This is a genomic window from Pseudoalteromonas prydzensis, from assembly GCF_001661495.1.
GTDB lineage: Bacteria > Pseudomonadota > Gammaproteobacteria > Enterobacterales > Alteromonadaceae > Pseudoalteromonas > Pseudoalteromonas prydzensis.
In genome coordinates, this window is sequence record NZ_BDDT01000001.1 from 1 (window position 1) to 57,671 (window position 57,671).

A 57,671-nucleotide genomic window follows, 5' to 3' on the forward strand; every position below is an offset into this window, starting at 1 on the left:
CGTTTGGATTTTAGCTGTCGAATAAACTTAGGGTAAGACTTTAAATCAATATTTGGCTTAGATGCAGCACCGTCAGTAACCATGACCTCGGGCTTATTGTGCACTATCGCATTTCTGACCTCGACAAGGATTTTAAATGATTCGAATACAGATTGTGACTTAAAGTCTTCATTATCAAAAAATAGCTTCAACGCATAAAAGTATTTATCCTGTAATCGTTCTCTTTCAGCGACCATCCTATGCATTTCAAAGGCATACTCTCTGACTGTATAACAACTCCTAGCTCCAGAACCTAAATAGCGCCTGTATTCAAATGATTCATTTATAAATGATTCGAGAACCTATGCGCAAAACACAATACACGGTAGAGATTGAGCAGAATCCAGAGCTACCACTCGCTGTGTATTTATAGCTATATCCCTCAACACTGGTGTGTTTGGGGAAAAATGATATGTTTTAATCATTGATACTCCTGATTTAGCTAACTCCCAGCTCAACTGCGTAGCAAGCTGGCGGGCTTTTTTGGAACAAAAAGCGTGACAGTTTGCGGAGTCAGATTGCAGCTGCTTGTTAAATGCATTACTCCGCTGGTTTCTGAAGTTCATCTACCAGTTGCTTTGAAGATTTATCTTCAAGAAAGCCCCTCTTCGTTTGAAGTTTCTCAAGCAGATAATGATTTGCTAAATCAAACTCGGCAAATATGGTTCCCCAGGTTTTTACATACCCTTTTATCCGGTCATTTTTGGTGCTGAACACTAGTCCAGGTTCGTTATTAGCATCTGCCGTTTCTAAAGCTGAGTTGATATCGAAATCTTTATCAGAGATTTTTCTACCGACCAGTATTATTTCAAATCTCATTTTCTCCATTGAGAAGCCCGAGTGCTCGGATATTATTCGCGCATAGTCTCGGATTTGCTTAAGATGCTTTTCGTTGAGTGCAACTGCTGGCCTCTTTATTTCGATGATCGTACACTGGTAGTAAGACTCCCCTCTAGAATTGAATCCAATATTCTTTCTAGCTAAGAATAAGTCTACCTGTCGTCTGACCCCCTCAATATCTAACCCACTTTCTAAATCCATTGACTCAAAGTCACCTTCATCAATTGAATCTATTCCTTTTACATGATTCCTAAGATTCAAAGATATTTTTTGGAAGTCATCCTCTTCAGCACCGAGCATTGTGTATTTGTTACCGAAAAGCCAAGTATTACTTTCAATAATTCCTTGCAAATCAGGCGTTTCTAGAACTTCTTTATAATGTTTAACCATTATTTCTCGAAGCTTGTGGACAGCAAATTCCCTCTTTTGAAGGACTTCAATAGTACTAATAATATTTTCTAACGATGAGTTTTTAACCTGCTCCGAGAATTTATTTATTTGATTTTCATCTAGATTAAGAATTTCGCCAATAACCTCAAAAATCGTATCATTCTCATTGGATACCAATATTTTATCAATCAGCGCCAATAATATTTTTACAGGTTTTTCTTTTATATTATTGAAAACGGTGGGGTCAGTTATATAAAGAGATTTCACAAATGACTTAGTATTATCCCTTCTCCAAGCCGCTTCTTCCGCTTTTAGCCTTTTATGCTCTGGAAAATAACCGCGAGCTTCATACTCCTCTATTTTTTCTTCAACAAATTCTCGAAGAAATTTTTCATAAATTTCACTACTGAACTCATGTATTGCTTTCTTTAACTTCTTAAAAGCATCAGATTCTGGGCTAACCTGAGGGGTATCCGTAAAGTTTAGTGGTGAGCTACTTTTATCGAAATTATCGAACCAGTTCGACCTAGAATAAGAACTAAGGTGAAACTTTGGTTTCTTATTAAAACTGCTTAAATCCCGATGCAATACTCGCCCATCATGGTTCACCACATAATTATATGACTTTTCGTCTCCAGGCTTATCTACCCAGCGAATAAAATCAATTTTAAATTCGGTTCCGTCAATACAAACATTTTTCTCTATCAACTGACTTTCTGGAATATCGACTTCTACTCCATTAACCGTTAGCTTTCGATCAGGATTTAGAATTAATCTCCAGCCAAAATAGCTTTCAAGATTACTTTTAATCACATCTAGTTCTGGAAGGTTAGTATGAAAATTGGACAGGACTACACATGTACCTGATTCAAACGTGCTTAATGATGCATGCTGTTCCTCAGAGCCAATCTCTTTTGCTGAAAAATTACGGAGTTTAGTGCTATCTATTAATATCTTAGATTCAGAGTCATGGCATCTGGTGTACCAAGTAGCATTTGAGCAGAGCAAATGAAACGCAAGCCTTCCTTTTCCGTGAGCTCCCTGGAGGTCATCATCACCTTGCTTAGAAGATTCATTAAACCTAGAAAAATGTTGGTCGCATTCTTTTATATCAATGCCTGACCCGTTATCCAACACGGTTATAGCAACTAGACCATGCATTTCATTGTACTCAATCGTAACATCAACGGATGTTGCGCCAGAATCAAATCCGTTAGCGATCAATTCAATAACTGATTGAAAAGGATATTTCTTCCATTTCGTAAAATGCTTTTTAATCCCTTCATGAGTGATATCTGCTGTACCACTTATCGCCATATTGCCCATTTAACAATCCATATTATTTGTATAATTAGTTTAAAATATTGAAACACGGTTTCTCGCCAAGCATTTAACAGCGTTTTACCAAGAATACCGATAAACACTCTTGAGTGATTACCCTAAACTGCGTAAATACATATTAAAATTTATTGTAATATTATTAACTTACTAATTTATGCTGAAGATGACAACAAAAACTCGCCACTCCCATACCGAGGATTTACTTAATCGAGAACTGACATTTTTGTTAACCGAGAATAAAGTACGCATATCACAATAAAATCAATCGCTTACTTTAAATTTAAAAAACCAAGCAAGAATTAATGCTAATTACATACCGAGAATTTTAGTATCGAAACCGCAAGCTTCTATTAAAGGAACAACTTAACCTTGTTTTAGCGATACAAAAATGAACCGCACATACAGTTATGAACGCTTGCAAAAAGATACGCTGCACTGTTGAAATTCAAAGTGCTTAGTTAAGTCTCGTTTAATTAGAAAGGCGGTAAAACACAGCGAAAGGGTATGGTTTGAGATATGAAACAAAACCGTTCATTTCATATCTCAATACTTGCTTACTTGCTATCAATGACGTTGCACTCAGTGCACGTATGATGCCTTACTTGGGTGACTAATTTACTGAAAAGTACATCTCTAAGGCAATGAACTATTAAGTGGATACTGCACAGTGCAGCTACAACTTATAAAGGTTACCTTTTCTCGTCTTCAATTTTTAGTAATAGCTTTTTAATGTCGTTTTTGGCGCCTAAGATATGTTTTTTCAAAAAGTCACAGGCTTTTTTAGTGTCTTTTGCGCGGCAAAGCTCTAGTAAAGTACGGTGCTCTTCGGGCGCGGTGGTTAAGCCACCTGCAAGTAAAATATGCATGCGTACGTAACGCTCTGAGTTTTTACTATACATATCAACTAGCTCACGGGTTTGTGGGCGTTGTGCGCGGCTGTAAAGTTTGCCATGAAAACGGCTATTTAAATCGCCTGTAGCAAGGTGGGTGTCACCCGCATCCATGGCGCTTTCAAGCTCAGTTAAAATCAGCTCAGCGTCGATTAAATCTTGATCTGTTAAACCGTCTATTGAATGGCTCAGTAGCTCGGCTTCGAGTAAGGCCCTTAAATCAAAAATTTCATCAATTTGTGATGCTGAAAGCTCTGTTGCCGTGGCTCCTTTGTGCGCTTCGAAGTTAACAAGTCCTTCTGCTTCTAGTTGAAGAAGTGCCTCACGTACAGGAATACGGCTTACATTAAGCTCAGCAGCGAGTGCGGCTTGACGTAGCGGATCACCGGCTTTGATCTCACCTGTTAATATTTTTTCACGAATTGCTTCTGCGACTAGTTGGGTACGGGTTTTGTGCTCGATAGCCATGGTGATCCTCTTACATTGCATTTAGCATACATTATACGCAAGTTCACCTATATGCCAAGCGAGAATCCGCCTGAACCTCTCTATGAGTAAGGAAAGCGGGAATATGCAATTTACCTATCCCGCTCAAGAATAGTTATGCTTGATAACAAATTGGTCGCATAAAACGTAACATTGCATTTGTGCCCACAGAGGTACTGCGTACATCAGTTGAACTTGGGAATGGTCCACCGTGGTTCATTGCAGCGCACACCTCAACACCTGTTGGCAGCTGATTCTTTATCAAACGGCCTACTTTATATTGCAGCGCTTCGATAAGGCTATCAGCGTTGTTTAAATCAGCTTCAGTGCCATGAATACTGGCGGTTAACTGCCCTTGTAATTGGTTTATCAATGTCATGAGCTGCTGTTCACTGTCGTAGCGCACCACTAACGCAGCAGGGCCAAACACTTCTTCTTGCAAAGCTGAGATTGCTAAATAGTCATCAGCATTACAAGCAAATACATGTGCATTTGCATGAAATTCATGCTCCAGCTTGCCTTTACCCAGCACGCTAAGCTTATCAAGCTGAGTTCGCTCTGCTATTTGGTGTTTAAAGGTTTTAACAATCCCTGGGGTGAGTAAAGTGTCTGATGGGGCATCATTAATACACGCTGTTATATGTGCTTCGAGTTCGTCACACCCGGTTGGTACTAACCAAAGCCCTGGGCTAGTGCAAAACTGCCCGTTCCCCATCAGCATTGACTGGCAAAGTGATTGTGCCATCTCTTTGCTATGTTCAATGGCTTTATTGGGTAAAATAACTTGTGGGTTAATACTGCCAAGCTCACCATAAAATGGTATCGGCTCTTCACGCTTGGCAATTGTTGCTTGCAGCTTGCTGGCCACATTAAATGAGCCTGTAAACCCCACCGCTTTTATTGCCGGCGCAGCCACTAATTGATGCGATATGTCGTAGGCTTTGCTTTGTACCATGGCAAACACGCCTAACGGCATTGCACATTCTTTAATGGCTGCAAGCGCCACACGTGCCATCAACTCACCCGTTCCTGGGTGCGCGGTGTGGTTTTTTACAATTACTGGGCAGCCTGCTGCAAGGGCTGCGGCGGTATCGCCGCCTAGTGTTGAAAAGGCGTAAGGGAAATTAGATGCACCAAATACAGCCACCGGCCCCAGCGGTAAATAGTTAAGTTCAGTGTGCGGCTTTGGTAACGGTGCTCTGGTGGCATCTGCTTCATCCACTACTTTTAAACCCAGTGGCGATTCAGGGTTGTCACGTAATGCATTAGCAAAGGCTTTAAGCTGATTTACGGTGCGCATACGCTCACCTTGCAAACGTGCCAGCGGTAAGTTGGTTTCTTGCTGTGTTTGCTCAAGTAACTCATCACCAAGCGCTAAAATATGATCAGCAATACATTCTAAAAAATCTGCTCGTTGTGCAAAACTGGTTTTACGATATTCATAAAACGCCGATTGTGCGGCTTCTATTGCACTGTCTAACTCAGTGGCGCTGAGGTTAAAAAAGCGCGTTGCGAGTGGTTCATTGCGGGCGGGGGAAAATGCGTTAAATTCACCATTTCCAGAGTGACCGAGCCATTGCCCTGCTACTAAACTTTGTCCTGTTAATGTCATGCTTTGCTCCTCATTAAATTACTTGAAACCCAAATGCGTATGGGTCATCGTCATCTACGGTGATAGCACTTGTGCCCGTCACCCTAGACCAACCTTGAATACTTGGTAAGATAGCTGTTATGCCTGCGATCTCTGTTACGTGTTCAATGCAACCAATAAACTGGCTGCCAATATAACTTTCGTGAATAAAATTTTGCCCTTGAGCCAACTGCCCTTTGGCAAATAGCTGTGCCATTCGGGCGCTAGTGCCTGTTCCACATGGCGAGCGATCAATGGCTTTATCACCATAAAAAACTGCATTTGCGGCGTCTGAATTGGCATTTTTTGGGGTGCCTGTCCATAAAACATGGCTTGCGCCTTGAACGGTTGAGTCAAGCGGATGAACACATTTAATTTTGGCGTTTATTGCATCACGCACTAGCGGGCTATATTGCAAAATTTGCCCAGCCGTTAAATGTTCAATGCCTTTATAATTACCTTGCGGTTCAACAATAATGTAGAAGTTGCCGCCATAGGCGATATCTACTATCAGCTCGCCCAACTCAGGTACTTCAATAACAATCGACTGGTGTGCTAAATAGGCAGGAACATTATAAATTTTTACCCACTGCACTTTACCACCAGTCATTTCATAATTGATTTGAACACGCCCAGCAGGTGTGTCTAACAATAGGGTCCCTGGCACTTTTGCATGTAACAAACCATGCTCTAAAGCAAATGTAACAATGCCCATTGTGCCGTGGCCGCACATAGGCAAACACCCAGATGTTTCAACAAATAAAATAGCGGCATCGCCGTCTTCCGTGGTCGGTGGATATAAAAATCCTCCCGACATCATGTCGTGACCGCGAGGTTCAAACATCAGTGCTTGGCGTATCCAATCGTGATTTTGCAAAAAATCTTGGCGCTTCTCACTCATGCTCAGTCCGCTCAATTGCGGGTGACCACTGGTTATAAGCCTCACGGGGTTACCACAAGTATGGCCGTCAATACAAAAAAAACTTCCTTTACGCATCACCTAGCCCACTTTAATTTTGTTAGGTTAGTAGGGCTTGCTATAGCCAGTGCAATCATGCCGTGAACAGCTTTGTTGATCAGTTCATCGCTCATGTTTGCTGTTGTTGCAAAGTTAATGGAGTCGTCTGCACTAAACTGAGCCATTACTGCTGCACAGACTCCTTGCCAAGTTACTGTCATTTTAATTACCTGATTGATGTTTAGGCTTGATATCATAGGTATATTGTATACAATAATCAATATCCCAATTTAATATTTTCTTACTTCATTCATAGTACGAGGTGTTTTAGGGCTAGATATTTGACTAATACATTGATAACAAATGCAATTAATCACAACTCGGCATGCTTTCGGGATAATCAGCAAATTGCATAATTGAGGGTATACATTTTGAAACATCAAAAAACACAGCATGTAGCTGTAGTTGGGGCGGGGATCATTGGTATTTGCTGTGCGTTAAACTTACAACGCGCTGGCTTTATGGTCACTTTATATGATGAGAATGGCTTAGCCCAAGGCTGTTCAAAAGGCAATGCGGGGCACTTTGCCACTGAACAGGTTTTTCCGCTTGCGCACCCATCACTAATAACAAAACTACCGGCCATGCTATTAAACCCATTAGGGCCACTGCACATTGATTGGCGTTACCTATTCAAAGCCCTGCCGTGGTTTTGGCAATTTGTTAGAAACATGCCTACAAAAACCTATCATGCAAACACACAAGCACTTAAAGCATTAAACCAACAGGCTATTCCTGCTTACGAACGACTGTTAAATGACTATGAGTTAGGGCACCTGCTGACTAAAAAAGGCAGCTTGCTCACCTTTGAGACCACTTCACTCAACAAAATTAACAGCTTATTACAAAGCTATGTTGCACAGGGTATTAATGTTGAATTACTTGATGCTGAGCAAGTTCAGTTACTCGAGCCTAATTTATCGAAAACGATTCGCTACGCATTATTGTTTAAAGACGTTGCCCACAGTGTCGATCCGCACTTATTTTGCCTTCACCTCGCTGAGCAGTTCAGTACTTTAGGTGGACAGTTCTGCCAACAAAAAATAACGGCTGTACAACAGACTAAACAAGGATATGAGCTGATCAGTCAAACGCAAACAAACATGGCCGATAAAGTTGTTATTGCGGCAGGTGCGTGGAGTAAAGCGTTACTAAAACCACTCGGTTATAAAGTACCACTTGATACTGAGCGGGGTTATCACTGCATGTTGGCAAGTGATCATGGACTTGCACGTCCTGTAGCTTCAGCCGAGCGCAGCTTTATTATGACACCAATGAGCCAAGGTTTACGCTTGGCTGGCACTGTGGAATTTGCTGGGATAAAACGAAAAATGAACAATAAACTCGCCTTAGCATTACTGCCAAACGCAAGAGCGCTGCTTCACACATCAACAGCTTCGTTACATGCAAAAAGTACCTGGATGGGTTGTAGGCCATCGCTACCGGATTCATTGCCCGTTATTAGTAGAGCCCCAAACCACGACAACCTGTACTTTGCTTTTGGCCATCAGCACTTAGGATTAACCCAAGGCGCCGTGACCGCAGAGCTAATAACCGCCCTGTGTTTAAATCGCCCGCCGCAAATAGATATACACCCTTATTGTGTGAGTCGCTTTTCAACGCAACCCGCTTGCAGTAAAGCACAGCCACACGCACAATAGCCGCATATAAATAAAGGAGAGCACCATGACAACATTCGGAATTGGTACGCAAACTAAAGAACAAGCACTCGCCAGTTTAAGCAATATGACTGACGACTTAACCCCCATTCAGGCAGATGAACATCTAGCACGCATTGCCAAAGCGCAAGCCTATATGCAAGCTAATGGTATTGATGCCATCTACTTGAATGCTGGCACCAACTTAACCTATTTTACTGGTATGCGTTGGTACGCCAGTGAACGACTCGTTGGTGCAATTTTACCTGCCAAAGGTGACGTGCAATACATAGCGCCATTCTTTGAGATTGGTTCGTTGAATGGCTTTAAAGTCATCGATGGTCCTATTCGTGGTTGGCAAGAACACGAAAGCCCATATGAGCTCTTTGTACAAATAATCACTGAAATGGGCATTGCAGCTAATGGCACTGTAGGCATAGATGAAAGCGCGCAGTTCTTTATTTTTGACGGTATCAATAAAGCACAAACAGGCTTAAAGCTTATCAATGCACAACCTGTCACTGCGCACTGCCGTATGCATAAATCAGCAAATGAATTGGCGCTGATGCAGCGTGCTATGGACATGACCTTAGCCGTGCATCAAGCCACAGCAAGTATGTTATACGAAGGCATTAGCACCACAGAAGTAGAAGCTTTTATCAAACAAGCGCACCAAAAAGTAGGCGCGCCAGGTAATTATTTTTGTATTGTACTATTTGGTGTTGCAACGTCATTCCCGCATGGTGTGAAAGATCCGCAAACCCTTAAAAAAGGCGATATGATACTGATTGATACCGGCTGTAAAATACACGATTATTTATCTGATATTACTCGTACCTATGTATTTGGTGAAGCAACTCAGCGCCAACGCCAGTTTTGGGACTACGAAAAAGCCGCTCAAATCGCCGCATTTAATGAAGCCCAAATTGGCCACTCATGTGAGGCCGTTGATGCGGCGGCACGCAGTTATTTAGCCGCCCAAGGGTTAGGCCCAGAATATCAAACACCGGGTTGCCCGCATCGTACAGGCCACGGTATTGGTTTAGATATTCACGAATGGCCTTATTTAGTCGGAGGTAACAAAACACCACTTGCAACAGGTATGTGTTTTAGTAATGAGCCCATGCTGGTCGTGCCTGATGAGTTTGGCGTGCGCTTAGAAGATCATTTTTACATGACCGACGACGGCCCAAAGTGGTTTACCGAGCCTGCTCACAGTATTGAAAATCCATTTGGTTTAACCGATTGATCTAAACCAGAACATAGTAAATCACTGCACGGTAGTTTTTCCCGTGCAGTTTGTTAGTTAAAAATACTCAGCTCTTGAATTAACGCCCCCTCGCCTGCATATCCCAGTAACATTTGCTAAAAAATAGGCTCACTCATGAAAAAGCTTAAAATCGACATCGTTTCAGACGTTATGTGTCCGTGGTGCATCATTGGTTATAAAAATCTTGAAACCGCATTGGCGCAATTAAGTGACGAATTTACAGCCCAGATCAGCTGGAAGCCATTCGAACTAAACCCTGATATGCCAGTTGCAGGCCAAGATTTAAATGAGCATTTAGCGCAAAAATACGGCCTAACTGAACAACAAGGCGATGAAAACCGCCAACGTATTTTAGAGATGGGCAAACAAGCAGGTTTTGACTTTAATTTTGACGGCAAGCGCATCATGATCAACAGTTTTGATCTACATCGTTTACTGACATGGGCTGCCACTGAAGGCAAACAAACTGAATTAAAACTGGCATTTTTTAAAGCGCACTTTACTGATTTAATTTATTTAAACGAGCAAGAACAGCTGCTTGATGTAGTGCAAAATGTCGGCCTTGATAGAGCCCGTGCAAAAGAAATTTTAGACTCAGGTGAGTATTTCCAAGACGTTCGCAGCGAACAAAATACGCTTCAACAAATGGGCATTACCTCAGTGCCAACCTTTATCATCAACGATCAATACGCCCTCACCGGCGGCCAACCAAGCGATGCATTTGTGCAAGCATTTAAGCAAATCGCCGAGCAAGAAGCGCAACAACAGTAACATTAAAAGCCACGTCACTTAAGCATTACGTGGCTTTAATCATTTAAATAATTAAAATCCCACAATTACTCCAATAAGGCTATTCAACATCGGAATATGATATTTAATTACAATCTCTACTTTGTAAGATTTTAACCTTAGGTTGCTTAAGCTATAACTTCTATTTTGTATCAATTCCCTCGTTAGTTTTAGCTATTAAAAAGCGACAACAGAGTTGTTAACGAACAACCTCGATGTTACCCTATTCGAAACGGACTTGAATATATTGATAAACGGAACTTAACCTATGGCTATTCAATTAGCAAATTACGAAATTAATATACGCTCATTTCATCCCGAAAAAGACTTTGGCTGGTCTGGTTTATGGTTTGAAGGTGATAATCGAGGGTTTTCGCTTAAACCTAGTGGTGTTGCACCTATAACCTCAAGAATTTGGCATAAATTAACGTTATCCACTAAAAAAACGATTATCACTACTCGGACTAAATCAGACCCATCAAAAGCGCCTTGGGGAGATACAAAAAAAACATATGATGATTATTTAGCGCCAAAAGACAGTGCCCACCTTAAATACAAAAAACTTCTCAATGGTAATCAACAATATAAAATTACAGGGCAATATGGTGGCGTGAACCATGCCATGCCAGGGTCTTCTGAGATGCAAGAAAAATTAGGTTTATCTTACGTACCCACTTTAAATGTTAAATATAAAATTATTATAGATATAGATACTATTAACGCCCACATGGATATTGTAACTTATATCACGGGCGATGCTTTTCCAAACTGTGAAGCATTTATTGTCGGTCCTGGCGGGCAAGCTATTTCACTAGGTATACATGTTCGAAAAGGTGCGCCACCTGTTAGCCTCTCTCTGAATGCAGACTTCCCCATGATCGCAAGTGCACTGCGTTTACCGCTTAACAACAATGGCAGCTTTAAAGGTACCGTTGGTGATGAGTTATTTCGCCAAGCAAATAAATACCCTAAATTAAGTTATCATAAAATAGTCGATTGGAATTACCGCTTTACTTCTATTCCTGCAAATAGCGGCCATTGCATGTTGCTCGAAAAAGCAAGTTTAGAAAATTGCTTCAATGGCTTATTTAAATAAAGGCGACTCAATGAAATCTTCCTTTAATGTCCATTTTTTAAAAGTGTTGTTTATTAGTTTAACAATAGCGCTACTTTCTGCTTGTACTGAGATAAGAAAAAGTGAACCTGCAATTTACCTCATACCTGAAGGGTATGTTGGTTCTTTGTACATTATATTCAACGCGCCAAACGGGCAGCCGCCGAAGTACGAAGGCAACTCTCGGGTATATGATATACCGCCATCTGGTGTACTCGTGACGCAAATGGATGTGAACGAGGGCAGAATTGAAAGTAATAAATTGCGTTTTTATTATGTCGATAAGATAGGCGATAGAACACCTATAACTGAACGTATAACATCAACTATTCATGACACTCCTGAAAATAGAAAAGATAAGAAAATCATCATTTTTGGTGGTGGGTTAGGCGAAGTAGAGCCAATAAATAATTGTCAAATCAATGATCAGAGTTTTGTTATAGGTAGAAAATCAGATCTCCTCGATAACAAGAATATGTTTGATATATTTGATGCTATCAAGCTTAAAAATAGCGATGGAAAATTTTTTGATAACATGTGCCCGGATAGAAAAAGAGCCTCTCCTGCGGTTTATCTTATACCTGAAAATTATAAAGGCACTTTTTACATTGTTTATAACGCACCTAAAGGCACGCCAGCTAAATATGAGAACGGCGTTCCCGTTTTTGCAATACCGCCATCAGGTATGCTAGTAACGCAGGCAAAAAGCAGTGCGGTTTGGGAAGAGAACCCGCCCAATTGGCATTTCTATTATGTAAATAACGAAGGTGACAGAACCCCTATTGAAGGCCGTTGGTCATCTGATAATGTAACAGAAGGATTAGTGACATTTCATACCTCAGTAGGTGCATTTGAACCAACTAAGGGGTGTAATGCTCGTTTCCAAGAGTTTGCTATCGGTACCTCTGTAGAGATAACTAAAAACACACTTTATTTTGATATATATGGTGAAAAAGGAATAAAAAATATGGATAAATCTATTTTTAAAGGCGCCTGTTTCTTATATTAAATTGCATTAAACAAACGCTTCAGTTTGAAGTTTATCTAATGCATATTGAAAATAGCCGCTTAAATAAAGGCGACTCAATGAAATCTTCCTTTAATGTCCATTTTTTAAAAGTGTTGTTTATTAGTTTAACAATAGCACTACTTTCTGCTTGTGCTGAGATAAAAAAAAGTGAACCTGAAATATTCTTAATACCAGAAGAATACGTTGGCTCTTTGTACATTATATTCAACGTGCCAAATGGGCAGCCGCCAAAATACGAAGGCAACTCTCGGGTATATGACATACCGCCATCAGGTGTGCTTGTGACACAAATGGATGCCAACGAGGGTAGAATTGAAAGTAATAATATACAGTACTTTTATGTGAGTAATACAGGTAACAGAACACCTATTAGTAAAGACTCTTCATTAACACAGCTGAATATGCCTAACAGTAATGCAGAAACGGCAAGAACTTTGTACGGTGGCGGTTTAGGTCATACTGAGCCAGTTTTGGGCTGCGATGTAATTTATCAACATTTTACCGTTGGCACGGGCGACTCAGAACAAACTGAGGGAAAAAACTTGTTTGATATATTTGATGCTATCAAGCTTAAAAATAGCGATGGAAAATTTTTTGATAACATGTGCCCGGATAGAAAAAGAGCCTCTCCTGCGGTTTATCTTATACCTGAAAACTATAAAGGCACTTTTTACATTGTTTATAACGCACCTAAAGGCACGCCAGCTAAATATGAGAACGGCGTTCCCGTTTTTTACAACACCGCCATCAGGTATGCTAGTAACGCAGGCAAAAAGCAGTGCGGTTTGGGAAGAGAACCCGCCCAATTGGCATTTCTATTATGTAAATAACAAAGGTGACAGAACGCCTATTAAAGGCCGTTGGCATGATGACATAGAAAATACTTCTGAATATAGGAGCAGTACGCAGTTAACTACGTTTCATGCAAACGTGGGTGAAGTTGTGCTTGCAAAAAAATGCAGTGCCCACGCACAGCTATTTGCAGTAGGACAAGTCAGCGATATTTTTGACAGCCAATTCCAGTTTGATTTAAGAAAGCATCTTGCCGCAGTACTCTATGAAAAAGTATGCATAAAATAATAACTGATGAAATTCACTAAATTATAATTCCCCATCAAATACTTTGCTTATTTTCAATAGGTTAGCAGAGAAAAAATGCACTACAACAAATGGGGATTACCTCAATGCCAACCTTTATCATCAACGATCAATACATCCTCACCGGTGGCCAATCAAGCTAAGCTTTTTTAGCTGTACTGCTTGCTTCCACCTCAGTTTTATTTTCGCCACATTTTATTTCTTTCTCTCCAAGATGATAAGTATTATTAACTAAAACATAAGTACCAGAAATAATAGCAGATGTAGGAATGAGGATCGGTGATAAAATCAACCCACCAACTGAATAAAAAGAATTGGTCTCTTCGGCTACATCAACTATTTTGAGGACTTTCATATTTGTTGATAATTCGCATTTATGCGTATGAGATTTATCAACAACAGGCACGGTAATACAGCCATATAATAAAGTTGTCAGTGAAATGATCAAAATACATTTTTTCATGATCTATCCTTGAAAGTGATGATACTCACTAAAACATAACGAGCATATAGAAACACTTGATTTTAATTTATTTTTTATTGATGGTTCACCATAGCTGAGTTCCTATTTGGGTTCAATTGTTTACTTTAATTTTATGTAAAAGCTTTATTGTTCACTACGCACCAGCCATTTCTCAGCAAATTTAACTAACACCTTTCATGCACTTTCTTTAATGAAGCTCATAATTTCAACTTAGTTACATTCCTTTACAGTCCACGTTGCTATTTTTATTGTGATTTTACAACTCGTGTTATCCTTAACAAAAAACAGCGAAGCTTCATTCGCTGTGCCAATTATAAAATGGAGAATGTATGAGTAACTCTTTCAAAGTGCCGCATACTTTGATTTTACTGCTGGGTATGATGGTCACTGCGTTAGTTGCTACCTGGTTAGTACCACAAGGCTTTTTTACTACCACACTATCTGATTCAGGCCGTGAAATGGTCGTTGCGGGTACCTACCAAACGGTTGCAGAGCGTCATTATTTGACCCCTTGGGATTTATTAACAGCAATACCGCGGGCATTTGCAGCGGCGCAAGATGTGATATTTTTTGTATTGATTGTTGGCGGTGTTCTTGCCATTGCCCGCGCTACCGGCACGGTTGATGCGTTAATTGGTCGCTTACTTGAGCGTCATGGCAAAAAACCGCAACGACTTATCTTTATGGTGGTATTTTGTTTTGCTTTAGCATCAAGCAGTATTGGTACTGCGGGTGAATACATTCCATTTGTGCTAATTTTAGTGGCTTTATGTAAAGCCATGCGCCTTGATGCGATGACTGCGGTGGGGATGATTGTCGCAGGTTACGGTATTGGTTATGGGGTGTCTGCGTTCAACCCATTTACGGTACTCATCGCGCAACAAATTGCTGAAATCCCAGTTTACTCTGGTTTATGGTTACGTTTAGCGATTTTCGTACCATTTGTACTCATTGGTTTTCATCATGTATGGCAATACACCAAACGTGTTGCCAATGATCCCAGCAAATCAATGATGTTGGATGTACCCTGCCCACTTAATGATAAAGCCACGCCAAATTATCCTGAACTTGCACTGCGTCACAAACTGATTTTAGGCAGTTTTATCATAACCCTTGCTATCGCGGTATGGGGCATTGCCACTAAAGGTTGGTACTTATACGAATTAGGCGGGGTATTTATTGCGTGGGGTGCTGTGGTTGCAGTGCTTGGCAAATTATCAGCGGATGAAACTGCAAATCGTTTTATTGAAGGGGTCTCAGATCTCGTCACTACTGCTATTTTAATCGGTGTAGCTCGAGGTATCGCTTTAATTTTAGAAGATGGGCAAATACTGCATAGTTTAGTTCATGGCATGTCGCTACCGCTTTCGTATGTGAGTGCGGAGATTTCCGCCATTGGTATGTTAGTTATTCAAACAATACTTAATACCTTTATTCCATCGGGCTCAGGGCAAGCGTATGTCACTATGCCGTTAATGGCACCGCTAGGCGATTTAGTCGGCGTACCGCGCCAAGTGGCTGTACTTGCTTATCAATTTGGTGATGGGTTTTCAAATATGATTATCCCGACAAATGCGGTATTGATGGGTATTTTAGGTATGGCAGGTGTGCCCTATGGTCACTGGTTCCGTTTTTGTTTACCACTGTTGATCAAACTAATGGTCGCAGCATCTATTGTATTAGTGCTTGCGGTGATGTTTGGTTACGGTTTAGATGTACAACCTAGTGCCGTTGGCAGTTAAATAGTTTGGCTATTTAAACGTAAAAACCACCTTTGTAGGTGGTTTTTTCTTTTAAATCAAAGTCATTCGTTTTTCTAGCTAACTTTACTCTCGCTAACTTTACTCTCACTAACTCGTCACTAAATTCTAAGTCCTGTATAGCACTTTAACTACATGCCAACCGAATTTAGTTTTGACTAAATGCGGCTCGAGAATTTCTCCGCTAAAAGCAACTTTATCAAACTGTGGCACCATTTGGCCGCGTTTAAACTCGCCTAAATCACCGCCTTTTTTACCCGATGGGCAAGTAGAGTGCTTTTTTGCCAGCACTGGGAACTTAGCGCCTTTTTTTAACTGTTTGATAATGTCTTCAGCAAGTTCTTTATGCTTAACTAAAATATGTAATGCGTGGGCGGTGCTGGCCATGATCTGTCTCTACTAAATTAAACTGCTGCGATTTTAACACAACATTTAATGCCTTATAAGTAATGCTGATCATAGTCACTATTTGGTATACGACAGTAATCGTACTTGCCAAATAAGCGATAGCGATTAAACGCAATGCGATCATACGCCCAATCGCGGATACCTTTAGGGATAATTCGCAGTATTTTAGCAAAGCGCCACGGCCCGCCAAGTTGCGAGACGACATTGATCACCCCATCGCTTTGTGTGATGCATTGACTGTTTTCAACATAGATCATGGTTTTAAAACTATCCGTTGGGTAGCAAAAGTGCTCGAGTATTGCTTGGCCTTTTAAAGACTGCACACTGCATAATTTAAACTGTAGTTTGCTATCGTGTTTAATAATAAAATTGCACCACGCACTGCAGAGCCGACACTGCCCGTCAAATAAAATGATTTTATTGTTCTTAATCAGTTGGGGGACGTTAAATGAATACATAAGCTCTCTTACTTGCTACAAGGAAAATGCCCTAACCAGCTATAATAAGCAATGTATTTAATCACACCACTTTCCTTGCTTTTGTACAATGAGTAGTAAATGCGCGGCACTCCAAGAAAAATTTGGCGCGCCTTGTTGCTCGCCTGTCAAAGGATTGTAATTTTCACGAATAGGCGCACTTGCTAATAAGCCATCAGCATGTGTAAGTAGTTGCTCGCTTAGCTGCTGCGCTTTTTCACAATAACCATAATGGCTCATTCCAACTAAACCAAAATAAACTTGGTCAAGCCATACTCTGCCACGCCAGTATATATCGGCCCCAAAGGCAGGATTGGTTAATGCGGCACTACCAAACGGCACATGGGTATTGAATTCGCGTGGATCCAGCATTGCATCAACCACTTGCTGCGCTTGTTCAACCGTGGCAACTTGATTAAATAACGCCGACCACCCTTCAGGACCTTTTCCACGCTTAATTAAGGGTTTACCCGCGCAACCATTTTCAAGCGGCTGCGGCGCAATTTCTATGTCGTAATAAAACCCTGTCGTTGTATCAAACATGCAACGGTTAATATAATCTCTTAATCGTGTGGCTTGTTTTAACAAGTAACTAGCCTGGCGAGGATAATTCAGCTCTTTAGCCATTTTACTTAAATAGCGATTATCTGCTGCCATATATGAAGCCTGATCGACTGATTCTTGCAGTAGTGAGTAGCCAATCAAACGCCCCGAGTTATCAAAATTTTGTGCAAAATCAACATGCCAATCAGCGGCTTGACCGCCATTTTTTATATACCTTGCGAGTTGTTCGCTGTTAATGAATCCAAACACCGCAGCGTCATCTCGACCAGACTCCCACGATGCAGCGGTTTGCGCAGGAATTTTTACTTGCCCTTGCGGGTTTGTTTTTAATGCATTTTGGTAGTTTGTTAGGCCACTGAACGCTTGCCAACCATTAGCTGTATTGACCTCAAATCGTAACTTGCCATCACTTGTATTGTGGGCTTTATCAACCGTTGCGCCATACTCTGGTACACCATTATTGTTGTGATCACGATTTGTTAACCACCAATGTCGATACGCAATCAGCTTTGCAAACATTTCCTCAAGCCATTGCTTATCATTTGTGTATTGATAAACTTGCCACACAGCCCAAGCGGCTAAGCTCGGTTTGGTATTTCGTTCATTCCAATTAATACCATCGCCACCACGCTCAGGGCTTAAATTGTAAGCCACTAAGTCTGGAATAAACCCAGCATCCCAAGGTCTTACAGCATCATTTGCGATTATTTGGTGTTCAAATACCGCATTGAGATTTTGCTTTGCTAGTTCTGGGTGAAAAGTCGCCAGAGCAAAAGCTTGCTTATAACCATCCCACGGCCAGGTTTGATTACCGGAAAACCAGCGACCCGTCACGGCAGGACTTACGGTATCAAACCCCACAGCACCGGCTTTACTACGCCAATTACCTATCAAGGTCTCTACACTTTTTACCGCCAATCGTTGATAGCTTAGATCGTTATTTAAAATGGGTCTGATCGCTTGTTCTATATAATGTTGCCAACGTTTTTTGCTGCCTGATAAGTAGTTCTCTGGTTGCTTTAGAATATCAGCAATCTTGACCTGTTCTCTCGCTACCTCTTGGCTATCCAACAGGTATGAGTAAGTAGTATAAAAAGTGTGATCACCAGCGATATTAGTGTCACTTACATAACTCAGCTTGCCGTGTGTGGTTTTAACCGGCAAGGTTTTATGTAATTGTAGCTGTGAGCTACCCGAGGTGAGTAGCTGGCCAAAAGCACGTACTTTACCAAAGCTCAACGTTATATTACCGTCTGTTACTTGCCACTTTGGCTGTAATTGTGGATATACCGCAAACGGTGAACGTGCATCTTTTACCTTGCCATTTTTAGCACTCATATGCTCAACAAGCTGCCCTTCGAACTGTAGAATAAGTGGCTTCTCGGTGATAATTTGGGTTTTCACCAAAGACGTACGATTTGTAACAAAACGCAGGATCAAGTTGATTTGCACCCCGTCTCCCCTAAGCTCTTGTACTAAAGCGCCAGGCAGACTGTATGCCTGCATAGTGAGCTTAACTTTATTAGCATTGCTAATTTCCCCACCTTTATAAACAGTGAGCTTTTCAAAATACGGAGCAATAAAATTAAGGTACTCTTCAGTTATAATAGCAGGCCCAGTGAACGCGCCGATATTTTCTTCAGTTGGCAACATATGCCCATGCCATGCGCCTAAATCAAAAAGTGGACTAAAGCGTTGATGCCCACCATGTTCAAAGTCTTGCAAGTAATAAGGGCTACCCACTCGATCTATTAAATTTCTATAATTAGCATCATTTGCATATATGCTCTGAGTGTAAAATGTGATTATTAGAAAGGTAAAAACACACACATATTTAAACTTCACGATTCGAATCCTTTTTATACCGTGCTAACAAATAAAAACCCAAGCCAGTTATCAAAGCAATAAAAGCAAACAATAACCACATCAGTTCAGGCTGTTGCCGAATTTTGACTAAGTAGCCGTAACTCCAGCCAGATAAAAAACCAGCAAATAAAAAACCAAGCGCCATAGAAACAAAGTAATAGCCCATAAACATTGCTGCATTACCTTTGGGGGCTATGCTCGCAACATACTCCTGACTTTTTGGGGAAGTTAGCATTTCGCCTAATGCAATCAATAGGATCACCGCGACAATGGTGGCTCCCCCCAAGGTTGACGCAAATAAATCTGTACTCATTAAGAGTAGTAGCAAGAACGCCCCTGCGGTAACAATTAAACCACTAATTAATACTGATATTACTTTAAAGTGTTGGCACTTAACGCTAACGATTATTTGTAATAATACAATAGCAGCAAAATCTAAGTTTATAAGGTATTCAGGGTTAATCTGACGGTAAACTAGCCAATTGGCAACGAGTTGGCGGCTCTGCTCCTCACTAAAATGTGATGTGTGTATATGCTCTATAAACAAAGCTATTTCATCAATTGGTACATTCACTTTTAAGTGCACCAGTTCTAAACGGATCTGTTCTAAGCTGACATCAGCTATGGGTATTGCACTGTACTGAGCTGCAAGAGCTTGCAATTTACTATGTAAAGCTTGGCTGTCCACATAGGCAAAAAAATCCACCGCGGACTGACCAAAAAAAGCCATAAAAGCTACCAAATCCTGCGTATCAATATAATCTCGAATAAACAGCGGTAAGGTATAGAAAAGTTGATTATAGACAGTCCAGAACCCTGTTAAAATAGCTAAGTAGAGGGCAAAATCGCGATTGCTCACTCGTACTGGTTGGTAAAACCATTGACTACTTTGGTTACTGCTAAGTGCTTTATCCCATATCCAATTTAAAGCCAACCAAATCGCGATAAATAAGAATGCCTGCGAGTAACTTAACCAGCTCACTCCTGCTGCCATTAGAATAACTACACTCACAAATAGCAATAAGGCGAAGCGGCTATTTCCCAATACGTGTTGAGCTTGTTGTAAAACCAATTTCAAACTGGTTTCATCACGTTCGCGGCTCGATTCCCGATAAAAAGCAAGGGGTATAAAGTTTATCAGGATCCATACCGCAGACATTATAAATACTGCGTCCCAGCTAATTGCTCGTAAATATCCAGCAACTAGAGGGCCTATAAAACCACCTAAATTAACCATAGTATAAAAAATACCAAAACCTAGACCACGGTTTGAGTCATTGGTATTTTGACTAATGGTACCAACAACCACAGGCTTAAAACACGACGCGCCAAATGCCACCAACATTAAAATCATAAAAAATGGCCTGAACTCAGTTACTTGTCCTAAAAAATAGTAACTAGGCGCCATTAATATAAATGAAGCAGCAAACATTTTTTTGTAACCATACCTATCTGCAAGTGCCCCGGTGATCACTGGTAACAAGTATAAAAAGAAAGGAATTATTCCTTGCACGGCTCCGCGCTGTGCATCACTAAACCCTACGCCACCTTGTTCTATAGGTGTGGTCATATAGACAGATGAAACAGCAAAGAAGCCATACCATGCTAAGCGTTCGAATATTTCCATGGTGTTAGCAATATAAAAAGCTAGACCAAAACCTTGCCAGCCCCCTTTCACAGTTTTACTAGGTTGCTTTGGCGCAGTGGATTTTAATGGTTGATTGTTATTCATAGTTTACTTTTTAAATTAAACACAGTATTTTATATTGCATACAATATACAAATAAAACAACCATAATGATAAAAAACATATTCTTTTTAATAACTCTCGCACTACTAACAGCTTGTGGCACTGAACAAAGTGATATTGCACAAGACACCACCATCCCCTTGGCCAAAGTAGATAAAACATTAAAGGCTGACATCTCAGTACAGGGCTATACCAGTACCATGAATAACATTGATATTGAGTTTTTAGGGCAGACAATCCCTTCGACTTACAGCGATGGTAAAATAGGGAATAGTCGGGGTTATAATTGGTGGATAAGTAAGCATTTCGCGCTAAAAAGCGATCTTCCTGAGGAAAAAGTCACCCTATATTTAGAGTTACTAGAAATGGCTTATCCCCATTATGTTGCTTTATTTGGCATGGAGCCACCTAATATTGGACGTCAACGCATTGCCGTAGTATATGGTAGTAGCCGCGCAAGGGTGCGTGAAGCAATGCTAGATGATGGTTTTTTACGTGGTGTTCATAAAACCGCTGGCGGTGAAACCATGTTTTATAATCGTGCTGGATATAACTTCCCCAGTCACCGAGAGCATCATCAACGTTATATTGTGATTCACGAAACCATGCATGCTTTTCACATGGCTCTTAATGGTCACTCAACCTGGGCTCCTAATTGGATCACAGAAGGTTTAGCAGACTCTGTAGCTCATCATGTTTACGATCCAAAACAAAAACAGCTCACCGTTATGGTGTTTGACCGCGCGCCCATGAACTATATTGAAACGGGTTTAAAACAATATTACAGTGCTAATAAACCCACCATTGAGCAAATAAACGATGATCCTGCACTCAAACGCGGGCTTAATTTCTTTATAATTCATTACCTTTTAAGTTCGCCCGAAAGAGCACAATATTTTGCCTATTTTTTAGAACAACTTAGGTTAGCAAACCCACATAGTGAAGCCACGCTGTCAACAGCTAACACACTACTTAAACAAACATTTAAAGATTGGCAAGCAATCGAACAAGGGTTTGCTGACTTTGTTAAAGAAATAAAACCGAGCTTTCATATTGTCTCAGGCCCATGGGAGCAAAATGGTAACGCTTATTGGTTAAGAAACACCGACTCAGATAAACTAGCGCGATTAGATATAAACCCCGCTAACACTGCTACTCACCCCGTCATGGATTTCCCTGCTCCCGCTAAACATGAGTTAATCAATATTGCCAATAACAACCAAGTTGCTGCTTTAATTGAATTTGAAGCTTCACACATACATCGAGGCGAAATAGGGATTGCTTTGCAACTAGCACGTAGCGAACATAATAAACAATACCGCACTACGTTTATCGGCACAGAACGCCCCAAAGAAGATCATTTGCTATCGTTTACAGTCATTGATGGTGAACGAATCGTTATTGAGAGTAGTCATAGCGAGGAATTGAAAACTTTACAAATAGCTTTAACACCTGAAATAAAACACGCTATAGCGCAAAATAATCTGCTTGGATTAAATATTGAGATAGACCAATCGCAGCTCAACATTACCGTAAAAGCTAAATATAATCAGGTCATTAAACAACAGTTTGCGATTCCTTTAACCAAAGCATTAAGCAAAAGCTTGGATGCTGAAAAAATAAGTTTATTAAGTAAAAATAATAACCATGCAATTACACCATACCTTTTTTCGCATATATCTTTAAGGCAAAGAGTTTCAGGCCATACACAGGTAACTAACCCTTGGTTATTTAAACAATCTAATTTACTGAGTCGCCTATTTAAAACCTGCCAACAGCACTTGTCTCAACTCAATAACTGCGACACTGAACTGAGCAATTTAATGGCCAAGATACCGTCAACTGAGCAACATACAAGTATTCATACCGAATTGACTTTAATTCTCCACCATTACATAAAACAATTAGGCCATAATGGATTTAAAACATTATCAGGTTTCGACTCACACATTTACTTTAATCAACAAGACGCTTTTTTAAGAGTTTATAATCCAAGCGACTTTGATCTAAAAATGTCTGCCGATGTAAGCTTCCTTAATGACAATAAAGAGATTATAAATACCCAACACATTAGCAACGTATTAAGCTCGGGGACGCACAACCTTGATTTAGTCCTTCCTAAAGACACGGCGCGCATTGTGGTAGAACAACAGCTACAGTGGCAATCACTAAACTATCAATCAACTTTACAGCAAACACTTCCCTTTTTTAATGGTGTAGAACTGACTGTAGAGCACAGTAAAAGTGATAAGGGTAATTGGTTATTCAATGTCACATTATCTGGGCCCTACTCAGGAAGAACCACAGGGACATTAACTTTGTCTGCCAACTCCTATGAACAAGCTATTGCGATAAATTCACAGCAACAGGCTGTCGAAATAGTCCCTTATGAAGACAAAACCTACCGCTTTGAATTAGCACCTAATCGCCTGCTTAACTTAGTAACCGTTACTGCGCTATTAGATGTAGATGGCGAAGCTATAAAAATAGTAAAACACGTTAAGCTAAGTCACTAAAATTATAAAACGTTTTAAGTTATGAGAACTAGCTTAAAACGTTTACTTACTTGCGCATTAATTAAAAAATAAGTGTATTATTTTGTTACTTTTGTTCAATATATCAACAACTGCACATCTAAACCCAACCCAAGTACCTCGCTACTTTCATTAAGCTATTTATTAATATAGAAAAAATAGGATTTTAAGTGTAAATTTAGGTATATTGCTTTTAATCATTTTTATCGATATGATAATGGCTATCATTTACAATTACCTTTCGGATCCTCAGTTATGAAAGCAGTATTCAAATCAGCTACAACTTTAGGTGTCAGCCTTCTTTTAATGTCAACATTTGTTGCACAACCTGTATTGGCAAATGGCCCAATTGGCGAACATGTAAATCACCTACAAGCAAATATTAAAGATTACTCTGAAGAAGTTGAATGGATGATCGGCAAAGTCGATACCATGGTCAGTGACTACGAAAGCAAAGGCGCTAAGGCCGTTAAAAGCGACGACCTAATTGAATATTGGGAATCAGTTAAATTCCACAGCGCAATTGAAACAAATTACGTACCTGTATACGCCTCTATCTGGCAAGGTATTTACGGCGTAAAAATGGCCATTGATAACAACAAGCCAGCGAGCGACGCTCGTAAGCAACAAGCTGCTATGAATGCCGCATTGTGGCAAGGCCTTGGCGCTGTTAAACTAGCTGCGCAATTCCAACAAAAAGGCTTGCTCGCAAACGTAAAAGCGACCGCAACAGCCGGTATGACTCAAAGTGCCACGATTGATGAAATTAAACATAAACTTGACCGTGTTGTTGCCAAATATGCAGAGCGCTTAAGCGATGAAGCCACCAACATTGTTCACGATACTTATCTGCACTTGTTTGAAGGTGTTGAAGGTACGCTCATCGAGCAAGATGCAAAACTTGTTGAAGTACTAGAAAAAGACTTTAACGTGACGCTACCTAAAGCAATTGCCGATAACAAAAGCGTTGATGAAGTACGCGATGTGATAACTGACATGCACACTAAATTAGACCGCGCAAAAGTATTACTCGAGAAAGCCGAGAAAGCACGTAAGGATGTATTTTAAGTGAAACGTAGGACCTTTATCCAAGGCCTAGCTGCGTTTGGGGCAATTGGTACATTACCATTGCCTTTGTCTCGCGCACTAGCAGCCAGCATTGCGAACCCTGTTTCTGTGGATGACTTACCTAAGCTAAAAGGTGAGCTGACCCTTTATTTAGGTCGTGGTGAAGGGGGATTATACGAAAATGTGCTACAAGCAATTGAGAAGAAGAACCCTGATTTTAAATTGGGTATTCGTCGCGGTCCTACGGCTGCGTTAGCAAATACCATTGTCGCTGAAGCAAAAGCCGGCGTTCGCAGAGCCGATTTATTTTGGGCTGTTGATTCTGGTGCGATTGGCCTAGTTTCTGATGCAGGCCTTGCACAACCAATGCCTAGTGATTTATCAGCACAGTTACAGCCACAATTTCGCTATAAAGATTGGGCTCCTGTAACAGGCCGTATCCGTACTTTACCGTATAACACGTCACGTTTAACAAAAGAGCAAATTCCAACCAGTATTATGGAAATTGCTGACAGCGACTTAAGTATTGGTTGGGCACCTGCCTACGCATCGTTTCAATCATTTGTCACCGCAATGCGTATTCTCGAAGGTGACGATAAAACAGCGAAGTGGCTGAAAAAAGTTAAAAAGCGCGCTAAAACCTACGCCGGTGAATTGGGTGTAGTGATGGCGGTTGAACGCGGTGAAGTGGATATTGGTTTTGCAAATCATTATTACACGCTGCGTTTAAAATCAGGCAAACCTGATGCCAAGCTTGATTTAGCCTTTACCGAGCAAGATGCTGGATGTTTAGTCAATGCTTCGGGCATTTTAGCGCTTAGTGAAGATCCACTTGCGACTAACTTTATGCGCTATTTATTAAGCACTGAAGTGCAAGGTTATTTAGCCCGTGAAGCGTATGAGATCCCACTCGTTAATGGTGTAGCATTACCAGAGGGGTTACCTGCTTTAACTAGTATCTCGCCACCGAAGATAGACTTAACTCAGCTCGCTGATTTACGGCCAACGATTAATTTGATGCGTAATAACGGCGTACTGTAATGCGATTACCCCCATCTTACCCAATGGCGCTGCTTGCAGCGCTCATTACGTTAACCCCTATTGTTATTTTAATTACGCTGGCCACTGATGCCAGCTCTTTGTTTGATAGCCATAATTTAAAAATTCTCGGCAATACGCTGTCATTAATGGTGCTCACTGTTATTGGCTCCATTGTGATCGGAGTGCCACTGGCCTTTATTAGTGCGTATGTCCATTTGCCTTTTAAAAAGCTGTGGCTAGTGTTTTTTGCAGCCCCTTTAGCTATTCCCAGTTATATTGGCGCCTTTACCCTTTACGCGGCTTTTGGCTCAGGGGGGGAGATCCATAACCTACTCGGCATTGAACTGCCCTCGATGGATGGCCTCAGTGGCGCCGCAATTGTTATGACGCTTTACACTTTTCCATTTGTGATGATGACTACCCGCTCGTCATTGCTCAGTCTTGATGCAAGCATGGTTAATGCCGCCCGTACCTTAGGCATGTCGATGACCGAAAGTGTGTTTAAAGTTATTTTACCGCGAGTGGTCAATGGTATTGCCGCAGGTTCATTATTAGTTGCGCTGTATACCTTGTCAGACTTTGGTACGCCAGCGATGATGCGCCTTGATACCTTCACTCGGGTTATTTATGTTGAGTACAACTCCTTTGAACTAAGCCGCGCTGCTATGTTATCTTTACAATTATTAGTGATCGTTGGTTTTTTACTGTTGATTGAATCACAAATAAAAACCGCCAGCGAACGCCACGGCCGAGCGTTAATGTTATTCCCTAACAACTGGCAACTCGGGGCCATGTTTGCTATGTTTGCGCCGGTTTTATTGTTAGCTATCGGCTTACCACTGGCGATATTTTCACTGTGGCTCGCCCGCGATGGCTTTAGCTCATTTGATTTTAGTATTGCGTGGAATTCAGCGTATGCATCGGCTATCGCTGCCGTGGTGGCTGTCATAGTCGCAATACCTGTGGCGCATGCCGCTCTCAGTGGTAAAACCGGTCGCATTATGGAACGGGTCACTTACTTTGGCTTTGGTATTCCAGGCATAGTGATGGGTACTGCCTTAGTGTATGGCGGCCTGCAATTGCCATTTTTATATCAAACCTTAGGATTATTAATTATTGCCTATATGCTGCGCTTTTTACCTTTAGCCGTAGGCTCTGTACGTACCAGTACCGAACACCTTGACCCGAGCTTAGTGAAATCAGCGCGAGTCCTCGGTGCCAGCCCTCGCGAGGCCTTTACCCGAATTACCTTACCACTGACAATGCGTGGTATCATCGCAGGCGCCGCTTTAGTGTTTTTAGAGTCAATGCGTGAATTAGAAGCCACGTTATTACTTGGCCCCACTGGCTTTGAAACATTATCAACTTATTTGTGGCGTGTTTATGAAGCGGGCTATTTTGGTCGTGCCGCTATTCCAGGGTTATTATTAGTGCTGATCTCTGCCTGCGGTTTAGCTATTATGATGTCTGGCGAAAAACGTAACCAACCCGAACACTGAGGATTTAAATACAAATGCTATCTGTAAGTCAGTTGTCTATAGATTATGGCAGTAACCGTGTAGTAAGCGATCTAAACTTAGCGCTTGGTGAAAGCGAAATCCTCATGCTAGTAGGCCCTACCGGCTGTGGAAAAAGTACTATTTTACAAGCTTTGGCTGGGCTTATTCCGATCAGTGCAGGAGAAATAAACTTAGGTAAATGGCGTGCAACACCAAAGCTCACAGTCCCTCCTGAAAAGCGCAGTGTCGGTATGGTATTTCAAGACTTTGCGTTATTTCCTCATTTAACTGTTGAGCAAAACATTTGCTTTCGCTTAAAAGACACCGCTATTGCTGATCATTGGATCACCTTACTTGGTCTTGAGGCATTTCGTAATAAAAAGCCGGCCACCCTTTCAGGCGGACAAAAACAACGCGTCGCCCTTGCGCGCACGCTTGCCCATCAGCCTGACTTTGTATTACTTGATGAGCCACTTTCAAACCTTGATGCGGCACTCAAAGATATGCTGCGCTGGGATATCCGCAATGCCCTTAAAAAAGCCGGCGTACCGGCAATTTGGGTCACTCATGATCAAGAAGAAGCTTTATCAGTTGGCGACCGTGTTGGCGTGCTCGATGGCGGTAAGATCCAACAAATTGATAGCCCAGAACGTTGTTTTAGCATTCCTAACAACCGCTTTGTTGCGCGTTTTTTAGGTGAAGCAAGTTTTATTCGCGGCCAATTTGCGAATAACCAAGCGACCACAGCAATTGGCAATGTACCCGCTCACGGTGTTGATTGCCAGCAAGGTGACGTAGACGTGTTACTGCGCCCTGACGATGTGATGCTAGTGCAAGGCGAGATTGGCAATAATGGGGTAGTTGTATGGGTGCGCTTTGAAGGTGGCAGCCGCTTATGTGCGGTAGAACTTAGCTGCAAAACCGTTGTGACAAGCCGAGTAAGTCATGAGGTAGTAGTCAGCCCTGGCGATAAAGTACATGTCTCTTTAAGTACCTCTCACCCGTTAGCTGTCTATAAGCGCGAAGATTAACAAAAAAAGCCCATTTTCATGGGCTTAGGGTAGGAATTTTATTCCTTAAAATAAAGTGTTATTAACGACAGCCTTGGCTATTAAAATCAACTACCAAGCTTGCGCCATTACTATTTCCTGCGACTTTTAAATAACCCCAGTATTCATTTTGAGCAGAAATATAAATACATTCGCCATTGCCACTATTATTCGAATGAGCGATTTCATTACTACCATTTGGCCAACCACTGGCGGCATAACTTAAGCTGACATCACCACTACCATTAGCGCTGGTTATAGCAATCCCATTTTGGCTTTGCACATCAGCAATGCTAAACCACATCGGACCGCTATTACCTAAGCAAATCACTTCGCCATCATTTAAACGGCCATTGCTGCGACTCCCTTGAGTAGCGCATACGTCTGGCACATTAGCGGTTGCTTGCGTAAACGATGCTGTTAGCTGAACATTATCAAACGCATTATAACCGCGTAACATTATTTGATATGTGCCTTGTTGGGCTGGTTCAATAACACATTGCTCATTATTGCCACCAAGATAAGGGCGGCAATCGTAAACAGCTTCACTAGGTGTGGCTTCATAACTCACATATAAATCTGCATCACCTGTGCCGCCAGCAATGTTAAACATGAGCTCACTTGCGCCTTGCGACACTTCGAAAGTGAAGTACTGCAGTTCATCCTGCTGGCCACTCACACTAATTGATTGACCATTTTGAAGTACGTCATCTTCACCACTGCTGTCTTGATCGATACTCGCGGTTGTCGTCACCGATGTACTGGCACCTTCGTTATCAACTACCGTTAAACCAACGCTGTATTCTCCGGCACTGGCATAAGTATGAAGAGGGTTTGCTTCATTAGATGTACTGCCATCACCAAAGTCCCATTGATAACTTGCAATAGAACCATCACTATCTATACTGCCGCTGCTGGTAAAGCTTATTTCATTGTTTTGTACACCGGAGTAAGGGCCATTTATTTGCGCTGTTGGCGCACTATTGGTTGGTGTACCCGCAACTAAATCATCGCACCATTGTACAAATTCATTCTCGTAACTATTAGCCCATTGGTCTGTTTTAGCCTTATAAGCACTCCAATCACCCACTCGAGTATGAGCAAGCATGGCATTTACTTCATCGTTATGGCGTTCAAACATAAAACGTACAGCTAAATAACCCCAACGGTAAATTCGATCTTGATCAAAACCATCATAAGTAGTGGCAAAAATTTGCGCTAATGTAAATCGTGAGCCATCACTAATAGTTGCTTTTGCTGCATCATTGTTATTTAAATTAGCAACGTATTCTGCAATACCTTCTGACCACCAGACAATATCTTCAGTGGGTGAGTTAAAATTTCCATATAAATCGAAACGACCATCTAGATAATGCACATATTCGTGTTCTAAATTCCATACATAATGCTCTGCGTTGGCATAACTTGCTTCATAGGCAATAAAGTTTGCTTGATTACCTACTATCGCAGGATTACCTTCTAAATACATCCCACCATTATTGGTATCAATACCAAATATAGCTCCCGCATATTTACCGTAATCGTCACTGCTATCGAAAATATTAACTTGTAAGAAGCTGTTGTTATCATCCGCAACAGGGGTATTATTGGTCGCCAGTTTATTATGAAATAACCCCTCTTCAGCGCCCATTGCATCACACGCTGCTGCATGCTGAATTGCGGTCATGTTTTGTGAGCGAATTTTAATAGTACTGCTACAGCTATAACTTTGAGATAAGGCTTGTGCAATTAAATCATCAACAAAGCCACATATACCATAATCATTACAATCAGCGTAGTAGCTTACTGAATCTGCTGCTGCAAGCCATACCGCATCACCATAACCAAAGCTGCTATAGGTGCTAAAAATTGCCTTTAAGCCATTATCCACACTGGTTTGTATCGCGGTGCCTGAATACTGTTTTAATCTTGCAAGTTCACTGGCCGCATTAACAATTAAATACTGTGCATCAGATCCAATCATCCACTGCTTTTGAGTAAATGCACTGAGCTTAGCGACGAGATCGTTATCTGTGCCAATTGCAGTTACGAATGCATCATTCCACTGCCCGCGGTAAAGCAAAGTAAAAATACCATTTACAGCGCTGCGCATATTCCATTTTGCTGCGTAGCTTTCATTAAATCGGGTTAGCCATTGCTTAACAACATTCAAATAACGATGCTGTTGCTCTGCGCTATCCATGGTAATGATGACTTCAGAAAGTGTTTTACCATGACCATCATTGTCATCATAAAAGTGGCTATTGTTTACAAAGGCATCAATTGCACCAATAACTGCGGGCGTTACCCATGTACTAAAACTTACACTATCGTTATAAAATTCAACATAAAAACCCGCGCGTAAGTATAAAAATAGCGCCTCTAGCTCAATATCCCCGCCGCCAGCGTAAGTCTGTGAGAGCGACTTAGCATGATTGGCTACGGCATACATATTATCAGAGCTAAACACTTGCCCCTGAATTGACGCAGGGGCGCTAAATAGCTGATTAACACAATTAGTTCCCTGGCTTTTAAGCTCAGTAATAATGCTGCTAGTACTAGCATTAGCAAGTGCAGTTAAGTCACAGCTCACTGTGGCTGCTTGACTACGCATCATCACATTACTTAATTGTTGCGGTTGTGTTTGTAACTGGGCAATGGGGGCTTTGTCATTATGGTGGAGCTCAACACCATGATGATGAGCACGATCGACAATCGCTGTTTGTGGCGTAAACAAACGCTCATTAGTGGTGTTTGCAAGCGCCATTGTACTTGCTCCAAGTATCGGTAGCGCCAGAATCAATGTATTAATTTTCATAATTTACCTTCGATAATTTTTATTATCTCAATCCAGAACGGGTTATTGAGAGTATAGTTTGTAACATTTATTTATCATTGTATACAATATATTTTATATAACTTTAACGAATATCAATATATTTGTTTTAGAAAAATAATAAAAATCAATTCTTTATAATTACATTCCGACTACTTCTAAAGACCTGAAATATACTCATAAAAAGAATGGATTAACGGTGTGAATAACCTGAGCTCTGGATAATCAATATATTAGTAAACATCTTAATCAGAGTTCAGGCTAAATAAGAATAGAGTCAATATGGTTGGGTATTAGGAGTTTTTTTGGGTACCCATAAACTGTTTAAATTGTTTTATTGGCATGGGTTTGCCGTATTTCCAACCTTGACCATACTGCACACCCGCCGTTTTTAAAATAGCTTCTTGCTCTTGCGTTTCAATACCTTCAGCAACACAGGTATAGCCAAGCTTGGTTACTAGCTCCATAATATTTGGGATCATTGAAGCTTTTAAGCCTGCGGTAGCAATATCTTGTACAAAGGTGCGATCAATTTTAAGTTGATGAAAACTTAAATTTTGCAAATTAGCTAAATTAGAATAACCGGTGCCAAAATCATCAATTGATAGCGTAAACCCAGCATCAGCCAAACTTTGTAAATGGCTATGGGCAATGTTTGAATCGAGGTATTCATCTTCGGTGATCTCTAAACAAATACTAAACCGAGACTCGAGTAATGCTGGCATGTGGATCAGTTCTGATAATCGACCTTGTTGAACATCATACGGAAAAATATTTACCGAAACCTTAAATTTATCAGGCAGCTCTTTAGCTTCACTCAGCTCGTGTAACATGGTGGTGATCATGGTTTGCGTAAACAGCCATGTTTGTTGATGCTTACGAATTAAAGGAATAAATTCATCGGGAGTAAGCGCGCCAAACTTATCTTCAAACCGCGCTAAGACTTCGCAACCAATCACCTGTTGCGTTTGTAAATTTATGATCGGCTGATAAGTCCAGTAAAAAGAATGTTGATGTAATCCTCGACGTACCCTACGCCATGTTGAACGTTTGGTCGCCAGATAATAATTTGCCATTAAACCGGCTGATAAGCCCGCTAACACACATAATGTAAGACAGATCAAGAACAGCATACGTTTTTTGCTAATGAATTCCCGCCATGGCGAAAATACTGCAACACAATAGTTCGGGGTCACTTGGCTACAGAGCGTTAAACTCTCATACGGTAACACCATAGATGAGCTTACTTTTTTATACACGCCTTCAGTGCCGGTTAAGTGATTAATCGTCTGATCACTTTTGAAAAATACCTGCCAAGTCTTAGCATGCACGCTGTGTAAATCAATTTTAGAGGGTTGAAGGATGACGTTATAATTATGTTGGCGCACAATAACGACCTGCATAATACGCTCAGGAAATAAGATCAGAGAAAATTCTGGAGCGAACCTAACTCGCACTCCATCACGTTCAATGTAATCAGGAGCTCTATCATCAAGTGGATTTGCGAGTATGCCATTGCCTGCAGTACAGACCAACTTATCGTTTTGAAAAAAGCCGATATCAACCACATAGGTTGCGTCAAACAATGCTCTACGCATAGCCAATAGTGTACTGTCATTGCATTGCGTATAATTATACGCATTTAAACTAGACAGTAACTTTTCCCGTTCAGCATCAGCAGCATCAATATGGTTAATTAATAACTTTGCATCGGTCTGTATTTGCTGGCCGAGCCGTTGCCCTGCTAAGCTCGCTATAATAACAACGCCAAAAATAAACACGAGAAAACCAAATAACCCAGCAAGCAATGATTTTTGTTGGTACTTTTTCATGAAAGCTATGCCACTATCCCATTATTATTGTTATTATCGTATGTTAAAGTTTAGGTTATTTGATACTTTTTAGCTATCCAGCAATGTAACATTTTAATACAAAAGGAAAGGATAGCTTTAAAATCAAGTGGTTACAACGCTACGCACACCATGAAATCAATCCTTTTGTACTAATTTTTACACTGAGAAAAGCAACCCTTTTGCATTAAGAGCAACAATAATAAGTAAGCTCTATACAATTTTAGCTTAATGTAATTAACGCTTTGATTTAAATTAAAATATGGTAGTTTATCGACTATATCAAATTGACTATTTTTGAGGCTGGTATGAGTAAAAAAAATCATTGGACATTAAAAAGCATCGCAAAAGAACTTGGCGTTTCTAATGCGACTGTTTCCAATGCTTTTAATCGCCCCGACCAACTATCAAAAAGCCGACGCGAATCTATTTTAGCTGCGTGTAAGGAGCTAGGTTATTTTGGGCCGAATAAAGCTGCTCAATCACTGCGCCGCGGTAAGTTTAATATTGTCGCACTAGTGCTGCCCGACAGTATTGAGTATATGGTGTCAGATCCTGTTGCGAGCAGTTTTATGCGTGGTGTGGCTTCTGTTCTTGAAAAAGACGGTACCAATCTTTTGTTGTTTTCAGGCAACAGCGACAACCTAAATAATGTCGTTGATTTTGTTGATGGCTTTATTTGTTATGGTCGTCCACGTAATCAATCATTGGTAGAGCAGCTAAAAACGGTGCCTAAACATGTGGTAACTGTTGATTTTGATATAGACAGAAATGCCTCTGTTAATATCAATAACGAGCAAGCAAGCTACGAAGTGGCAAAACATGCCCTTCACAATAAAGACGATCAGGTCGCTATATTAGGACTGCGGTTACTGGATCAAAATGTGCTGTGTCGCGTCTATGAACATCATGAATGTGAGGCAGGCCAATCGATAGCTCATCAACGTTTACGTGGTTATCAAAAAGCGCTTACAGAACTTGATATCCCCATTGCCGATGACCGTATTTGGAATATTCCAGAAAGTAGTGAACGCTTTGCTAGCATCGCCGCTAAAGAAGCACTGTGTAGCTTGCCGCGCCCTTCTGTTTTGCTCTGCATGAGTGATCTCATAGCACTAGCCGCAATGCGCGAAGCAATTAAAATGGGCTTAAAAATACCTGAGGAAATTAGGATTGTCGGGTTTGATGGGATTGATGAAGCACAGCGATTCGTACCTAAGCTAACCACTATCCATCAAAACAGCGAAGAAAAAGGTGCACTGGCTGCCAATTTATTTATTACTAAAGAAGAGCGAAAAGCACTCATTAACTACGAGTTACAACTCGGCCAAAGTGGCTAATAGAGTTAGCTAAGAAGTGCTTAGAAAAAACTAATTTAATAAATCGCTTATTGATGTGAGTATTTGTTCATTATCATTATGCTCAATGATAAGCGCTTCGCGACGTGCAAAGTTCACTTTTAGTTCAATCCCTTGCTTGGCTTGTTGCCATTTTAAGCTACAGCAATTTTCGCTGCCTGTAACACTAAACTCGCCGTTAAACGCACTGTGCGTATTACGCATCGCGATTAGTTTTAGCAATCCTTGGACAACCGATTTAGTCAGTGACTGGGCAATAATATCTGCATCTAAATATGGGCGGTTAATATCACGCCCAACATTAGATTTTGCCAATAACGCCATGTCGTTTTCACAGGCGAAAAGGCCGCCGTAATAAACTTGCGGCACACCTGGGGCAAAAAATTGAATCGCGCGCGCAACTAAATAATCTAAGTCATTTGCGCCTAACGCATTGTAATAGGTGCAATTTACTTGGTATAAATCAACATTACTGGCGGCAGCCCCAGTTGCTTGGCGGCTTTGGTTATTGCTATTTGCATGAATGGTTTCAACTAGATTATCAATTTGCGCTGCATTTAATAATCCTGGCTTATCACCCATTGGCCCCGCATCAATAATGCCAATACCATCGTGGGTATCCAGTACCGTTAGGCAATTACGTGGCGAAATATTTAACCACTTTACCAGTGCATCACTATTATTGGTAAATAAGCTGTGCAAAATCAAGGGCGGTAATGCGAAGTCATAAACCATATTGACCCGCTTTGCGACGTCAACTTGAGTTTGATAATGGCTGTGGATCTCAGCGATGGTTTCCATTCCAAGCTGATTCGCTTGTGCAGACAGTTTATCTAAATAATCAAAGGTCTGATCCAACATAAAGCAGTTAGTACCCGCTTCTTTAATTGCATAACCGGCGGCATCTAAACGAATTATATTAACGTTATTTTCGGAGAACTTCGCCAGTACGTTATCTAGATATTCAATACCCGCAGCAGATTTAACATTAATATCTATTTGGTTATCAGTGAACGTGGTCCAAAACTCATAAGTTTTACCATTACCACAAGTAATTGGTGTAAAACAGCTGCCAGGGCGTGGGCGATAAATAGCGGCTTGTTCAACATCACTCATACCATTTGGAAAAACATCCTCTTTGGTTAAAAACAAATCCCAATACGCTGACTCTTCGCCTTGTTGTAGTACATCCTTAAATTGAAAAGACTGTGCTGATACATGGTTTACAATTAAATCGGCCATCAAATCATAACTTTCACCTAATCCGTGAATATCTTGCCAAGTGCCAATTCGCTCATCAACGGCACTGTGATCAATAGGGTCAAACCCAGCATCGCTGCCATCAATTGGGTTATAAAAAGGCAATAAATGAACGCCACCAAACACCCCTTTAAGCGGGCCATCTAGTAAGTTACTCAAAGCACTGATGCCTTGCCCAGTAATTCGATCTGCGTATGTGATCAGTTGAACTTTATTTCTCATCATGTGTAAATACCAAGTTGAATCTTAATCGATTAAGATATATCTTTAACTAGGAAACCAATTATTACAAGAAGTTTTTACAAAACTGACACAAAAACGGGGTGGTTAAACTATCATTTAATAATTAATCTATTGAGTTAATTATAAAAATACTTAATCGCCTAACGAGGATATAAAGATGAACAAAACACACACACTCGTTAGCAATACGTCATTGCAACACATACGCTGGTTAACATATATGATGTTTTTTATGTTTGCTATGACCTCAGATGCGGTTGGCATGATCATTCCTGAGTTGATAAAAGAATTTAATTTAACCATGACCCAAGCCAGTGCATTTCATTATGCTCCCATGGCGTTAATCGCCCTAAGTGGCCTTTTCTTAGGCTTTTTAGCTGATAGCTTTGGTCGTAAACAAACCATAATGTTGGGGTTATTTATATTCTCCATCAGCTGTTTTTTGTTTGCTATTAGCAGCAGTTTTATCATTTTCGTGCTGCTCTTATGCTTAATAGGATTAGCAATAGGGCTATTTAAAACAGGTGCCCTAGCATTACTTGGTGATATTTCACACAGTAACAACGATCACACTAAAACGATGAACAAGGTGGAAGGTTTTTTTGGTATAGGCGCAATTGTAGGCCCGGCGTTAGTCAGCTTTTTATTAACCCAACAAGTGAGCTGGACGTATTTATACATTATAGCTGGAGTGATGTGCTTGATATTGGTCGTCCTTGCGTGGCGCGCTGAATACCCGCCAGTTGTTAAAACAACAGCAAAACCAACCTCATTCGCAACCACCATGAAAATGGTTAAAAACCCTTATGCATTGGGCTTTTCATTGGCTATAGCACTGTATGTTGCAACAGAAGTTGCCATTTACGTGTGGATGCCAACCTTACTCGCTGACTATACCGGGTCATGGACAACCTTGGCTACTTACGCGTTAACCATCTTCTTTATCCTACGTGCCGCGGGACGCTTTATCGCGGTTTGGTTACTCAATCGCTTTAGCTGGCAAAGTGTAATGGTGTGGCTAAGCTTAGGTATTGCTCTTTGTTATGTGGGTACACTTATTGGCGGCGTTAATGCTGCGGTAGTGTTACTGCCTTTATCAGGGCTATTTATGTCGATGGTCTACCCGACGTTGAATTCTAAAGGCATTTCCTGTTTTGCGGTGCAACAACATGGCGCTGTTGCTGGTGTCATTTTATTTTTTACCGCGCTTTCAGCAGCTTTAGCTCCTTTGTTTATGGGTATGATCAGTGATCTATTTGGTCATGTAAAATACGGCTTCATCCTCGCCACAGGCTTTGCGGTACTGCTATTTTTAGCCATGCTATATAACTACTGTAAAGATCCTTCTGCCGATGCACTGCAGCAAATTGGCTTACAGCACAGTTAGTCTTCCGTAAGTAGCAGCAAAAAAACGTCTTAAAAAACAATGTTAGCCAAAATAAACAACTTTAAACTGCAAAAAAAAGTTGCTTAATGTAAAAACTTTGTTATTTTTACTTAATCGATTAAGTAAAAATAACATCCCACTGGGTGAGTAATCAACGAGGCATAATATGACAACACACAACACAACACTTTATTTACTTAGTTCACTGGCTTTCGCTGTAAGCCAAGGGCTTTATGCTGAAGAAGCTGCGCAACCGACAGAAGCTAAAAAAGGCTTAGAAACGATTGTCGTAACAGGCGTACCTAAGCGTACGTCTATTATGGCTTCAAGTGTATCGGTAAGCAGTGTTTCACTGAGCGAAATCGAAGTAGCGACTCCTCGCTCTACAGCTGAAGCCTTTAGAATCATCCCGGGTGTTCGTTCTGAGTCAACGGGCGGTGAAGGTAATGCAAATATCGCAGTGCGTGGCTTACCTGTCGCATCTGGTGGTGCTAAATTTTTACAATTACAAGAAGATGGCCTTCCAGTAATGCAGTTTGGCGATATTGCTTTTGGTAATGCCGATATTTTCATGCGTCTAGACAGCTCAGTGCAAACTGTAGAATCTGTCCGCGGTGGCTCTGCTTCAACTGCTGCTAGTGATGCCCCTGGTGGTATTATTAATCTTATTTCAAAAACCGGGGAATCAGAGTCAGGCAGTGTCGCAACCACTATTGGCCTAGATTACGACTCTTTACGCACTGACTTTGAATACGGTACTTACTTAAACGACAGCGTTCGTTTTCACATTGGTGGCTTTATTCGTCAAGGTGAAGGTCCGCGTGAAGCCGGCTACACTGCAAATAAAGGCGGTCAAATCAAAGCGAATATCACTAAAGAATTTGATTCAGGTTATGTTCGCCTGTACTACAAACATTTAGATGACAAAAGCATTGGCTACCTCCCTATGCCAATGTATTCAGATGGTAGCTCTATCAAAGGCTTTGACTCTCAGTCAGATACAACACATTCAGCACAGTTTTTATCTACAACTCGTTTAGATGGCAATAACCAAATCAGCCGTGGCGATATGCGCAACGGCATGAATCCAAAAGTTGATTCTATTGGTTTTGAAGCTGTATTTGATTTAGATAATAATTGGAGCATTGAAAACCGCTTTAGAAAATCATCAGTCAGCGGTAACTTTATTTCATTAATTCCAGCAGAAGTTGGCAGTGCTAATGATATTGCAGCAAGCATTGCGGGCTCTGGGGCAACACTTAGCTATGCAACAGGAGGTTCAAAAGGACAAGTATTTAGCGACGACCTTGCGATGCGTATTCATACGTTTGATGTAACCATGAATGACTTTAGCTCAATCGTAAACGACTTTAAATTAACTAAAGAACTTGGTGAAGAAACTAGCCTAACATTTGGTTATTATGCGTCAAGCCAGTCAATTAGCATGTCATGGCTTTGGAATTCTTATTTAATGGAATTAAAAGGCGATAACGCAGCATTACTTGATGTGTTTGCACAAAATGGTGATAGTTTCTCAGACAATGGTTTATACGCTTATGGCACACCTTATTGGGGCAACTGTTGTCAACGTAATTACGACACTGACTACGAAACCCGCGCACCTTACGTTGCTTTTTCAACTAAGTTTGGCGATGTGAGCATTGATGCAAGTGCCCGCTATGACAGTGGTGAAGCGCGCGGTAATTATGCGGGTGCAGTTACATCAACCGTTGATATGAACCGCGATGGTACAATTTCAATCCCTGAACAAAATGTTGCCGCAATTGATATTAGTAACCCAAGCATCGTTAATTATGATTGGAATTACACCTCTTACTCTATTGGTGCGAATTACCAAATTGATCCCAGCTTAGCAGCGTTTGCCCGTATAAGCCAAGGTGGCCGTGCCAATGCTGATCGCTTGTTATTTGGTAAAGTAGCTGCCGATGGTTCTGTTGCTGATGAGGATGCTGTCGATGAAGTCAACCAGTACGAATTTGGGGTTAAAAAGCGCTTTGACTCATTGTCAGTGTTCGCCACCGCCTTTTACGCTGAAACTGAAGAGCAAAACTTCGAAGCCACTTCACAACGCTTCTTTGACCGTGAATATGAAGCGAAAGGGATTGAGCTTGAATCAACCTACTTCATTGATTCATGGGATTTTCGCGGCAACCTAACCTGGACGGATGCTGAGATCGCAAAAGATGCACTAACGCCAGACGTTGTTGGTAATACACCACGTCGCCAAGCTGATTTTATTTACTCACTAATGGCCCGTTATAACTTTGAGCAAGGCGCCGCGGGTTTAAGTTTTATTGGCACCACCGATGCGTATGCACAAGACAATAACGATCTTAAGTTTGATGGCTATACTCAAGTAAATGGCTTTGTAAGTTACGACTTATCTGAAAACCTAAACCTTGCTTTTAACGTCAACAACTTATTCGATACTGTTGGCATTACAGAAGCTGAAGAAGGCAGTGTGCCAGCTAATAATATTATTCGTGCCCGTGCCATCAATGGCCGTACTACGTCACTAACACTTAAGTATCTCTTTAATTAAGGGGTCGCTTTTTAAGCGCTGAATAATGCATTTTCAGCGCTTATTCTCTTAACTGCCATTGACGTTTACTGATTCTTCCACGACTTTTGACCTAGCCATGCTAGGTTTTTTAGGATTTACAACATGACCAAATTACTTAGCCTTGGCGAGCTGCTTATTGATATGCTGCCACAAGATCCTCAAAACAGTGCTTATTTACCCATTGCCGGTGGCGCTCCCGCTAATGTAGCGGTAGGCTATGCCAAATTAGGTGGTAAAGCAGCTTTTTGTGGCGGTGTGGGCGATGACTATTTTGCTAAACAATTACGCAATGCGCTGGCACAATACAATGTAAGCACTGAGTACTTATTTACAATTAAAGGCTCCCAAACGGCAATGGTTATTGTTAGCCTAGATGAAAGCGGTGAGCGCAGTTTTAACTTTTATCGCCATAATACCGCCGACTTACTGCTAAGCGTTGAGCATTTAGTAAATATCCAGTGGGATGAACTCAGCACCTTGCACTTTTGTTCAAATACACTGACCGACAAAACCATCGCAAGTACCACCTTACACGCACTTAAGCTTGCTAAAAGTAACAATAAGCTAGTCAGTTTTGATGTTAATTTGCGTTATAGCTTGTGGCAAGATACAACCCAAATTGCAGCGGTTGTGGCACGTTGTTACGAGTGTTGTGACATCATCAAACTCTCTAAAGATGAACTGAATTTTTTAGCTCTGCAAACTAATCAGCAACCAAACGACTATCTCACACAGCTATTAGCTTTAGGCGTTAAACTCATTTTTGTAACTGATGGCGCAAACCCGGCTCAAGCACTGAGTAAGCATTTTAATATAGTTCAGCAAGCCCCTGAAATAAAAGCTGTAGATACCACCAGCGCTGGTGATGCTTTTATTGCTGGGGTGCTGTATTACTTTAATCATTTCAACACCAATAAAGCTTTACACGAACAAATTCTAAATGAAGAAATGGTGGCGCAAGCTATGGACTTTGGCTTGCGTTGCGGTGCACAGGCTTGCTTAAAAAAAGGAGCCTTCCCAGCCCTTCCCTATTTACATGATGTAATAATACCAATCGGCTGAAATAAAAAAGCGAGCCTACGCTCGCTTTTTAAAACCATAATGTGTTTAAGCTATCTTTTTACGATTCGGTGCATGCTTTGAATGCACAATAGCTAAGATGATAAGCCCTATAACAGCAACCGCTAAGCCAATCGGCTTACCTAAATCGGCTGATAAATTAAAACCAATTGCCGCGGTCATGATGTAAGAAAGCGTCACAGAGGTGGCAATAACAGCAGGAATACTGGCTATCCAATGGAATGTGCCGCGATCAAATAAGTACTTAGTAGCCAGCCACAATACACTGGTCGATAACAACATATTTGAAAATGCAAAATAGCGCCAAATTACTGAGAAATCGAGCTTAGTCATAAAGTAGGCAATGGTCAAAATTGGCACCGCTAGCAATAAGCGATTACGTAAACTTTGCGGAATGTTGAAAGCATCAACCACCGTTAAGCGCAGAGAGCGAAACGCGGTATCACCCGATGTAATAGGGAAAACAGCAACTGCAATAATGGCCATAATACCGCCAAATACACCTAAGTAACTATTCGCAATGTGGTTTACAACTAGACCTGGCCCACCTAAATCTAACATGGCTTTTAAGCCAGCATAGCCTTCTGGAAATGCTGCAATACCCGCCAGCGCCCATACACAGCCAACAATACCTTCACACATCATGGCGCCATAATAAACTGGGCGTACATATTTTTCATTAGTTAAACAACGGGCAATAATCGGTGCTTGTGTTGAATGGAAACCACTAATTGCACCACAAGTAATAGTGATAAATAACAACGGCCAAGTTGGTAAGCCATCTGGATTTGGTTCTAAAAAGTCATGGGCATGATCGGCTTCAAAGTAAGCTAAAAAATCACCCGCGACAGGTAAATGCGGCGCATTCATTAATAATGAAGCAGCAACAGCAACAGTCATTACAATCATTAATAAACCAAAAATCGGGTAAAATTTGGTGATGATTTTATCGATAGGCAGTAAAGTGGCTAAAAAGTAATAACCTAATATTACCAATACCCAAAAGGTGTTATTGGCTAAAAACGTGTCTTTAAATAGGTCTAAATTACTTAATAGGCCTGCTGGGCTCATTATAAAAACCACACCAACAAAAAACAGTAACATGGCGGTAAAAACTAGCATAAAGCCTTTAAATATCACGTTGTAATATTTACCTGCAATTTCAGGTAAGCTTTTGCCATCTTCTTTTATACTCATTACCCCTGAGTAAAAATCATGTACAGCGCCGCCTAATACATTACCCAGTACAATCCAAACCAAGGCAACAGGGCCATATAAAGCACCAAGTATAGGCCCAAAAATTGGCCCTACACCGGCAATATTTAAAAATTGGATTAAAAAAGCTCTAACTGGGTGAATAGGAACGTAATCTACACCTTCGCTAAAACGCTTTTGTGGTGTATCAACAGTAGAGTCCATCCCCGCTTGTTTTTCTACAAATGGACTGTAGAACTTGTAGCCTAATATTAGAATAGTCAAGCAGATAAAAAAGATGATCATAAGCACGTTTCTCTTTTTGTATTTGTGTTATAGAGCGCGTTGTCGGCCGCTCCGAATGTCAAACTATGGATATTCGCTGAACGTTAGCAAAGCAGCCAATAACAAGCAATTAGACCTTGTGGTAATGGTAATATGACTTTCAATCTTAAAAAGCGCAATAACAAACACAATCAATCCAAAATACAAATCACACCAATCTAAACAATCAATTTTACCGAACAACAATCCTTACATACACTGAGCTCAGTTAAAACGCTTGCGCGGCGCAAGCTCATAAAATACATGAGGTCGACATATGAATACTCAAAACAATACAAACAAAAAATCATTTCTTACACTAAGTGCGCTTACATTAGCGATGGCACTACCAGCAACTGCAGCAACGATGCTCACAAAAGACAATGGCGCGGCTGTAGGCGATAACCAAAATTCAATTACCGCAGGTGAGCGCGGTAGTGTGTTACTTGAAGATGTGCAGTTAATTCAAAAGCTACAACGCTTTGCTCGTGAGCGTATTCCTGAGCGTGTTGTACATGCTCGCGGTACTGGCGCACACGGCGTATTTGTTGCTAGTAAAGAATTAAATGATTTAACTATTGCAGCTCCATTTAGTGAAGCAGGCAAAGAAACTGACGTGTTCGTGCGCTTCTCATCTGTTATTCACTCTAAAGGCAGCCCTGAGACACTGCGTGATCCACGTGGTTTCGCCACTAAGTTTTACACCGATGAAGGCAACTGGGATCTTGTAGGTAATAACCTACCGGTATTCTTTATTCGCGATGCGATTAAATTCCCAGACATGGTGCACTCTTTAAAGCCTTCTCCTGTAGATAACATTCAAGATCCGAACCGCTTTTTTGATTTTTTCTCCTATGAACCGGGTTCTACGCACATGTTAACCTGGGTTTATAGTGATTACGGCACACCTGCAAGCCTGCGTAAAATGGATGGCTGGGGCGTGCACGCCTATAAAATGATTAATAAATCAGGCGATGTTAAATACGTTAAGTTTCATTGGGTAAATCAACAAGGTATCGACAATTTAGACAGCAAAGAAGTGGCTAAAGTACAAAGCCAAGACTTCCAACACTTAACACGCGATCTATACGCTGAAATTGGTAAAGGCAACTACCCGAAATGGGATCTATATATTAAAACCCTTGATCCATCACAACTTGATGACTTTGACTACAACCCATTAGATGCGACAAAAATGTGGTTAGATGTGAAAGAAACTAAAGTAGGTACTATGACATTAAATCGTATGCCAACTAACTTTTTCCAATCAACAGAACAAGTTGCAATGGCACCTGCTAATATTATCCCTGGTATTGAGCCATCTGAAGACCGCTTATTACAAGGGCGTGTGTTTTCATACGCTGATACCCAAATGTATCGCTTAGGTGCAAACCATCAACAACTGCCTATTAACCGCGCAAAAGTTGATGTGGTTAATTACAACCAAGACGGTGCAATGAATTATGGTAACACCACCAGCAACGTAAACTATCAACCGAGTCACGAAAACGTGACTGAAAACCCAATCGCCCGTAGAAGCCAAACAGAGCTTAAAGGTTATGTACAGCAAGCCGCGATTAAAAAACCGCAAAACTTTGCCCAAGCTGGTGTGCTATACCGTGGCTTTAGCAAGCAAGAGCGTACTAACCTCATCAATAACCTTGCTGGTGATTTAGGTAAAGTACAAAACAGCGATGTTAAACACAAAATGCTCAGCCATTTCTACAAAGCAGATAGCGAATACGGCACACGTTTAACTAAGGCCGTAAATGGCGACCTGAAAATAGTTAAACAACTGGCCGCAAAGCTTTAATTATTAAAGTAATATAACTCCCAACCTTGATGAGGAAGGACGCCCTTCCTCTTTTTTAAAGGATACACTGATGCGTAAACTATTTATTATTCTTGTCACTGTTTTAAGCTTCAACTCGGTTGCTGTAGAGCCAGCGCGCACCGACTCACAATCACAATATGAAAACCTACTTGCCTATTATTTTGCCGCAGCGCGCACTGACGATAAAGAAGTGATCGAGCAATTCGTATCTGCCGGTATCCCAATCGACAGCTATAACAATAAAGGATATACAGCATTAATGATTGCCACTTATCACGGTAATACTAAGACAGTAAATTCATTATTAAACTTGGGCGCTAATGCATGTCTCGAAGACAACCGCGGTAACACGGCACTCATGGCAGCCATTTTTAGAGGTGAGTTTAGTATTGCCAAAACCTTAGTAAGCCTTGATTGCGATAACGAGCATACCAACAAAGCAGGGCAAACAGCTGAGCAATTTGCACAAACTTTTGGTCAACAAAAGGTACTTGATTTACTCGCACAGGTTAAACAACCATAAAAAAGCTCGGCATGTGCCGAGCTTGCTCTAGGAATATAATTAACTAAATTAGTTAAACGACACAGTCACAATGTTCGAACATACATTTTCTGTGACACATAGTTGGTAGTCATATGCAGGTAACGTGGCATTACGAGCAAAGTCACGGTAACGACCATTATCTGCGGTTGTACCAACCAACTCGCCATTTCTATATACACTTAGTGTTTGCTCGCCAACTTGTGGCCAACTTAACTCTACGCGCATAGTATTAAGGCGTGTTTTGTTGGCACGTACTAAGCTCAGTTCAATCTCAACGTCACTCACAACCACTGTTTGCATTGATGTATCAGTATTGCCTTCGCTATCAGTGACCGTCAGGATTACTTCATAATTGCCTGCTTGGGCATAGGTATGGGCTGGGCTTGCATCTGTTGACGTAGCACCATCACCAAAGTCCCAGCTCCACTGCGTGATATCGTTATTTGCATCACGGCTAGTGTCTGTAAAGCTTACTGCAAGGCCTTGTGTGTCAAACTCAAAACCGGCCTCTGGTGGTTGCGGGCTAACTTCGCCAATGGCACTAAAAGTTAATGACCAATTATTTAAAGTACCGGTGTCTGCTGCATAGGTATCTTCAACATATAATGTCCAATCACCCGTTGCCACTTCACCATTAAAATCAGCCAGCGCATAACTTTGTACTAAATCATCAGCACTACCGCCCGATTGGCTATGCAGAGTTGACGTGGTGCCTGTTGGTGAGGTTAACGTAACAATCAGATCGCCAATATAGCTATGTGAAATATTAATGTCTGCTTGGGTCGCAAAAACAGTCAGCGGATCATTGACTGTGATCACTGAACTGATACCTGCTGTATCGTTATCTGGAATATCAACTGGGGCTTCATTGCTGTAAGTAAAATCATTTAAGCCCACCGGATCAACCAATAAGCGTACTGATTTTTGCTTAGCAAGCTCACCTGAACTGCCATTTACAGTAAAGTTATAGCTTCCCCATTGGGTTGCCTCTAACGTAGGCACCGTTAATGTTACGGTATCGCCCGGAATCGCAGTGGTTGCTGATAAACTCGCCTGCGCCAAATCACTCACTAATTCGAGATCGACCACGCCATCCCACTCGGCTATCGAGCCAATTTCAAAGGTATAGGTTGCAGTATCACCGGCAGTGATCTGCTGAGTAGTTGGTGTTACAGATAATTTAAAGCTTGGTGTTGGATCGGCTTCTTCAAGCGCTCTATTTGCATTAAGGCGTTTACCTGATACTGTTTTACCTTGTAACTGGGCGTTGTCATCACCACTGCTCATTAACAACTGTTTAAGCTCACTTGTTGATAGCTCAGGATTAAGTGACAATACCAGTGCAGCAACACCAGCAACATGTGGCGTGGCCATTGATGTACCAGAGTAAGTTGCATAACTATTACCCGGTACGGTTGAATAAATAGCGCTGCCTGGTGCGCCAAGATCAACACTGGTTAAACCCCACTGCGAAAAGTCAGACATATTATCGTTACGATCAGTACTGGCCACTGACAACACGCTTTCATGCTCGTAATTTGATGGATAATGTGGATTTTGGTCGTTATCAACGGCGTCATTACCTGCCGCTGCAACAAATAAAATGTCCGCTTGTTCACTGGCTGTGATCGCATCTGCAAGTGCTTGGCTAAAACCACCACCGCCCCAGCTATTATTCAGTACGCGCACATTAACACCTGCATTTTTCAGGCTCACCATATAATCAATACACTTAATTGCATCGGATGTAGAACCTGATCCTGACGCATCTAAGAATTTACAGCCAACAATCGCCGCTTCATGGTTAACACCCACGATACCGTTATTATTATTGCCTGTGGCGCCAATAGTTCCTGATACATGGGTACCATGACCTTGATCATCCATTGGATCGCCGACATTAGTGATGGCATTAATACCATGCACATCATCTATATAACCATTGCCGTCATTATCGATGCCATCGCCCGCTATTTCATTCGGGTTTATCCACATATTAGCCATTAAGTCGCTATGGCTGTGATCAACACCGGTATCAATAACCCCAATAACAACATCTTTACCACCTGTGGTGATTGACCAAGCTTCTAGTGCATCAATATCCGCATCTGCGGTGCCACTAGATTGGCCTTCATTATGTAATCCCCACAGCTTTGAAAAATCAGGATCGTTAGGCGTACTGGCAATACTGACTCGATAATCAGGCTCAACGTACTCTATCGCAGCGTGGGTTTGCAGTAATTTAATCGCCTGCTTAGTGCTCATTCCTGCAACTTCAAATTTAGCTAAGCGGCCCGATAGAATCGACGCATAGTTGTCATCAACCCCATCTTTATTTAAATCACTCACTTTTGCTTTTACTAAACTACGAGCTTGACTGCGCATAGCCTGCGAAGTGCCTTTTTTATACATTACAAGCAACGAATTTTCAGCAGCACGAACTGTAGGCTCTGCGGTCATAGTCGTCACTTGCGCTGCAGCTAAACATGGCAAAACTGCCAAACTTAAAATAGATAATTTAGTTTTCATATTCTGTATCCATAGTTAGAAATATCAACTTGTCGCATAAATGCAACTAAGATTTGCTAACTTCACTACTTTTGAAATATCACATGGCAAGCCTTATAAATGAACAGAAAAGCCATAACACACAAGAAAAATTCGCATGATCACTAAAAAATCAGTCATTAACACTATTTTTACAGGTTCAGTTGTTAACAACACATTCATTTTTATGAGTTAAAGTAGTAAATACTGCGTTTACTTGATCCCATCATTTATTACCACTTTTTATCTAAAATCGGTAAGCACACTCAATAAAAACCATAACCAACTGAAAATAAAGCAAATTAAAAACCCCAAAAAAAGATGATTTAAGTCTTTTTCAATTCACCATACAGTGATCATTCGTTGATAACGGTTACCAACGAGTGCAAGCAGTTGACTGTTATCACAGTGCTACTGTTATCAACATCACTCTTCACTCTCTTTTGCAAGAGTGGGCTTTTTTGCTCTTGATATCACAAAACTTAATCAGCAAGGCATGCTGAAATACAACAATGCAGCTTATTTTGATGCTTAATAGCACTGAAATAGCCGCTTTAATAATTATAAGTTAAGGAAAAATCATGAAGTTAAAGAAATCATTATTAACATGTGCAGTCGCAGTTGCATTAAGTTCAAGCTTTGTTGCACAGGCAAATATTGATGATAAAAATCAATCAAGCTCGGTATTAGCAAGCCAAGTATCTAGTACTGCGGTGGGTAATGTACTCACCATTGAACAAACCTCATTACAAGGTATCGGTAACGATGTAATGGTCACGCAACAAGGTGATGGCCTTGAAGCAAACGTGACAAGTTTAGGCGATAACAACAGCATTAGCGTTGATCAAAAACAACTTCAAAACTTGTCGTTAACCTACACCACTGGTGATAACAACACCTTAAGCCACACTCAAGATGGTGAGGTTAATGGCGCATTATCTGATATTACGGGCAATGATAACACCGTCACAGTCGCGCAATACGGTACTGGCTTTTTTGGTATTAATAACGAAGCGATTAACGTAGTTCAAGGTGACAACAACGATATTACAGTAACCCAACAAGATGGCGGCCATTGGTTCTATAACTTTGATTTGCAAGGCAGTGGTAACCAAATTAGCGCATCACAAGCGGGCCTTTTAAATGAAGCGACGCTGTCGCTCATCAGCGGTGACGAAAACACCATTGAAGTGACTCAAAACGGCTTGTTTAACGCATTTACCCTCAATGAACTCGTTGGTAATGCCAATGAAGTTGTGATCGATCAAGATGGTAATTTCAATGCTGTTACCGCTTTATCTATGCGTGGCGATGATAGCAGCTTAGAGATTGAGCAAGCGGGTGACTCAAATACAGCTTCATTCGCGGCTGTTGAAGGTAACGATAACGACCTAGCAATCGATCAAGAAGGTAACAACAATACCTTTACTTCAGAGTTATTTGCCGGGAATGACAACCAGGTTTCTATTGATCAACAACAAGATAATAATCAAGTTGGTGTTGATGTACTCGGTGATAACAACGAACTAACGGTAATGCAAAACGGTGCAATGAACGAAACTTACCTAGGCGCGATCGGTGCTGACAATGAGTTTTCAAGCACACAAATTGGTAGCGAAAACAGCGCCCATATCGCTAACTTTAATGGTGATGGCAATGATGTTGATTTAACTCAAGCTGGTGATATGAACACCGCATTGATCCAATCGTCATACCCTGACACATCGCTTACATCAAACGATAATGATATTAATATCAATCAACTGGGTAGCACTAATGAGGCTGTTATTACCTTTGCGAGCGTAATTGATAGTAATAATAACACGGTCGATTTTGTACAAAGTGGCGACCTAAATGCTATAGATTTAGTCATGGAAGGTAGCAACCACTCAATTGATATTGCCCAACAAGGCGATATGAATATGGTTGCCGGGATTGACGGCGGTGCATTTGTTGTTGGTGGTGACAATATCAACTTTGAAGTATCTCAAGTAGGTAACGGTAACTTGGTCGAAGGCTATATTACCAATTCTAATAGCTCTGTGATCATCACCCAAGTAGGTGATTACAACACAGCTACTGTGACCCAAGAATAGGGATATTGGGGGGCATGCCCCCCATATTTAAACAAATGTTAGTGAAACCCTTTATTACTGCCCTAAGCATGTTGTTTTTAACCACATTCACTGCCTTATCTCAAGGTGCTGAGGAGTTAGAAATAGATGGCCTAGTGCTTGATCGCAGCATTAGCCGTTTTGGTCACCAATTTTATTTTGAATTTTCAAATTTTTGGCGCGACCTACCTTCAACTGCTGGTTTTAATATCGAAATAAAAGAAACTGTACTTCCTCGAGCGGGTACACAACTGACCTTAGTGATGAATAATCAAATTGTATATATCACCTATTTAGGCCGTCGTTTAGAGCCAATAGATGAACGTGTGGAACACGCTTTATACAGTGTAATGGATGCAATGGCGCGCTCTAATTTGCATCAAGCGTCGCCTGATATGGCAAAAAATGGATGGTAAAATGACCCCCTACTCAATAAAAAATATAACAACAATACTAGTCCTGTTATTCCCTTTATCAATCTCTGCCACAGAACTTGTGTATACGCCTATTAACCCGAGTTTTGGTGGTAGCCCGCTCAATGCCAGTATGTTGCTCAACAAAGCACAAGCACAGAACAAACATAAAGCGCCAATCATTGAGCAAAGCTACGCGGAGAAATTTCAAGACTCACTAGAGCGAACTTACCTAAATCGTATGGTAAGAGAGATCACCGATATTGCCTTTGGTGAAGATATCGACGAAAGTATTTTTAACCAAGACTCAATTTTTTTAAGCGGCGATTATGAAATTCAAGTGATCACCAGTACCGTAGATTCAATAACTGTGCGAATCACCAACACCACCGACAACAGTGTTGTGGTGATTGAAGTGCCGAGGTTTAGTTAAATGAAATCGCTATTCATTGCAGTACTCAGCCTTACTTTATCCGCATGCAGTAGCATGGGTAATTTGATCCCACCATCACAACAACAAGCAACCAGTTTGGAGCCAACGCAAACCTTCCAAGCGTTACAAAAATTGCCAACCCCTGCGGGCAGTATTGCGGTTTCAGTGTATTCATTTCGCGATCAAACTGGGCAATATAAACCACAAGGTAATGTCAGCTCTTTTTCAACTGCGGTCACCCAAGGTGCTAACTCAATTTTGATGCAAGCGCTGCACGAATCAGATTGGTTTATACCCGTTGAACGTGAAGGCTTGCAAAATATCCTGACTGAGAGAAAAATTATTCGCGCCGCGCAAGCAGATCAACCCAATGCGATAGAACTACCACCCTTAACCACCGCCAAAATAATTTTAGAAGGCGGTATTATTAGCTACGACACTAATGTAAAAACCGGTGGTTTTGGTATGGAGTATTTTGGTATCGGCGCATCAGAACTGTACCGAGAAGATGCCATATCAATTTACTTACGCGCGGTGGATGTACGAACTGGGCAAGTATTGCTCTCAGTTGCCACCAGTAAAAAAGTACTCAGCCAAGAAATGCGCGCAGGATTTTTCCGTTATGTCAGTTACAAACGCCTAGCAGAAGCCGAAGCCGGTTTTAGTGATAACGAACCTATGAGTATTTGCGTCACCCAAGCAATTGAAAAAGCCCTCAGTGATTTAGTTATCAAAGGCATAGATAAAGGCATATGGGCCACCAAGCGTAGTTGATCCCCCAACGACAGCCTTAGCAATAACCTGAGCTCTCTAATTCCCCCCTTAATCAGGGAGTTCAGATTAAAGATTAAATCTGTTGCTAAGGCTGTATACTCTTGGCTCACATCAACTGCCTTTACAAAGGAAAGTATATGCCATCAGTCCAAATTGCCCGATATATCATTAGTTTTAGCTGGTTATATCACGGCATATTTCCAAAGTTAGTTCATATTGCCCCACATGAAAAACTGATGACGGCAAGCCTTGGTTTTTCAGAATCAATGTCTTACCTAATCACTAAATCGGCGGGTGTGGGTGAGGTTATCTTTGCCATACTTATTTTTATAAATTACCAATCAAAAGTAATCATTGTTTTAAATATCATGGCATTGATTGGCTTATTACTCTTTGTTGTGGCGCTACAACCGCAGCTTTTAATTGAAGCATTTAATCCAGTAACAACAAACTTGCCAATTATTGGCCTAAGCTTAGTGCTATTAAATAACCTAAAGGCTCAGCCCAATAACTAACTTGGGGAAATCCCCCCTGCTAGTAGTTATTGCCAACGGCAATGCATAATCCTGCAATACAGAAAAAGAATAACCACGACAAGTGCTTACCTCGAGTAAACGCCAGCGACATAATGCCACTTAAAATAAACACCACAGCAATAATATGTAGAATATCAATGCTGTAATTGCCGCTTGGGTGCAATATACAGCAGATGATCGCCGCAAAGCCCCACCACGCAATGGTGGTTAAGTGCCAAGCAAATCGCAACACCCGCTTTGTAAACCAATCACTGCCTAATAATTTTGGTAAATTGTCGCGTTTAAATAAGCGGATCAAAATATACTTCTCACCCAAGTATGAGTGAACAATTCCGCAAAATAGCAATAAAAGTGCTGCAGCTTCTAACATAGTGACCCTTATGTCCGTTTCAAAATAACCTAACCGTTAAAGCGTTACGCATGCGCTCGAAGTAACTGAGCTATCGCGGCAAGCTCACTGTCATCTGCTCTTTCACAATCGTGGGATGATAAATACCCTTGGTACTTTTCTATAAATGGCCCGAATGTCGGCTCTATATGGTGAAAATCAGATCCACACCCGGTACCATGCATTGGCGATAGTTTGCTATGCAGATGATCAATTTCGTACCCTTCTAAAAACATCCCAGTTCGCCCCACACCATCCAGTGCAGAGTCTAAAATAAGGGCCACTTTTTTAGTCGCTACTATCAGTTTTTCAAGTACTTGAGCAGATTGCGCAAAGGCATAGCTTGAAAGGTGCTGTTTAGGAATAACCACCGTCGCCCCTTTGGTATTTGGGTAGATAGTTAAAAAAGCCAAATGTTCATCGTCTTCCCACACTTTATGGCAAGGTTCTTTACCCGAAACAATATCGCAGAAAATACATTGCGTCATAATTCATCCTTGAGCTTTCTAGATTTTTATAGCTACTCAATCATTAAAATAGCTATAACCCGTTAAGTTAAAAACAGTATATTAAACAGCAAATATACCGATTTCAACTACATTCATATTTTTGCTTTACGTTATTCAGTTAATTTTGTAATGGCAACCTAATCGCCATATAGCGCTGTGCCCAATTAGATAATTCGATGCGATTGCGTGAATTAGTTTTTTTAAACGCGCTATAAAGATGGGTTTTTACTGTGTGGTCACTAATATTCAAACGCTCGGCGATACTATGATTATTCGCCCCTTGTGCGAGTAAATAGATCACTGATTTTTCACGTTTAGTTAGATTTGATAATGCTTCAGGTTCACTATCTGCATCGTGATTAGATTGCGGCTCAAAACGACTTACCATGGCCAGCACTTCATTAAATGTCGCTGATATTATCTTGCGACTAAACCAAAGCTCATCATTAATTATTCGCATCAATCCTGTGAATATGTCCTCTGGCAGGTCATTATTATAAAAAACACCTTTAAAATTATTAAGTAACAGGTTTTTTTCACAAATAGCATCTGACTGCGCATTAAACACAATAACCGGTTTCACTTTAGCCAATGCCAATAAATCTGCTGGAATTAAGTTTTGCCAATTACAGCCATTGCTATCAATTAAAAAAAGGTCAAACTCATTGCGATTGTTACAGTGAGGTAGACTATCGTCCATCTTCACTTTGCTAAAAAAAGCATCTAGAATTTTAATTAAGTAGGGATAGCACTGAGAGCGCACAGGCATTTTTAAAACAGTTTTAATAAATACAGAAGTTGGTTGAATCATTGCATCTCGTCCTTGAAACATTTTATTTACAATACCTAAATCAACTACAACATTCAACCTGTTTTTTTATTCAAATCCATTGATTTATAAAGAAATAAAAATAGCTAAACGTCTAGACACCTAACTATTAAGAATTCCTTGCAATAACCCTTTTCCATTAATCCAGAAATAAAACACAATACTTTGTTATTAATAAGTTATTTAACTAAATTATAAAATCGTGACGTAATACCATTAGTCCAACCAAAACCTTGCTGTACTTTATATTCACCACCACCAGCTTGGTTTGCTAACTCGCAAACATTGTACTTTTCTAACAGGCAGCCATCGACCTTAAAGCGTATTTCAATCATTTTTAGCCAATGAGAGATAATAATATTGGCATCAGCAGCAAAGCCATATTGCCTTAAGCCCTGCACCGCAAACCACTGTAATGGTGCCCAACCATTGGGACTGTCCCACTGTTGCGATGTTTCGTTTAGAGTAGTCACTAAACCACCTGGTTTTAAAAAATTTTGCATCACTTTAGTGCTTACTTGCAGAGCTTGTTGCTCGTTTGCACAATTAACAAATAATGGCACCACCCCCGCAAGCGATAAGACGTTTGATTGCGCGCCTTGCTTATAGTTATAGTCAACAAAAAAAGCCTGCTGATCGCTAAATAAATAATGATTAATGGCAGCTTTGCGCCGCGTGGCTTGAAGCTCAAAGTATGCCTGTTTATTCGTGGCGTTTACTATTTGGCAGTAAACACTCAGTTGTTTTTCAAGGTGATAAAGTAAGCTGTTTAAATCGACAGGGATAATATCGGTGGTTTGAATACTCGTTAGTTCACTGCTGTCTGCTAACCAACGACTACTAAAATCCCAGCCTGATTCGCAAGCAGCACGAATATTACGATAGTAACTAGCTCGATGCTGCTCAGGCAATAAAGCAGCATCGTGTAAATCTTCACGTAGCGATTCCGGCCTTGGGGTTGCTTCGTCATCCCAATAGCGATTTAGCAAAGCGCCACACGGCATTTTAACCACACGGCGATGGGCAGGTATTTGCGCTGAAAGCAGCTCACCACCTTGCATCCAAAATTCATACTCGTGCTGCAACGCTGCTATACAATCAGTTAGCCAATTTAAGTCATGCTCATCGCGGTATTTAGCCTGCCAAAGTAAATCCACCATCAGCGCTAAAATAGGTGGCTGCGATCGCGAGCTGTAGTAACTACGGTTACCATTTGGAATACAGCCATTACGGTGTTGCAAATCAATAAAGTTGGCAAGCATAGCGTCAATACTGTCAATATCACCAATATCTTGTAAACCGAGCGCAGTGAAATAACTATCCCAGTAATATATTTCTTGGAAACGCCCACCTGGTACTATGTAGTCGTGCTTAAGCGGCATTAAAGAGCTACTTTTGGCTATATCAGCATTACGCTTTAAGTATGGCCATAAACTGGCGATATAACTTTGTGCATCGCTAGTGTTTAACTGCGTTGTCGGTAGTTCAGTAGACTCTAAAGTAAAGTGCTGTGCTACAAATTCTGCTAGTTGCTGCTTAGTTAATGGCTTGACTTGTAAGTAAAGCTGCGATGCTGTTTGCCAGCTATCGTTAGCAATTGCATCTGCAAACGTCTTACTATCACTAAATATAGCCGCCAGTTGCACATCTAAAAATAATTGGCTAGTAACAAAACTCATATCGTTCCTTTTTCTGGCGTTGCGCCTAAATTCACTGTCATTTTTTTAAATAAAGTCACGCTTATCAATAATAAGCAGATCGGTATTAGGGTGAGATAAAATGCATGCTGACCGCTAAACTTATCAAATATGAAACCGGTGATAACCGAACCTGTAGTCCCACCAAGTGCGGAAAAAACCACAATTAATCCGGTCATTGGCGCATGTTGATATTTAGCAAGTGAGCTGAGCATTACAGAATTAAGTAATGGATAGAGCGGCGCCATAAAAAAGCCAATCAGCGGTAACATATACGCTGCAAAGGGCACCTCAAAAACACTGGTTATTTGGCTGCCATCAACATCATGGGTTAGTGGCAAAATTAACAACACCAGCGCCGCCATTGCCATTAAGCAAGTTAACAACAAGCTATACCAGCCCACAACGCGAAGTAACTGCCCTGCCACTAAACGTCCAAACGCTAAAGCAGCGGCAAATAAACTTGCCAATTGGATGCTGACATCAACCGGTAATTTCAGCACTTGATTATTAAAGGTAGGCAACCAAGTACCGACCCCTTGCTCTATCAGCACATATAAAAATGCACTGATAATAAAAATGATCACTAATGGCTTATAAGCAAGCCTGAGCATGTCGATAAAAGCACGCCATTGACTACTTTGTAGTGTTATTGCTTGCGGCGCTTTTATTGGTGCTAATAGCACACTGACAAAAGCAACACCAACTAACACCGCTAATAAGTAATAGACGTTCAACCACGAGGTACTTTGTGCGTTAGTTGGGTCAATAAACCCTGAAAACACCCAATAACCCAATAGCACCCCAAGCATAAATATACCTTCAATGGTGTTAAGCAGTGCTGAGTGCTTATTTGCGCTATCAGTTACTTGACCTATGACCGAATAAACCGAGATTTTCATAATCGCAAAGCTACAACCAATCACCGCAAACAGCAGCTTAAATACATAAAACTGCGCAATTGATGGCACTATCAAGCACATCAGCATTACCGCCCCCAGTGCGACTAACATCGCTAACTTATACCCTACGCGCGGAATAAAAGAGGCGACAACAAATGACACTATGGCGATGGTTAAGTCTTTATAGCCTTCTAAAACAGAGGCTTGAGTTTTAGATATATCAAAACTATTGATGGCTTGTAAGATGACAGTGCCAACACTATTGAGCAAAATAGCAAATACGAAATAGCTACATGCCAACGCTATGGTTATTCTTATTGGGTTCATGCACGTTAACCTGATGTTGATTTCTTTTAGCATAGTGTAACGCACAGAAAAATGCAAACGTTTGCATTTTCATTTTAAAAGGAATCGATATTAATTGGCTATTTAGTTTATTAACGTTTACTAGATTGACGATTAACTAACTCTATTTCAATGACTTGAGATTCAGCAGAGTGGCCTTGTAGCTGGGCTAATAATTTTTCAACTAAGATCACAGACGCCTGCTGAGTGTTTTGCTTAATACTCGACAGTGAAGGATGGCTAATATCTGCCATCGCAATATCATCAAAACCAACCAAAGCAACGTCATTTGGAATGCTGATATAGCGCTCTTTTAAGGCTTTCATCGCACCAAGTGCCACCATATCACTACAAGCCATAATGCCATCAAAGCATAAACCTTTTTCAACCAACAATTGGTTGATCCCTTGGTACGCTGCACGACTGGTAATATCGATGGAAACTACGTGTGGTGTAGCTTTCGCGGTAGTTATTGCAGCAAGATAACCTCGATAGCGTTCACCAATTTCAGCATGCCCGGGGTCACCTAAAAACAGTATTTTTTTTGCGCCTGCAGCCAATAAATGCTCTGTTGCTAAGCGTCCACCCACGAAATTATCACTGCCGACTATAGGGTAATTACTGGGCGTTTTTGGATCCCCCCATACCACTAAAGGCACGCCTGCAGCAGCCGCAGCTTCAATATTTGTAGGATCTTTACCTTGCCCAACCACGATAATGCCATCGGCACGGCGACTATTGATAAAGTAATTCGCCCAGTCATCACCGGCCATAAAGGAATTTGACAGCAACAGTTCTAGCCCTTGTTTATTCAAAGCGAGATTTATTTCTCCTACTACTTTAAGTAAAAACGGGTCATTAATAGATTGCTCTGTGCCACTATCAAAATTAATGATCACAGCGACCACATTGGTTTTTTGCGAGCGAAGGCGGCTCGCAGCTGTGTTTAAACTAAAGTTATGTTGTTTAGCTAATTGCTTTAATTTATCTCGCGTTTCTTTTTTTATCAATGGGTTATCATTTAACGCACGCGATACCGTCGAGGTTGATACACCCGCAAGCTTGGCAAGATCCGCTAACTTTAGTTGTTTGTTATTCATTGCTAAAAACGACGCCTTCCTTAAATCGTGAAGTTGTAATATACCACCATTATTAAAATTAGGCTGTGCCAAGACTTAAATTTCATAATAAACATCAGTGTGTATAAAAATAATACAGAAAGTTGCAAAAAATAATTGCAAACGTTTGCATAAAGTTCTAAGGTTTAAAAGAACACAGCATTAACATGCCTTAGTAATCAGTTAGTGCTTTGTTATTTATAGTTTTTTAAATAACTAACAAAAAATGGGAAAGCAACATGACAACAACACACACACCAAGCATACTGACAGGCGCCATTGTATTAGCGCTCAGCAGCCAAGCTGCATCTGCTGATCAAGACGCAAATAGCGAGCAAACTACAACCAATAAAAAAGTCGAACGTATTGTGGTCTCAGGTACTCCTGCCGGTATGGGCGTTCGTAAAATTGATGCCAGTTACGCGGTTACCAATATTGATGCCGAACAAATAATTAAGCTTTCACCAAAAAGCACCGCAG

At 41.0% G+C, this 57,671-nt stretch carries 47 protein-coding genes and 1 pseudogene (1 of these 48 running past the window's edge); 26 read left to right on the forward strand and 22 right to left on the reverse strand.

Annotation, left to right across the window (positions count from 1 at the left end):
• The 6 genes from A7968_RS23405 to A7968_RS00030 form a co-directional block, all read right to left on the reverse strand.
• On the reverse strand, positions 1-245 hold a 245-nt coding region (locus tag A7968_RS23405; protein ID WP_208855824.1), incomplete at its 3' end, for a hypothetical protein.
• Between the two features lie 334 nt (positions 246-579).
• Positions 580-2,595, reverse strand: a complete 2,016-nt coding sequence (locus A7968_RS00010) for an ATP-binding protein (protein WP_064664535.1) — start codon at positions 2,593-2,595, stop codon at positions 580-582.
• Positions 2,596-3,299: 704 nt separating this feature from the next.
• On the reverse strand, positions 3,300-3,968 hold the full coding sequence (locus A7968_RS00015) for a GntR family transcriptional regulator (protein WP_064664536.1): 669 nt from the start codon (positions 3,966-3,968) through the stop codon (positions 3,300-3,302).
• 133 nt (positions 3,969-4,101) lie between these two features.
• Positions 4,102-5,598 carry an aldehyde dehydrogenase (NADP(+)) gene (locus A7968_RS00020; protein WP_064664537.1) on the reverse strand — a complete coding sequence of 499 codons (1,497 nt, stop codon included), beginning with the start codon at positions 5,596-5,598 and terminating at the stop codon, positions 4,102-4,104.
• 13 nt (positions 5,599-5,611) lie between these two features.
• Positions 5,612-6,613 (reverse strand): 4-hydroxyproline epimerase, encoded by a 1,002-nt coding sequence (locus A7968_RS00025; RefSeq protein WP_064664538.1) that lies wholly within the window; start codon positions 6,611-6,613, stop codon positions 5,612-5,614.
• Entirely contained in the window at positions 6,613-6,795 is a 183-nt protein-coding gene (locus tag A7968_RS00030) for a hypothetical protein (RefSeq protein WP_064664539.1), read from the reverse strand. Before A7968_RS00030 ends, A7968_RS00025 begins: the two co-directional genes overlap by 1 nt.
• 210 nt (positions 6,796-7,005) lie before the next feature.
• Between A7968_RS00030 and A7968_RS00035 the strand changes: the two genes are divergently transcribed.
• The 8 genes and pseudogenes from A7968_RS00035 to A7968_RS23765 all read left to right on the forward strand — a co-directional run.
• Entirely contained in the window at positions 7,006-8,295 is a 1,290-nt protein-coding gene (locus A7968_RS00035) for an NAD(P)/FAD-dependent oxidoreductase (RefSeq protein WP_064664540.1), read from the forward strand.
• 25 nt (positions 8,296-8,320) lie between these two features.
• Complete coding sequence (locus A7968_RS00040) at positions 8,321-9,541, forward strand: M24 family metallopeptidase (RefSeq protein WP_064664541.1); 1,221 nt, start codon at positions 8,321-8,323, stop codon at positions 9,539-9,541.
• A gap of 135 nt (positions 9,542-9,676) precedes the next feature.
• Positions 9,677-10,333, forward strand: a complete 657-nt coding sequence (locus tag A7968_RS00045) for a DsbA family oxidoreductase (protein ID WP_064664542.1) — start codon at positions 9,677-9,679, stop codon at positions 10,331-10,333.
• Positions 10,334-10,619: 286 nt separating this feature from the next.
• The gene (locus A7968_RS00050; protein WP_064664543.1) at positions 10,620-11,447 is read left to right on the forward strand and encodes a hypothetical protein; all 828 of its coding nucleotides are present in this window, start codon (positions 10,620-10,622) and stop codon (positions 11,445-11,447) included.
• A gap of 10 nt (positions 11,448-11,457) precedes the next feature.
• Positions 11,458-12,474, forward strand: coding sequence for a DUF6843 domain-containing protein (locus A7968_RS00055; RefSeq protein ID WP_064664544.1), 1,017 nt, complete (start codon positions 11,458-11,460; stop codon positions 12,472-12,474).
• 38 nt (positions 12,475-12,512) lie between these two features.
• Positions 12,513-13,325 carry a DUF6843 domain-containing protein gene (locus tag A7968_RS00060; RefSeq protein ID WP_064664545.1) on the forward strand — a complete coding sequence of 271 codons (813 nt, stop codon included), beginning with the start codon at positions 12,513-12,515 and terminating at the stop codon, positions 13,323-13,325.
• A gap of 112 nt (positions 13,326-13,437) precedes the next feature.
• The gene (locus A7968_RS23075; RefSeq protein WP_157586600.1) at positions 13,438-13,575 is read left to right on the forward strand and encodes a hypothetical protein; all 138 of its coding nucleotides are present in this window, start codon (positions 13,438-13,440) and stop codon (positions 13,573-13,575) included.
• Between the two features lie 80 nt (positions 13,576-13,655).
• Positions 13,656-13,736 (forward strand): annotated as a pseudogene (locus A7968_RS23765) (DsbA family oxidoreductase); the annotation flags it as partial.
• On the opposite strand, the gene A7968_RS00065 reads toward A7968_RS23765, so the two are convergent.
• Positions 13,733-14,056: a hypothetical protein gene (locus A7968_RS00065; protein WP_064664546.1), complete on the reverse strand. Its 324-nt coding sequence runs from the start codon at positions 14,054-14,056 to the stop codon at positions 13,733-13,735. The pseudogene A7968_RS23765 and the gene A7968_RS00065 sit on opposite strands and share 4 nt — an antisense overlap.
• Positions 14,057-14,406: 350 nt before the next feature.
• On the opposite strand from A7968_RS00065, the gene A7968_RS00070 reads away from it, so the two are divergent.
• Positions 14,407-15,819, forward strand: a complete 1,413-nt coding sequence (locus tag A7968_RS00070; RefSeq protein ID WP_064664547.1) for a YfcC family protein — start codon at positions 14,407-14,409, stop codon at positions 15,817-15,819.
• A 126-nt stretch (positions 15,820-15,945) separates the two neighbouring features.
• Here A7968_RS00070 and ppiC read toward each other — a convergent pair whose 3' ends face one another.
• The 4 genes from ppiC to A7968_RS00090 are packed head-to-tail and all read right to left on the reverse strand — an operon-like array spanning position 15,946 to position 20,883.
• A complete protein-coding gene (gene ppiC, locus A7968_RS00075) occupies positions 15,946-16,224 on the reverse strand; it encodes a peptidylprolyl isomerase PpiC (RefSeq protein WP_064664548.1) in 279 nt (92 codons plus the stop codon).
• Positions 16,225-16,277: 53 nt separating this feature from the next.
• Positions 16,278-16,703 (reverse strand): thiol-disulfide oxidoreductase DCC family protein, encoded by a 426-nt coding sequence (locus A7968_RS00080; protein ID WP_064664549.1) that lies wholly within the window; start codon positions 16,701-16,703, stop codon positions 16,278-16,280.
• Between the two features lie 57 nt (positions 16,704-16,760).
• Entirely contained in the window at positions 16,761-19,130 is a 2,370-nt protein-coding gene (gene ygjK / locus A7968_RS00085) for an alpha-glucosidase (RefSeq protein ID WP_064664550.1), read from the reverse strand.
• Positions 19,120-20,883, reverse strand: a complete 1,764-nt coding sequence (locus A7968_RS00090) for an MFS transporter (RefSeq protein WP_064664551.1) — start codon at positions 20,881-20,883, stop codon at positions 19,120-19,122. The genes ygjK and A7968_RS00090 overlap by 11 nt, the downstream gene beginning before the upstream one ends.
• 65 nt (positions 20,884-20,948) lie before the next feature.
• Here A7968_RS00090 and A7968_RS00095 point away from each other — a divergent pair, with 65 nt between their 5' ends.
• From A7968_RS00095 to A7968_RS00115, 5 genes are all read left to right on the forward strand, one after another.
• Positions 20,949-23,417 (forward strand): hypothetical protein, encoded by a 2,469-nt coding sequence (locus A7968_RS00095; protein ID WP_064664552.1) that lies wholly within the window; start codon positions 20,949-20,951, stop codon positions 23,415-23,417.
• A 273-nt stretch (positions 23,418-23,690) separates the two neighbouring features.
• On the forward strand, positions 23,691-24,503 hold the full coding sequence (locus A7968_RS00100) for a hypothetical protein (protein WP_064664553.1): 813 nt from the start codon (positions 23,691-23,693) through the stop codon (positions 24,501-24,503).
• Positions 24,504-25,544 (forward strand): extracellular solute-binding protein, encoded by a 1,041-nt coding sequence (locus A7968_RS00105; RefSeq protein WP_064664554.1) that lies wholly within the window; start codon positions 24,504-24,506, stop codon positions 25,542-25,544. It abuts the gene before it with no gap.
• A complete protein-coding gene (locus A7968_RS00110; protein WP_064664555.1) occupies positions 25,544-27,043 on the forward strand; it encodes an ABC transporter permease in 1,500 nt (499 codons plus the stop codon). Before A7968_RS00105 ends, A7968_RS00110 begins: the two co-directional genes overlap by 1 nt.
• Positions 27,044-27,057: 14 nt before the next feature.
• On the forward strand, positions 27,058-28,074 hold the full coding sequence (locus tag A7968_RS00115) for an ABC transporter ATP-binding protein (RefSeq protein WP_064664556.1): 1,017 nt from the start codon (positions 27,058-27,060) through the stop codon (positions 28,072-28,074).
• Positions 28,075-28,135: 61 nt separating this feature from the next.
• Here A7968_RS00115 and A7968_RS00120 read toward each other — a convergent pair whose 3' ends face one another.
• Positions 28,136-30,910 carry a collagenase gene (locus A7968_RS00120; RefSeq protein ID WP_084447939.1) on the reverse strand — a complete coding sequence of 925 codons (2,775 nt, stop codon included), beginning with the start codon at positions 30,908-30,910 and terminating at the stop codon, positions 28,136-28,138.
• Positions 30,911-31,221: 311 nt separating this feature from the next.
• A complete protein-coding gene (locus A7968_RS00125; RefSeq protein ID WP_064664558.1) occupies positions 31,222-32,760 on the reverse strand; it encodes an EAL domain-containing protein in 1,539 nt (512 codons plus the stop codon).
• Between the two features lie 326 nt (positions 32,761-33,086).
• On the opposite strand from A7968_RS00125, the gene A7968_RS00130 reads away from it, so the two are divergent.
• Complete coding sequence (locus A7968_RS00130; protein WP_064664559.1) at positions 33,087-34,118, forward strand: LacI family DNA-binding transcriptional regulator; 1,032 nt, start codon at positions 33,087-33,089, stop codon at positions 34,116-34,118.
• A gap of 30 nt (positions 34,119-34,148) precedes the next feature.
• On the opposite strand, the gene gtfA is transcribed toward A7968_RS00130, so the two are convergent.
• On the reverse strand, positions 34,149-35,621 hold the full coding sequence (gene gtfA / locus A7968_RS00135; protein WP_084447941.1) for a sucrose phosphorylase: 1,473 nt from the start codon (positions 35,619-35,621) through the stop codon (positions 34,149-34,151).
• A 175-nt stretch (positions 35,622-35,796) separates the two neighbouring features.
• Here gtfA and A7968_RS00140 point away from each other — a divergent pair, with 175 nt between their 5' ends.
• From A7968_RS00140 to A7968_RS00150, 3 genes are all read left to right on the forward strand, one after another.
• Positions 35,797-37,026: an MFS transporter gene (locus tag A7968_RS00140; protein WP_064664560.1), complete on the forward strand. Its 1,230-nt coding sequence runs from the start codon at positions 35,797-35,799 to the stop codon at positions 37,024-37,026.
• A 166-nt stretch (positions 37,027-37,192) separates the two neighbouring features.
• Positions 37,193-39,589: a TonB-dependent receptor gene (locus A7968_RS00145; protein WP_064664561.1), complete on the forward strand. Its 2,397-nt coding sequence runs from the start codon at positions 37,193-37,195 to the stop codon at positions 39,587-39,589.
• Between the two features lie 123 nt (positions 39,590-39,712).
• Entirely contained in the window at positions 39,713-40,672 is a 960-nt protein-coding gene (locus A7968_RS00150; RefSeq protein ID WP_064664562.1) for a carbohydrate kinase family protein, read from the forward strand.
• A gap of 45 nt (positions 40,673-40,717) precedes the next feature.
• Here A7968_RS00150 and A7968_RS00155 read toward each other — a convergent pair whose 3' ends face one another.
• Positions 40,718-42,190: a carbon starvation CstA family protein gene (locus A7968_RS00155; protein ID WP_064664563.1), complete on the reverse strand. Its 1,473-nt coding sequence runs from the start codon at positions 42,188-42,190 to the stop codon at positions 40,718-40,720.
• A gap of 295 nt (positions 42,191-42,485) precedes the next feature.
• On the opposite strand from A7968_RS00155, the gene A7968_RS00160 reads away from it, so the two are divergent.
• Together A7968_RS00160 and A7968_RS00165 are read left to right on the forward strand one after the other, a co-directional pair.
• The gene (locus tag A7968_RS00160; RefSeq protein WP_064664564.1) at positions 42,486-44,021 is read left to right on the forward strand and encodes a catalase; all 1,536 of its coding nucleotides are present in this window, start codon (positions 42,486-42,488) and stop codon (positions 44,019-44,021) included.
• 70 nt (positions 44,022-44,091) lie between these two features.
• Positions 44,092-44,565 (forward strand): ankyrin repeat domain-containing protein, encoded by a 474-nt coding sequence (locus A7968_RS00165; protein ID WP_064664565.1) that lies wholly within the window; start codon positions 44,092-44,094, stop codon positions 44,563-44,565.
• A 48-nt stretch (positions 44,566-44,613) separates the two neighbouring features.
• Here the strand turns inward: A7968_RS00165 and A7968_RS00170 are convergent, their stop codons facing one another.
• Complete coding sequence (locus tag A7968_RS00170) at positions 44,614-47,115, reverse strand: S8 family serine peptidase (protein ID WP_064664566.1); 2,502 nt, start codon at positions 47,113-47,115, stop codon at positions 44,614-44,616.
• 599 nt (positions 47,116-47,714) lie between these two features.
• Between A7968_RS00170 and A7968_RS00175 the strand changes: the two genes are divergently transcribed.
• The 5 genes from A7968_RS00175 (at position 47,715) to A7968_RS00195 (ending at position 51,382) form a co-directional block, all read left to right on the forward strand.
• Positions 47,715-49,229 (forward strand): curlin, encoded by a 1,515-nt coding sequence (locus A7968_RS00175; protein ID WP_064664567.1) that lies wholly within the window; start codon positions 47,715-47,717, stop codon positions 49,227-49,229.
• Positions 49,230-49,297: 68 nt separating this feature from the next.
• Positions 49,298-49,663 carry a curli production assembly/transport protein CsgE gene (locus tag A7968_RS00180; protein ID WP_225736447.1) on the forward strand — a complete coding sequence of 122 codons (366 nt, stop codon included), beginning with the start codon at positions 49,298-49,300 and terminating at the stop codon, positions 49,661-49,663.
• Positions 49,653-50,093 carry a curli assembly protein CsgF gene (locus A7968_RS00185; protein WP_064664569.1) on the forward strand — a complete coding sequence of 147 codons (441 nt, stop codon included), beginning with the start codon at positions 49,653-49,655 and terminating at the stop codon, positions 50,091-50,093. The genes A7968_RS00180 and A7968_RS00185 overlap by 11 nt, the downstream gene beginning before the upstream one ends.
• Positions 50,094-50,867: a CsgG/HfaB family protein gene (locus A7968_RS00190; RefSeq protein ID WP_064664570.1), complete on the forward strand. Its 774-nt coding sequence runs from the start codon at positions 50,094-50,096 to the stop codon at positions 50,865-50,867.
• Between the two features lie 137 nt (positions 50,868-51,004).
• Positions 51,005-51,382 (forward strand): DoxX-like family protein, encoded by a 378-nt coding sequence (locus A7968_RS00195; RefSeq protein WP_064664571.1) that lies wholly within the window; start codon positions 51,005-51,007, stop codon positions 51,380-51,382.
• A gap of 19 nt (positions 51,383-51,401) precedes the next feature.
• On the opposite strand, the gene A7968_RS00200 is transcribed toward A7968_RS00195, so the two are convergent.
• From A7968_RS00200 to A7968_RS00225, 6 genes are all read right to left on the reverse strand, one after another.
• On the reverse strand, positions 51,402-51,773 hold the full coding sequence (locus tag A7968_RS00200; RefSeq protein WP_064664572.1) for a hypothetical protein: 372 nt from the start codon (positions 51,771-51,773) through the stop codon (positions 51,402-51,404).
• A gap of 44 nt (positions 51,774-51,817) precedes the next feature.
• Positions 51,818-52,279, reverse strand: coding sequence for an HIT family protein (locus A7968_RS00205; RefSeq protein WP_064664573.1), 462 nt, complete (start codon positions 52,277-52,279; stop codon positions 51,818-51,820).
• 139 nt (positions 52,280-52,418) lie between these two features.
• Complete coding sequence (locus tag A7968_RS00210) at positions 52,419-53,111, reverse strand: response regulator transcription factor (protein WP_064665333.1); 693 nt, start codon at positions 53,109-53,111, stop codon at positions 52,419-52,421.
• Between the two features lie 197 nt (positions 53,112-53,308).
• Positions 53,309-54,808, reverse strand: a complete 1,500-nt coding sequence (locus A7968_RS00215) for a trehalase family glycosidase (protein WP_064664574.1) — start codon at positions 54,806-54,808, stop codon at positions 53,309-53,311.
• A complete protein-coding gene (locus A7968_RS00220; protein WP_064664575.1) occupies positions 54,805-56,055 on the reverse strand; it encodes an MFS transporter in 1,251 nt (416 codons plus the stop codon). The genes A7968_RS00215 and A7968_RS00220 overlap by 4 nt, the downstream gene beginning before the upstream one ends.
• 110 nt (positions 56,056-56,165) lie before the next feature.
• Positions 56,166-57,173 (reverse strand): LacI family DNA-binding transcriptional regulator, encoded by a 1,008-nt coding sequence (locus A7968_RS00225; protein ID WP_064664576.1) that lies wholly within the window; start codon positions 57,171-57,173, stop codon positions 56,166-56,168.
• Between the two features lie 257 nt (positions 57,174-57,430).
• Between A7968_RS00225 and A7968_RS00230 the strand changes: the two genes are divergently transcribed.
• On the forward strand, positions 57,431-57,671 hold the 5' portion of the coding sequence (locus tag A7968_RS00230) for a TonB-dependent receptor (RefSeq protein WP_064664577.1). 2,027 nt of this gene lie beyond the right edge of the window; 241 of the gene's 2,268 nt are visible here — the first part of the coding sequence; its start codon is at positions 57,431-57,433; its stop codon lies off the right edge, out of view.

Bases quoted from the DNA above. Each gene is read 5' to 3' on its own strand.
- A7968_RS00010 (WP_064664535.1), bottom strand. From the start codon at position 2,595: ATGGGCAATATGGCGATAAGTGGTACAGCAGATATCACTCATGAAGGG.
- A7968_RS00015 (WP_064664536.1), bottom strand. From the start codon at position 3,968: ATGGCTATCGAGCACAAAACCCGTACCCAACTAGTCGCAGAAGCAATT.
- A7968_RS00020 (WP_064664537.1), bottom strand. From the start codon at position 5,598: ATGACATTAACAGGACAAAGTTTAGTAGCAGGGCAATGGCTCGGTCAC.
- A7968_RS00025 (WP_064664538.1), bottom strand. From the start codon at position 6,613: ATGCGTAAAGGAAGTTTTTTTTGTATTGACGGCCATACTTGTGGTAAC.
- A7968_RS00030 (WP_064664539.1), bottom strand. From the start codon at position 6,795: ATGACAGTAACTTGGCAAGGAGTCTGTGCAGCAGTAATGGCTCAGTTT.
- A7968_RS00040 (WP_064664541.1), top strand. From the start codon at position 8,321: ATGACAACATTCGGAATTGGTACGCAAACTAAAGAACAAGCACTCGCC.
- A7968_RS00045 (WP_064664542.1), top strand. From the start codon at position 9,677: ATGAAAAAGCTTAAAATCGACATCGTTTCAGACGTTATGTGTCCGTGG.
- A7968_RS00050 (WP_064664543.1), top strand. From the start codon at position 10,620: ATGGCTATTCAATTAGCAAATTACGAAATTAATATACGCTCATTTCAT.
- A7968_RS00055 (WP_064664544.1), top strand. From the start codon at position 11,458: ATGAAATCTTCCTTTAATGTCCATTTTTTAAAAGTGTTGTTTATTAGT.
- A7968_RS00060 (WP_064664545.1), top strand. From the start codon at position 12,513: ATGCATATTGAAAATAGCCGCTTAAATAAAGGCGACTCAATGAAATCT.
- A7968_RS00065 (WP_064664546.1), bottom strand. From the start codon at position 14,056: ATGAAAAAATGTATTTTGATCATTTCACTGACAACTTTATTATATGGC.
- A7968_RS00070 (WP_064664547.1), top strand. From the start codon at position 14,407: ATGAGTAACTCTTTCAAAGTGCCGCATACTTTGATTTTACTGCTGGGT.
- ppiC (WP_064664548.1), bottom strand. From the start codon at position 16,224: ATGGCCAGCACCGCCCACGCATTACATATTTTAGTTAAGCATAAAGAA.
- A7968_RS00080 (WP_064664549.1), bottom strand. From the start codon at position 16,703: ATGTATTCATTTAACGTCCCCCAACTGATTAAGAACAATAAAATCATT.
- A7968_RS00090 (WP_064664551.1), bottom strand. From the start codon at position 20,883: ATGAATAACAATCAACCATTAAAATCCACTGCGCCAAAGCAACCTAGT.
- A7968_RS00095 (WP_064664552.1), top strand. From the start codon at position 20,949: ATGATAAAAAACATATTCTTTTTAATAACTCTCGCACTACTAACAGCT.
- A7968_RS00100 (WP_064664553.1), top strand. From the start codon at position 23,691: ATGAAAGCAGTATTCAAATCAGCTACAACTTTAGGTGTCAGCCTTCTT.
- A7968_RS00110 (WP_064664555.1), top strand. From the start codon at position 25,544: ATGCGATTACCCCCATCTTACCCAATGGCGCTGCTTGCAGCGCTCATT.
- A7968_RS00115 (WP_064664556.1), top strand. From the start codon at position 27,058: ATGCTATCTGTAAGTCAGTTGTCTATAGATTATGGCAGTAACCGTGTA.
- A7968_RS00120 (WP_084447939.1), bottom strand. From the start codon at position 30,910: ATGAAAATTAATACATTGATTCTGGCGCTACCGATACTTGGAGCAAGT.
- A7968_RS00125 (WP_064664558.1), bottom strand. From the start codon at position 32,760: ATGAAAAAGTACCAACAAAAATCATTGCTTGCTGGGTTATTTGGTTTT.
- A7968_RS00130 (WP_064664559.1), top strand. From the start codon at position 33,087: ATGAGTAAAAAAAATCATTGGACATTAAAAAGCATCGCAAAAGAACTT.
- gtfA (WP_084447941.1), bottom strand. From the start codon at position 35,621: ATGATGAGAAATAAAGTTCAACTGATCACATACGCAGATCGAATTACT.
- A7968_RS00140 (WP_064664560.1), top strand. From the start codon at position 35,797: ATGAACAAAACACACACACTCGTTAGCAATACGTCATTGCAACACATA.
- A7968_RS00145 (WP_064664561.1), top strand. From the start codon at position 37,193: ATGACAACACACAACACAACACTTTATTTACTTAGTTCACTGGCTTTC.
- A7968_RS00150 (WP_064664562.1), top strand. From the start codon at position 39,713: ATGACCAAATTACTTAGCCTTGGCGAGCTGCTTATTGATATGCTGCCA.
- A7968_RS00155 (WP_064664563.1), bottom strand. From the start codon at position 42,190: ATGATCATCTTTTTTATCTGCTTGACTATTCTAATATTAGGCTACAAG.
- A7968_RS00160 (WP_064664564.1), top strand. From the start codon at position 42,486: ATGAATACTCAAAACAATACAAACAAAAAATCATTTCTTACACTAAGT.
- A7968_RS00165 (WP_064664565.1), top strand. From the start codon at position 44,092: ATGCGTAAACTATTTATTATTCTTGTCACTGTTTTAAGCTTCAACTCG.
- A7968_RS00170 (WP_064664566.1), bottom strand. From the start codon at position 47,115: ATGAAAACTAAATTATCTATTTTAAGTTTGGCAGTTTTGCCATGTTTA.
- A7968_RS00175 (WP_064664567.1), top strand. From the start codon at position 47,715: ATGAAGTTAAAGAAATCATTATTAACATGTGCAGTCGCAGTTGCATTA.
- A7968_RS00180 (WP_225736447.1), top strand. From the start codon at position 49,298: ATGTTGTTTTTAACCACATTCACTGCCTTATCTCAAGGTGCTGAGGAG.
- A7968_RS00185 (WP_064664569.1), top strand. From the start codon at position 49,653: ATGGATGGTAAAATGACCCCCTACTCAATAAAAAATATAACAACAATA.
- A7968_RS00190 (WP_064664570.1), top strand. From the start codon at position 50,094: ATGAAATCGCTATTCATTGCAGTACTCAGCCTTACTTTATCCGCATGC.
- A7968_RS00195 (WP_064664571.1), top strand. From the start codon at position 51,005: ATGCCATCAGTCCAAATTGCCCGATATATCATTAGTTTTAGCTGGTTA.
- A7968_RS00200 (WP_064664572.1), bottom strand. From the start codon at position 51,773: ATGTTAGAAGCTGCAGCACTTTTATTGCTATTTTGCGGAATTGTTCAC.
- A7968_RS00205 (WP_064664573.1), bottom strand. From the start codon at position 52,279: ATGACGCAATGTATTTTCTGCGATATTGTTTCGGGTAAAGAACCTTGC.
- A7968_RS00210 (WP_064665333.1), bottom strand. From the start codon at position 53,111: ATGATTCAACCAACTTCTGTATTTATTAAAACTGTTTTAAAAATGCCT.
- A7968_RS00215 (WP_064664574.1), bottom strand. From the start codon at position 54,808: ATGAGTTTTGTTACTAGCCAATTATTTTTAGATGTGCAACTGGCGGCT.
- A7968_RS00220 (WP_064664575.1), bottom strand. From the start codon at position 56,055: ATGAACCCAATAAGAATAACCATAGCGTTGGCATGTAGCTATTTCGTA.
- A7968_RS00225 (WP_064664576.1), bottom strand. From the start codon at position 57,173: ATGAATAACAAACAACTAAAGTTAGCGGATCTTGCCAAGCTTGCGGGT.